Origin of the sequence: Paenibacillus arenilitoris (genome assembly GCF_014705655.1) — a bacterium.
Lineage (GTDB): Bacteria > Bacillota > Bacilli > Paenibacillales > Paenibacillaceae > Pristimantibacillus > Pristimantibacillus arenilitoris.
In genome coordinates this window covers 115344-173014 of record NZ_JACXIY010000007.1, presented here as the reverse complement: position 1 = coordinate 173014, position 57671 = coordinate 115344, and the positions used below count along the sequence as shown (strand labels likewise).

The following is a 57671-nucleotide window of genomic DNA, read 5'->3' as shown; positions in this document are numbered from 1 at the left end:
TCCGCTCCAGCCATTGTTGATCCACTTCCAACGGTTTTGCCATTCGAAATCCCTCCAGTTATCATTCTAAACATCGATTAGCCGATCGGCCGCTGCCGGCCCGTCTTCCATTCCACGATGCTCTTGACGACGAGCGTAACGACCGCGAGCATGACGAGCAGCGAGGCGACCGCGAACGAAGCGGAGAATTGATACTCGTTGTACAAAATTTCCACGTGAAGCGGCAGCGTGTTCGTCTCGCCCCTGATATGCCCGGAGACGACGGATACGGCGCCGAATTCGCCCATCGCCCTCGCGTTGCATAGGATAACGCCGTACAGCAAGCCCCACTTGATGTTCGGGACCGTCACCCGCCAAAATATTTGCCAGCCCTTCGCTCCAAGGCTCGCCGCCGCTTCCTCCTCCTGCACGCCCTGCGCCTGCATGAGCGGAATCAGCTCCCGCGCGACGAACGGAACCGTTACGAAGACGGTCGCCAGCACGATGCCCGGCACGGCGAATATGATTTGAATGCCCCTCTCGTCGAGCCACGGCCCGAGAAAACCTTGCGCTCCGAAGAGCAGCACGTAGATGAGGCCGGATATGACCGGGGAGACGGCAAACGGCAAGTCGATCAGCGTAATGAGTATGTTTTTGCCGCGAAACCGGAATTTGCTGATCGCCCAAGCGGCCGCGATCCCGAAGACCGTATTGACCGGCACGGCGATGACGGCTACCAGAAGCGTCAGCTTCAGCGCCGACAACGCATCCGGCTCCGTTATCGAATCGATGTAAACGTCCGCGCCTTTCTTGAACGCTTCGACGAACACCGACGCGAGCGGCAGCAAGACGACCAGTCCGAGAAACAGAAAAGCAATGCCGATAAGGATCCACTTGACGGGGCCCGATTCCGTAATAGGCTTCGGCCGTCTTGCGGCCTCATCCGACGCGTGTACCGTTATGGCTCCTGCCATCGTTCGCTCCTCCTTTAATCCGCAACCGCGCGGCGGTTCATTCGCCACTGCAGTACGTTAATGACGAGCAGCATGAGGAAGGAGACGACGAGCATGACCAGCGCGATGGCGGTAGCGCCCGCGTAATCGTACTGCTCCAGCTTCGTCATGATGAGCAGCGGGGCGATCTCGGTCTTCATCGGCATATTGCCGGAGATGAAGACGACCGAGCCGTACTCGCCGATGCCCCTTGCGAACGCCAGCGCGAACCCGGTTACGAGCGCCGGCGTCAGCTCGGGCAAAATAACCTTCCGGAACGTGCGCAGCCGGTACGCCCCCAGCATGACCGCCGCTTCTTCCGTTTCTTGGTCCAAATCCTGCAGCACCGGCTGCACGGTACGGACGACGAACGGCAGTCCGATAAAGATCAGGGCGATCGTAATGCCGACCGGCGAATAGGCGATCTTGACGCCGAGCGGCTCCAGCAGCGATCCGATCCAGCCGTTCGGCGCGTAGATCGCCGTCAGCGCAATCCCGGCAACCGCGGTCGGCAGCGCGAACGGCAGGTCGACGAGGCTGTCGACGAGCTTCTTGCCCGGGAACCGGTACCGTACGAGCACCCAGGCGATGATCAGGCCGAATACCGCGTTGACGAGGCCGGCGGCGAATGCCGTTACGAAGCTGACCCGATAGGACGCAAGCACCCGGGCGCTCGTAACCGTGCTCCAAAATTCCGGCCAGCTGAGCTCTGCCGTGCGGAAGAACACGGCAACCAGCGGGATCAGGACGATCAGGCTCAAATAGAACAACGTGAAGCCAAGCGATAAGCCAAAACCCGGCAGAACGTTGCGGTTACGGGGCTTGGAACCTTTCATGTGAAGTCAGCTCCAATCTCTGCGGTCATGGCCTTACGATCCAGGCGCGTATATTTGGTCAAATATGCCGCCGTCCGCAAAATGCTTCGTCTGCGCTTCCTTCCATCCGCCGAAATCCTTGTCGATCGACAGCAGCTCCAGCGCTTTGAACTGCTCCGCGTATTTCGCCGCGACCGTCTCGGAGATCGGGCGGTAGTAATTTTTGGCCGCGATTTCCTGGCCTTCCTCCGTGTACAAATATTGCAAGTAAGCTTCCGCCGCCTCGCGCGTTCCGCGCTCGTCTACCACCTTATCCACGACGGCGACCGGCGGTTCCGCCAAAATGCTGAGCGACGGATAGACGATCTCGAATTTATCCGGTCCGAGCTCGTTGATCGACAGGAACGCTTCGTTCTCCCATGCGAGCAGGACGTCGCCGATACCGCGTTCGACGAACGTCGTCGTCGAGCCGCGCGCGCCCGAATCGAGAACCGGCACATGCTTGAACAGCTCGGCAACGAATTGCTGCGCCTTCGCTTCGTCGCCGCCGTTCCGCTTCAGGGCATAGCCCCAGGCGGCTAGATAGTTCCAGCGCGCGCCGCCCGACGTTTTCGGATTCGGCGTAATGACTTCGACGCCGTCTTTGATCAGGTCGTTCCAATCCTTGATGCCCTTCGGGTTCCCTTTGCGGACGAGAAATACGATCGTCGACGTATACGGCGAGCTGTTATGCTCGAATTGCGACTGCCAATCCGCCTCGATCAAGCCCGGCTCGACGATCGCGTCGATATCGTAGCCCAGCGCCAGCGTGACGACATCCGCTTTGAGCCCGTCGATGACGGCGCGGCCTTGCTTGCCCGATCCGCCATGGGACTGCTTGACCGTGACGTCCTGCCCCGTCTCCGCTTTCCAATGCTTGGCGAACGCCTCGTTGAATTCGACGTACAGCTCGCGGGTCGGATCGTACGATACGTTCAGCAGCTCCACAGGAGGCTTCGGTTCCTGCTCCGGAGCCGCGTTCGACGGGGTCGACTCACCGGCCGGTTGATTCGTTTCACGATTATTTCCGGCATTGCCGCCGCCTTGGCCGCATGCGGCGAGCGTGAGCGCCAATGCCAGCAGGATAACGACGGAACGAACTTGAGTAAGCTTTTTCATCATGCCATAACACCCCTTATTTAATGTGACAGGCTCGTAGATCCGCGCTCCGTTCATCCTTCGATGAGCCGATCGCTTGTTCTACCGTCAGTTAGGTGTCTACTCCGGTTCGTCCGGTCGTTAATCACTATTCCTACCTGTTTAGTTGGTTATGGATGAATATTACCAGCGGACCGGCCGGACTGTCAATACATAATTTAAAAAAATGATCAATCCCATAAACAACGCTTATATCGCCCCAAAAAACGAAAAAAGCTTCAGCGGGCCCATTCCCTGCCGGGATCGGCCCATTGAAGCTTCTTCCAACGCTTATTTGCGTCCGCGTTTGTTCTCGCCCGTTACCATCACGACCTCGACGTACGGCCGGATGCGGTCCATAATTCGCTGCCCCTTGTGCAGCTCGTCGCCGTCCTTGCTCGTAAAGCTGAAATGGCGCTCCAACGCGTCAAGCTCGTAATTCGACGTATAGAAGGTCGGCTTGCGCTGCATCCGGTAATTCAGGATGGCGCCCAGCACGTGGTCGCGCACCCAAGGATTCAAATTCTCGGCGCCGATATCGTCGAAAATAAGCAAATCCGTCTCCTTCATCATCTCGACCGTTTCCTTCAGCTTGCCGGGCTCATGCATGAGCGATTTCAAATCTTCGACGAAGTCGGGCATGTAGACGATGACGCCGGAATAGCCCGCCTTCGCCAGCTCCTGCAGCATATAGCACATCAGAAACGTCTTGCCCGTTCCGAACTGCCCGGCCAGATAGAGCCCCTCTTCCTGCAGGCCGTGCTCCTTCGTCCGGTCGATGTATCGGAGCAGCTGCCCGACGGCTTTGGCCCGCTCCAAGTCATTCGTCAATATCTCATCCGAAGAGTAGCCTCTCCTCAGCGCCTTCTCGTCGATATAGAAGCTGCGGATCCGGCTCCGGATCCGCTCCTCCTTCTGGCGCGCCGTAAACTTCTTGCAGGCCACCTTGCGGTCGTGAAGCTGGGGGTAGCCGTACGAAGTGTCGCAGCCGAGCATCGTATAATGCCCCTCGAAATCGTTCGGGCACCGTTCAAGTCCCGGACAATCGGAACAGTTCCGGTATTCGGTCACGTATTGATAGACGCGGCTCATATTGATCTTGATCGTATGGTCGTCCAGCTCCGGGTATTTCGCCCGCAGCTTCGCCACGAGCGGCTCCGCAAGCAGCTCCGCGAGCTTCTGCTCGGCCTGCTCCGTTATCGTCCGGCCTGTCGGCCACGCTTTCAGCATCTCGCCCAAAGATTCCATTGCCCGCTCCCCCCGCTTCGCTTAGTTTCCGTCCAATTTGCGCGCCAGCTTGCGCAGCTCCTCCAGCTCCGCGGCCGACACGGCCGAGCCCGTACGCCCGTCCTGCACGATCGGAATTTCCGGCTTGCGCGCCGCGCCGCGCGCGCCTCCCCTGCCGCTCCCTTTGCCCGCATAGCCGCCGCGGCCGCCGTAACCGGCCGGCGCATCCTTGCGGCGTTCCTTCTCCTGCTCCATCTGCGTCTGCTCCCTGACGTACTGGACCGCCTTCTCGAACGTGTCGACCTGCTTCACCAGCATGTTGGACGCAACCGCTTCGAGGAACGTCTTCGTTACCCGCTGGGCGTCGTTCGCGCCGATGACGTAATGAATGAGCACGTTAATGACGGGAGCCGCGAGCTTATAGTTGATATCGATTCGCTCAAACGCCCGCTCGATCCAATCCGGTACCGCGCCGGGGAAAAACCGCTGCAAAAACCTCGTATGCGGCTCGTTGCGCATCAGCATGTTATATTGCTGGATGTCGCATCGGCCGCTCAGCTGATTCGGCACCTGCAGGAAATCCTGTTCCCGGACCTCGTATTCCTCGGCCAGCTCGTCCGCGCCATCCGGCTCGCCCGCGGTCTGCTTCGTCCTTGCAAGCGCACGCTGCCGGTCGCCTTCCCGTTTCTTGTCCTGCCGGTACAGCTGATTCGCTCTCAGCTGCATTTCGTCGACCTGCAGCTCGCCGCTGCCGCCGAAGATGCCGTCCTCATCGAGAAGACGGCATACGTCGGTTACGGTCAGATTGTATTTATAGGCAACGTAATTCACCTGCGCCAGCTGCTCCTCGTCGCCGCGGAGCCGCTCGACGAAACGCCGGTTCGCCGAATTGCGGGGAAAGCGCAATATGATCTCGCCGTACGGGATGCCCGCCGTTGCCGGCGCGGCCCGCTCCGATGGTTGCCGCGAAGGGGCGACCTCCGTCAGCGCCTGCTCCAATTCGTCGTCTACCGACTGCATGTTCAGCTTGAACAACTCGTAGAACGGCACCGAAATGTTCTCCTTCGCCAGCTCGGCGCCGGCCAGCTCGTCCGGCTCTCCCGCGCCGAACGATTCGCGCAGGGCGATGACCGCATACTTGCCGACCTTGTCGCGCAGCAGCATCGCAAGATGCATATTGCGGAAAAATTCCGCCGGCGAGAGCGGCTCGGCCAGCTCGTATTCGTAAATGACGTCAGCGTTGTCCGGCACGGCCAGCCTCGAGGTCTGCAGCAAGCCGACCGCTTCAAGCTTCGAGGCCTGCTCGATCAAATACCGGCGCCCCCGCTCGTTCATCTCGAGCCCGAGACCGAGGAACAGCTTCCTCTGCGGCTCCAGGGGCGAATATCCGGCATACCCTTCCGCGATGCCGTGGTACAGCTGCTGATAGAAGGCGACGGCGAAGGCACCGATCATCGGCTGATAGATGAGCGACAACATTTTATAGTCCAGGCTGCTGAGCGAAAAATCGCGGAATATGTAATAACGGTGGTGTTCCGTGTACTGCAAAAGATTATGGATGCGCATTGCACCGACTCCATCCCTAGCTTTCTCTCTATCATTTTAGCATAAATAAGGCCTATGCGGTGCGAGTCGAAAAATAGAAAAATCCCCCGAACGAGGGATTTCTCAAAGCGGCCGCTTGGCCTGCTAGAACATCTTGTAGCCGCCCCGGCGCAGCGCCCGGATCGCCCAGCCGCTAATGTAGGCGCCGGCGAGCGCGCCGATGACCGGTATGTAATCCACGATCGTATAATGGGCGAAGTTCGCGATCGTCGCCTCGGCGGAGCTGTCCCACGGCGCCCATATGCCGAGCGGAATGAGGACGAGAATGAACAAATAAATCGGAAACCATGTCGTCTTCAAAAGCATATTCAAAATAAAGCCGATGCCGAACATCATGACCATAAACAGCACCGTCGCTATAATCAGCTGAAGCATCCGGACTTCCCCTTTCAGATTCTCGTTTTTTAGTTTAAAGAATGGCGCGGGGGAAGTCAATCGGATGGGGACAAATGTCACAAGACCGCCATTTGCTCCCATCCGCCACCTTACGATACAATGATTGAAGCATCAATAAGGAGCATGAAAGGAGCAATCTATCCAATGAGTGAAGCAGCACAAACACTGGAAGGCTGGTTCTCGCTGCACGAATTCCGCAGCGTCGACTGGACCGCTTGGCGCTTGGCAGACGAGAGCGAGCGAAGCCGCGCGCTGGACGAGCTGCAAAGCTTTTTGCGGCAATGGTCGGAAACGGAACAAAACAAGCAGGGAAGCACCGCCGTCTATTCCATCGTCGGCCAGAAGGCCGATTTCGTATTTATGCATTTGCGCGAGTCGCTCGAGGAGCTGAACGCGATCGAGACGGCGTTCAACAAAACGACGTTCGCGAGCTTTACCTATCCGGTCCACTCCTACGTCAGCGTCGTGGAGCTGAGCAATTACATGGCGCAGCCGGGCTCGGACCCGATGCAGAATCCGGACATCGTCGCAAGGCTGAAGCCGACGCTGCCGAAGGCGAACCATATCTGCTTCTACCCGATGAACAAGCGCCGCGACGGGGCGGACAACTGGTACATGCTCGGCATGGACGAGCGCCGCTCGCTCATGCGCAGCCACGGCATGATCGGCCGCCAATATGCCGGCAAGGTCAAGCAGATCATTACGGGCTCCGTAGGCTTCGACAACTGGGAATGGGGCGTGACGCTGTTCGCGGACGACGCGCTTCAATTCAAGAAGCTGATCTACGAAATGCGCTTCGACGAAGTCAGCGCCCGCTACGCGGACTTCGGCGACTTCTACGTCGGCAACGTGCTTGACGCCGACAAATTCGAGACGATGTTAAAGGTTTAACGCGGAGTCGCATCTAAGATGCACGATGCTCGCCCTCATGCGGCGGATCGACATGCGATGACCCTGCCGTCATGATCGGGATGAACGGCGCTCATCAAAAACGGGGCATGGATACGCGAATCGCGCATCCATGCCCCATTTTTTGATCGACACGATTCACCCCTTCACCGCCCCAATCATGACCCCTTTCACGAAATACTTCTGCAAAAACGGATACACGCATAGTATCGGCACCGTCGCGATGATAATCGTCGCGTATTTGATCGTTTCCCCGATCGGCATCTGGTCGCCGGAACTGACGTCCGTCATCATGCTGTTCGTGTCGTTGACGATCAAAATTTCGCGGAGAATCAGCTGCAGCGGGAACAAGCCGCGGTCCTGCAAGTAGATCATCGCCGAGAACCATGAATTCCAGTGGGACACGCCGTAGAAGAGCAGCATGACCGCGATGACCGGCATCGACAGCGGGAAGATGACCGACCAGCAGATACGGAAGTCGTTCGCACCGTCCAGCTTGGCCGATTCCTCCAGCTCCAGCGGCACGCTTTGGAACGCCGTGCGCATAATAATTAGGTTAAACGCGCTGATCGCCGTCGGAATGATAATCGCCAAGCGGGTATCCATCATGCCGAGCTCGTTTATGAGCAAGAACGAAGGAATAAGGCCGCCTTCGAAAAACATCGTAAACGTGATCATGAACATGATCGGATTTTTCCACAGCACATCACGCCTGGACAAGCCGTAAGCCGCCATCGATGACAGGAAGATGTTCAGCGACGTTCCCACGATCACGTAAAACAACGTATTCAGATAAGCCGTCCCGATCGACGGATTTTTGAACACCATCTCGTAAGCGTCTAAAGTGAACCCTTTCGGGAAAAACAGGAAGCCCCTAGTCTGCGCCAATTGGCCGGGATCGCTGAACGAAGCGAACAGCACGAACACGAGCGGGTAAAGGGCGGCCAAGGATAACGCGAAGAGAAAGGCGACGTTAAAGACGCCGAAGACGCGTTCGCCGGTTGTAGCCTTCATCACGATCACTCCTTACCAAAGTTTGGTTTCGCTCGTTTTCCGGGATACGGTGTTCGCGATGACCAGCAGCGTGAAGCTGATGATCGCGTTGAACATGCCGACCGCGGCCGCATAGCTGTAGTTCGTCTCCAGAATCCCCTTGCGGTACGTATACGTGCCGATGACGTCGGCAGTCGAATACGTAATTGGATTGTACATAAGCAGAATCTTCTCGTTGCCGACCGACAGCATATGGCCGATATTCAGGATGAGCAGAATAATGATCGTCGGCGCGATGCCCGGCAGCGTCACGTGCAGCGTTTGCTTCCAGCGGCTCGCGCCGTCGATTCGGGCGGCTTCGTAGATGGACGGATCGATCGTGGAGATGGCTGCCAGAAATATGATGGAGCTCCAGCCGATGTTCTGCCAGATGCCGGAGCCGATATACAAGGTTCTGAACCAGTCTGCTTCTCTCATGAATGCGATAGGTTCGATGCCGAATACGGAGGTCAGCAGGTTGTTGACGAGGCCGTCCCGGGCAAGGAAGTCGAACATAATGCCGACGACGACGACCAGCGAGATGAAATGCGGCATATACGTGATCGTCTGCACGGAACGCTTGAACCAGCTCTTCCGCACTTCGTTCAGCAACAGCGCGAGCACGATGCCGGCCGGGAATGCAAAGATCAAGCTGTACAAGCTCAAGAGCAGCGTATTGACGAGAATGCGTCCGAAATAAAAGCTCGAGAAAAACTCCTTGAAGTTGTCGAAGCCCGTCCACGGACTTCCGTTGATGCCCAGGTTGATCGCAAAATCTTTGAAGGCGATTTGCATGCCGTACATGGGACCGTAATGAAACAATAGAAAATAAATAACCGCCGGACTTAACATCAAATAAATCAGCTTGTTCTTGGCAAAATCCTTCTTTACGCGCGTCCCGAAGCGAATTCGGGAGTCCCGCGCCGCCTCCGGCACTTGAGCTGCCGAAGATTTTCCCGTTCCGATGAGTGCCATAACCATGCTCCTTCCTGTTCTGCCGCCGTAGAGAGTGCTGCACGCCGAGATCGCCACGGCCGCGAAGCGTGCCGGAGCTCCCGGGACGAAGCTCGCTTCGTGCCGGCAGACTCCGCCGGCACGCGCGTTCAAGTCCTATTATCGCTTCAAGAATCGATCGAGCGCCGTTTGCTCCAGCTGGATCACTTCTTCGATGCCCATTGCTTTAAGCGTTTCGACGTATTCGTCGAATTTCTCGAGCGGCTCCGTGCCCATGATGAACTTCAGCAGCATTTCCTCGTGGTAGACGTTCAGGTCGGTCATGATGGAAGCCTTCTGCCGTCCTTCCTCGGCTGTCAGCGTCGTGAGCGGCATTCTCATGTTCGTCGTCGCTTTTTCCCAATTCACGAGCGCTTCCTTCTGGGAAGGCAGCTCCAGATATTGCTCGATGTAGCCCGGATCCTGCACGAAAGGACCGTTGTAGCTGGAACGGAAATATTGCGCCATCGCCTGGGTAATCGGAAGGTCGTCCGGATTTTTCATAATGACGTCGGTATACGTCGGTTTGCCGTCCACCATCGTGTAGCTTTCGCCTTCGATGCCGAAGTTGAACAAGTTATGCCCTTCCGGACCGTACGCATAGTCCAGCCACTTGACGATTTGCTCCGGATTTTTGGCCGCGGTCGTGATGGCGGCGCCGATGCCCGTATAAGCGAAATCGCGTTGGCCCCATACGGCGTTCTCGCCTTTCGTTAGCGTTGGATACGGGGCGGAGACTAGCTCGAAGCTCGGATCGTCCTTCATGAGACCCATGTATTTGCCGATGCCGCTGCCCGTGTAGCCCACGAATGCGGCCGTTTTGCCCGTCGTGATTTTGGAGTCCATCAGCTTGGAATCCATCGCCGCGAAGTCGGGATCCAGCAAGCCTTTCTCGTACCAGCGGTTCATGACGGTCAGAAATTCCTTGTATTCCGGCTGCATGGAGCCGTATTTGACCGTGCCGTTGTCGTTATAGAACTCCAGCGGAATGCCGAACGCGCCGATAAAGGCGTGGCCGGTCTTCATGTCGGAAATGCGCTGCATGAAGGGAGGTTCGCCGTTGTTCGCCTCTTTGATCGCTTCGAGCGTCGTCTCCCACTCGTCGATCGTTTCGGGAACCGGAAGCCCCGCCTTGTCGAGCAGATCCTTGCGGATGATCGGTCCGAAAAACACCATCAGCTTTTCGTGGCCGCGAATGAACGGGAAGGAGTAGATGTTGCCTTCATCGGTCATGATCATTTTTTTGATTTCGGGATGCTCGTTCATATATTTCGTAAGGTTTGGCGCGTGCTGCTCGATCAGCTCGTTCAGGCGTATGATCGTGCCGGATTTGATCGCGTCGTCGGGACCGCGGGAGACGGACAGCCAGTTGCGCTCGATGACGTCGGGAAGCTTCTTGGACGCCAGCATCAGGTTGAATTGCTCCTCGATTTGCGCGCCTTCGCCGGACGGATGCGTGAACGTGACCTTCGTGCCCGTTACCTTCTCCAGCTGCTGATAGATCTTGCTCTCTTGCAGTCCCGCCATCGTTGCCGCGGCATTCGGGTTCAGATGCACCCAATACGACAGCGATTCCGGCATTTTCACTTCGGCGGCGGCTCCGTCAGGAGCTTTCGTCGCGTCGGGAGCTTTCGTCGGATCGTTGCTGCCGGAACCGTTATTGCCTCCGGAGCAGGCAGCCAGCATAACGGTTAAGATCATGAGGGCCAGCAGATTCGATAACAGCCTTTTTCTTCTCTTCATGCGCGATACAATCCCCTCTCAATGAATTAGGTAGCTATTGATTCCGTTGATTCCGTCTTTGCAGCAGGCCGCTTGGACTTGCTGATTTCAGAATATCGGGGGAGGCGATCGGCGCCTATGGCGAATCCGTTAGATCGGCTATTCAAAAGCCAGTTTCGGCGTTATCTTCTTTCTAGATGAACCTGCTAACTTATAGAACGGCTTCGTTGTCCAGCCCTTCCTTATGCGAAATTTCCCTGTATTTGCCCGGTGTAATCCCTTCCGTCTTCTTGAACACGCGGATTAATCCGATATCGTTCGCGAAGCCGACCTTTTGGGCGATTTGGGCGACCGTCAGCTCGCTTCCCTCCAGCAGCGACTTCGCTTCCTTCATTCGCAGCGCTGTGATGTATTCCGTGACGTTGTGGCCGGTCTGTTTCTTGTAAAAGGTGGATAAATACGACGAATTGAGGCCGACATGATCGGCGATGGACGTCAGGCTAAGCTCGTTGCTGGCATAATGGCGTTCGATGTAGCTCCTGATTTTGACCGCGAGCAGCTCGCTATGATCGCTTCGTTCGCCGGCTACCTTGTCGCAGATGGAACGGTACAGCCTCTTCAGCGTATCCCTCATTTCCTCCGACGTACTGAAGCGGGCCAAATATTTGAACGTTTCTTTTTCCCCGCCAAAAAACGTCTCGTCATCCATGTTCAGCGCGTTAAGCAGCTTGATGACCGTGCTCATCAGCTCCGAAGACAAATATTTCGCCATCTCGGGCGAGATGGAGCGGGATTGGAAGTTGATCTCGAACAGCTGGTTCAATACCTTCTCGACGTTGATAAAGTCGCCGCTCTTCGCGTAGTTCATCAGCTGCGCTTCGGTTTCGAGCGAATAATAGAAATAATGATGCTCGATGTTTTTGACCGCTTCGTAATAAATGATGTCGTCGCCCGCTTGAAGCGGCTTGTATTCCAACGCCGTTACCGCTTCCCCGTAAGCGACCGCGATCTGCCCGACGTTCGTTTTCATGCCGCTGACGGCCACCGTGACGGACGTCCGGAATTTCGACTCCATCTGGCTGCGAATCGCCTTCAGCACGCGGTCGAGCTCGTTGCCCTCCTCCGCGCTTGGCTCAGCCACGTTGAGGAGAATGCCGACCCGATCGCGCTCCAGCTCGATCGCGTAGCCGTTGCCCGCGAGCAGCTCGTTGCTCAGGTTGATCAGGATGAACCGGACAAGCGTCCATTCCCGCTCCGTATCCTCCTGTACGAATCTGCGGCAATCATCGATCTGCATCAGGATAACCCCGTAATGGGGATGCGGAAGCGAAACGTCCATGAAAGCATAGTCGGTATCCGTCAGTCTCGCCGTATCGACGTACCCTCTCATTAACCGGGAAATAAAATCCGACTTAATGACCGGCTTCTGCCGGGAGAACATGCCCCGCATCTGCTTCTCTTCGACGATCGAGGACAGAAGCTCGTTCTTAATGAAGGCGAATTCGTTCCGGATATGGGAGCCGCTCATGTTCTTGCCCTGCAGAATCGTATGGATGAGCTCGCGGATCGGACGATGGTTCTTGTAAGCCAAATAATACGCGACCGTCATGCCGCCGGCCATGCATAGCAGCACAAGCACCATGGCAAGCGATTTCGTCTCGTTCACCTTCGCGAGCACGATCGTCTTGGGGGTGACGGAGACGTACGTCCAATTGTTCTGGTTTGACTTCGTATAGGAGACAAGCATCTCCCGTTGGCCGAATGACGCCGTAAAGTCGCCTTTCGCGCCACCTAGGCGCGGCATGATCCCGTCAATCGCATCCCGGCTCGCGGATGTCGTCGTCAAAACTTGTCCGTCATCGCCGATAATATAAAAATCGGTGTTCCGTTGATTCGATTTGCGAAGCTGCCCGATGAGCTGAGCCTCGTCGATCATGACGACGAGCGAGCCCAAGACTTCGGTGCTGTCGCCCATTGGAAGAGAGAACACGGAAGTGAGCATGTTTCGTTGCATCTGATCGTACCGGATCGGTTCCGATGGCAGGTACGTCCGCAGGTTGTAATGCGATAATATGGATTTGATCTCATCGACGCTGAGGTTGCTATACTCGTTCATGTCTCGGAAGAAGGTAACGGGATCCGTCCGGACGGTCGTCGTGACGATGCGGTCCGACGGCTTAAGATAGACGTAGTAGTCATCGACGAACGGACTTAACGTCCTGTATCGCTTCAAACTCTTGATGAGCTGGATATGCGTATACGCATTGATGCTCGCGCGGTTGTTCTCTTCGTAGAGAAACAGCTGCAACGTCGGGTCGAAGGCAATCTGCGCGGCAAGCTGATCCACCTCGTTCATCCGGCTGTCGACGCTTACCCGGGTTTGCTGCAGCAGCGCCTGATTGGAGTCGTACGCATTGTCGATCATTGCCTGCTCCATTCTGCCGTACAGTAGCGAGCCGATGACGACGGGAATGATGAGTATCGACATGAACGAGAGGAGCAGCTTGACGAAGACCGATCTTCGGAACGTTTCCCCTTCTCTTCTGGAACGCCATTTCTGTATCATGATATTCCTCCTGTCCAAACTGAATTGAATGCGCTTTCATTTCATTGGATGTCCTGTATCCTTTTTTCCTTATCCTAACATTTTACATGGATTTTCGGATTCGTCTGTTGTGATTTTTTTAGCCGGCCATTCGTTTTTTTAGATTGGACGTTTTTTCCCCGCTCATGGCGCGGCATTTCCCCCTTTCCTCGAACGTCGCTTTTCTACATTGTAACTTGGAATTCAAGCTTGTTGTCATGCTTCCATCGAAGGATTTCTCGTTGATCACCTGCGTCTGCGGTATGGGACAACCTCTATCGAGGCCTTTTCGACGAAAAAAGCCCCGGAAGGGATATTCCCATCCGGAGCTTCTGATTGCCTTAAGGCTATTCGTCGTCCTTGTCATCTTCATTCGTGGCCATTGCTTCCCGCTCCTTCGCCTCCAGGTACTCCTGAGTCGCTTTGTCGCGGGCGCGGCCTTTGTCCTTCAGCCGCTCGATGGCGGGCTGAATGAGCAGGTCCACTTCCTTCTGCACCGTATAGGCCAAGTCGTACCGGTTCTGCGATTCCAGGAAGGAACCGACTTCCATCAATGCGTTGTAACGATCGAGCTCCTCTCTCGTCAACAGGCCGCGGACTTGTACGCTGCAGTGTCGCATTACAGGAATTTCCCTTTGCGAAGCACGAGCGGAATGCCGCCGATAATGAACAGGTAACGCAGATCGATCAATTTTTTCAGCCAAGCCGCCGAACGGCCCTTGTACTTCTTGCCGAACGCGATGCCGATCGCTTCCCCTTTGCCGAGCGAAGCGACCGTTCCTTTGTTCTGGAACGTGAAGCTCTTAAGCGGCTGGTTGCGGATCGATGCGACAAGGTTATGCGCGCATACGACGCCTTGCTGCATGGCGATTTGGGCGGTCGGCGGGTAAGGACGGCCTTCCGGATTGAACATGAGCGAGTTGTCGCCCACGATGTAAATATTTTCGTTGCCCGGCGCGCGCAGAAATTCATCGACCTTCACGCGCCCGCGCATCGTTTCGAAGCCGGCTTCCTCGATCAGGCGGTTGCCGCGGATGCCGCCGGTCCAAATAACGGTGGACGACTTGATCTCCTCGCCTTCGCCGACGATGACGCCGTCCGGCGAGCACTCCTTGATCGCCGTGCCGATGCGGAACGTAACGCCCTTCTTCGTCAGGACGTCCATGCCGTATTCGACCAGCTCGGGGTCGAAGCCCGGCAGCGCGGTCGGAGCGGCCTCGATGTTGTAAATTTTAACAAGCCCCGGATCGACGTCGAACTGCTTGCACAGCTCCGGAATGCGGTCGGAAAGCTCGCCCACGAACTCGATGCCCGTGAAGCCCGCGCCGCCGACGACGAAGGTCAAATAATCGGTGCGGTGCGGCTCTCGCTTGTAGCGGGCGAATTGGTATTCGATATGCTCGCGGATCAAGCGGACCGAGTTGATGCTGCGAATATTCATCGCGTGCTCGCCAAGGCCCGGGATGCCGAACGTTTCGGGCTCGCCGCCGAGACCGATGACGAGGTAATCGTAAGACAGCGTGCCGTCTTCCAGAATCACCTTTTTGTCCTGCGGACGGATTTGGACGACGGTCGATTTCACGAAATCGATTTTGAACTCGTCGATAAGCTTGGAAATGCTGACGCGGGCGTTCTCCGGATTGTCCGTGCCGGCGGCAGGCATATGAAGATGTGTCGTAATATAGTGATAGTCATGTTTATTGACCAGCGTAACGTCGGCTTCGTTGTAATTCAGTTCTTTTTGCAGGCGCAGCGCCGTCAGCACGCCGCCGTACCCCGCTCCTAGAATAACAATTTTAGGTATGTTACTCATCGTATAATCCCATCCATTCCTCATGTCTTTTTATATTGTGAAAAATTACACAAGCTAAACCGAATATAGTTTTTTTATGAGTTCAGTGTGTCCTTTTACAGCCTGTTTTACAATGAGTCTTCTGTCGCAGATTGACAGGCCTCGCCAGCTCGTTCAGCCAGTCCCGCGCATAACATACATACGAATTATTACATAGTTTTCACGAAATTTTCAAGGGCAAAATATACGAAATTGTTTAGAACTCTATACAAATAAATGATTTCCTTCCCCGCGTCCAAACGATTATAATGAATCCGTAAAAGCTTATCATTTGGAGGTGGCAACCATGGCTAACGCCGAGGCAACCGGAACCCCCGTCGACCTCGTCATTATCGGCGGCGGACCTGCGGGCATGTTCGCGGCATTCTACGGAGGAATGCGCCAGGCATCCGTCAAGCTGATCGAGAGCATGCCGCAGCTCGGAGGGCAGCTGGCGGCGCTCTATCCCGAGAAATATATATATGACGTCGCCGGCTTCCCGAAAGTTACGGCCCAGGAGCTCGTCGACCGGCTGAAGGACCAGATCGCGCTTTTTAACCCGGAAATTTGCTTGGAGGAGAAGGTCGAGAAGGTCGTCAAGCACGACGAGCGGCATTTCGAGATCGTAACGGACAAAGCGACCCATTACGCCAAAGCCGTCATCATAACCGCCGGCGTCGGCGCCTTCGAGCCGCGCAGGCTAGAGCTGCCTGAAGCGCAGCGCTACGAGAAGCGGAACCTTCATTATTTCGTAGGCGACTTGCAGCGCTTCAAAGGACAGCATGTGCTGCTTAGCGGCGGAGGCGATTCCGCCGTCGATTGGGCGCTAATGCTCGAGCCGATCGCCGCAAGCGTCACGCTGATCCATCGGCGGGATAAGTTCCGCGCCCACGAGCACAGCGTGGAGAACTTGATGAAATCGAAGGTTAACGTGCTTACGCCGAAGGAAATAACGGCGCTTCACGGCGCCGAGCGCATTGATCGGGTCACGTTGACCGACGTCAAGACGAAAGAAACGGCCGAGCTCGAAGTCGACGCCGTCATCGTCAACTTCGGCTTCGTCTCCTCGCTCGGGCCGATCGCCGATTGGGGCATCCGGATCGAAGGCGGCTCGATCGTCGTCGATACGCGGATGGAGACGAATATCCCCGGTGTCTTCGCGGCGGGAGACATTACGACTTACCCGGGCAAGCTGAAGCTTATCGCCGTCGGCTTCGGAGAAGCCCCCACCGCGGTCAATAACGCCAAAGTTTACGTCGATCCGGGAGCGAAGCTGTCGCCCGGCCACAGCAGCAGCATGAAGCTGTAAGCCGATAAAAAAATAAACATAAGGGTATCCTAACCTTGGCCTTGCATTAGCAAGCACCTGCCGCATTTCTATGCGAGGTGCGCCGAGGAGGATACCCTTATGTTTTGTCCGGTTTGTAACGGCATTCAACCGCTGCGGGGAAGCTGCCCCGCCTGCAATGGCATGGTGACGGATTTCGGCCGATTGGCGGACCTCGCCGGCCCTTACGCTCCGTATGTTCAGATCGTGAATGAGCAACAATTAAGCGGCGCCGATTCCGAAGATGCGGCAGTCGGCTGCAAGCATGTCCTGTACTGCCCGGTTTGTCGGCAAACAACGGAGGTCTCGGTTACGGAGTGGCAATAGCGTCGTCATCTAACTTTCTTCAGCGGGTTACGCGGTAGCTTTGTGTGTTTCCGGATTGAGGTGCCTGCGCTTCAGTTCAATAGCTAGCATTCGAATAAATTCCGGCTCCAATTCGTATTGGATAGCTGCGTAATAGGTGTCGACCAGCATTTCGTCCGAGAGTAGCTCCATTCCTTCACACCCTTTCTTCCATCCTTTGGTTATTGCTTTTTCATAGTAGCATGGCACTATTCCGAAGGACAACAGACCCCATTATTCACATTCCATTGTGGATACGATGTTAATTGCTTGTGTATAGATGTCGATTCTTAAGGGATTTCGGTATGGATATTGTGGATACAGTTATCCACAATCCCAAATGCCAATTACTCCATAAAAAACTTTAATGGATATCTATGACTCTATTAATGAATTATATCGGAATAAACAGAAGCGAGCGAAAGCAGCCTATCGAATCCGTTCGACAGGCTGCTTTCTTCAATGGGCTTCCGCACTTATCGCTCGTCCGTCACTGCGGCCTCGTATTCACCTCGAAAATCCAAATCATTCCCTGCTTATCGATGCCGTAATCGAAGCCGAGCTGTCCGATGCCCGGATATTTGGCTTCCAGCACGCCCGTCGCCAACACCGTGAGTTCCCTCATTTTCGCCTTTTTCTCCGCAACGAGCGACGGAGACAACGAGCGGCTGATCCCTTGAGCCGACGTCACCAACGTTCCTCCCCGGCACAAATTCGTAACGAACAAACCCGGTTTCGCAATTCGCCCGACGATCGCCCGGTATACCCAGCCATTCTCCGTCTTCACGTACTTTACCCGGTAATCGATCGGCCTGTTGCCGACGGTTGCGAGACGGATCCCTTTCTGAATCAAGTACGCCTTGCCCCGCCGCCGTTTATTAAGCGCCCCTACCAATGCTGCGAAGCTATGAAAATGGCGAGTCTGGGCATAGTAAGTATAGGCGTAGCCTCTCGGATTCCGAACGACCCTCATGACGCCGTGGCCGCCGGCGCCGACGACCGGCTTGACGACGACCGTCTGATGCGTATCCAGCATGCTTCTTAAATTTTCCGCCGTTAATATGCTAGTCGGAGGGATATGCGGCGCAATGTCGGGATGCGATAGCAATGCCGCCGTCTTCGCCCATTTGCTCGCAAGCTGCCTTCCCTGATGTCCACCCAATACTATCAGTCTCCTTCCCTGCCTCTTCCTTCATAGCATATGTCGGGTCGCTATCTATCTCTTGGATGATTGACAGGGGGTAGCAGCCTTTCTTGACCGGAGACGCGCCGGCGCAGCTTCCCATAGCAAAGGCGCCCGGACCAAGACCGGGCGCCCTTCATGAGCTAATCCGACTTTTTCTCCAGCGCCGCCTTCAGCTTGTCGGCCAGGCTGTTCGATAAAGTCGCGTTATCGCTGTACTGCTCGATGAGCTTCTGATTTTGCTTGCGGTTCGCCTTGCCGCCTTGCTTGTCGCCGAGCATCTCGATGACGTTGCACGGCCTGCACTGGGCGAACTTGCCCGCCTTGCCGTCGCGGATTTCCATCTTCTTGCGGCATTGCGGACATCGCTTGTTGGACAATTGCGGCTCCGCCGAACGGCGGTAGCCGCAATCGCGGTCTGCGCATACGAGCGATTTGCCGCGCTTTCCTTTCACTTCGAGCAGCGGCTTCCCGCATTCCGGGCAGCGGGAGTGCGTCACGTTATGAGGCTTATATTCCTTCGTCTCGGCGATAACCTCGGACACCCACTTGGCCGCCTGCTGGCGAATGCTTCTCATGAAGGCGGATGGATCGCCTTTTCCCTTGGCGATTTTCTCCAAATCCTGCTCCCACTTCGCGGTTAATTCCGGGCTCCTAAGCTCGTCTACGACAAGCTCGATCAGCTGCTTGCCTTTGCCGGTGGGCATCAGTTTATTTTGCGTACGGGTAATCGTATCCGTGCCGAGCAGCTTCTCGATAATGTCCGCGCGGGTCGCCGGCGTGCCAAGGCCGTGCTTCTCCATGCGCGTAAGCAGCGTCGCTTCCGTGTAACGGGCGGGAGGCATCGTGCGCAGCTCGCGGACCTTGCCGCTCCTGACCGGAAGCGTCTGGCCCGCCGTTAGCGGCGGCAGAAGCTGCGCCGGCTGGCGGTCATCCCGGCTCTGCCCCGCTTCCTCGTCCTCGTCATCCTCATCCTCGTACTCGCTTCCCGCATGCCCGTCCGTCTGGTAAACTTCCTTCCAGCCTTTGTCCTTCTCGGTTTTGCCCTTCGCGTAGAAGCGGTCGTTGCCGGCAACAAGCACGACGCTCGTCTCGTCGTACCGGTAAGGCCCGTAGAACAAGGCGATAAACCTTCTGACGATCAGGTCGTACAGCCTTCGCTCATCGCCGCTCAGCGCCGCCAGGTTCACGTATTGCTCCGTCGGAATGATCGCGTGGTGATCGGTAACTTTGCTGTCGTCCACGATCCGCTTCGTGACCGCCGGCTGCCCTCTTAGCAGCCTCCGGGCCAGCGGCGCGTACGGTCCGACGGCGATGCTCTCGAGCCGTCCCTTCAAGGTCGGCACCATGTCGCTCGACAAATAGCGCGAATCGGTTCGCGGATACGTGACGAGCTTATGCTGCTCGTACAGCTTCTGCAGCACGTTCGACGTCTGCTTGGCCGAGAAGCCGAGGCGCTTGTTCGCGTCCCGCTGCAGCTCGGTCAAGTCGTAAGCTTGCGGATGCGGCTCCGCCTTCTCGACCGTTCGCAGCTTATCTACCTTTGCCGGCACGCTCCGAATGCGGGATACGATGCTCTCCGCATCCGCGCGATCCCAAATCCGTCCGTCATGCCCGTCCTGCTCCCGCCAAAGCGCGGAGAACGTCCCGAAATCCGCCGTCACGTTCCAATACGGCTGCGATTGGAACGACTGAATCTCCCGCTCCCGCTCGATCAGCATCGACAAGGTGGGCGTCTGCACGCGGCCGGCCGCAAGCTGCGCGTTATATTTCGTCGTAAGCGCCCTCGTCACGTTCAGGCCGATCAGCCAGTCCGCTTCGGCGCGGCATACGGCCGAAGCGTACAAGTGGTTATAGTCCTTGCCGGGCTTCAGATCATTGAAGCCGTCCTTGATGGCTTTGTCCGTCTGCGACGAAATCCATAGCCGCTTGAACGGTTTGCGCCAATGGACCAGCTCCATGATCCATCGCGCGACAAGCTCGCCCTCGCGCCCGGCGTCCGTGGCGATGATCAGCTCGCCGATATCCTGCCGCTTGCACAGCTGGGCGACGGCCTTGAACTGATGCGACGTTTCCTTCATCACCTTCAAGTTCATTTTTTGCGGGAGCAGGGGCAGGTCCTCGAGATTCCAGGTTTTATATTTCGGATCGTACTCCTCGGGCTCCGCCAGCGTAACCAGGTGGCCGAGCGCCCAAGTGACGACGTACCCGGATCCTTCGAGATGGCTCTTATGCTTCTGTCCGCAGCCGAGCACGCGTGCGATTTCCTTCGCCACGCTCGGTTTTTCCGCCAATACTAACGATTTCATGCAATTGTTCTCTCCATTCCGTCAGACGCGCGAAGTAGAGGCGCGCATCGTTTCCTAAGACGAAACGATACCATAGGCTTTCAGCGCGCGCAACGCATCCAGCGTCAGAACGCCTCGCCATTCCCGCTCGGCGCGCGGCCATACGTCCTCGAGAGCCGGCTGAATCCAGGCGGACGCCTGGAATCTATCGCAACCAATCCGCGCAGGAACGGCATTCTATTCCTGCAGCGCCGGCCGATTTGGCTGCCCGATTCCGATTATGCTATAGTAGGTTCAGTTTCATAGATTCGCCGATTAAGGGCCAGGGAGTGTTCATTGATGAAGCCTCGCTTTATTTTTATTTTCATAGGCATATTGCTTGCATACGGCGCCATTGCCTTCTATATCGGCTGGAACGGCTGGATGTTTCTGTCTGCACTGCTGGGCCTGGAACATGCGGGCGTCTACGCGGTATGCTTCGGAATCGTCGCCTTCTCCTATTTGATCGGCCGCGCCGCGTACGGCACGCCGCTCAGGCCGGCGGCGGTCGCGCTCAAGCTGATCGGCTCCTACTGGTTCGCCGTGCTGGAATACGCCTTGCTCATCCTGCCGATAGCCGACGTCGTCGCGCTGCTGCTAAGAGCCGCGGGAGCTTCGGAATCCGTCTATATTATCGGAGTAGGGGGCATCGCGTTTCTGCTGATGGCGGCTCTCATTCTGCGCGGAAGCTGGAATGCCTGGAGCCCCGTCGTCCGGACGTACCGCGTGCAAGTGCCGAAGCGGGCGGGAGAGCTGGACAAGCTTACGATCGCAATGGCATCCGACCTGCATCTGGGTACCGTCGTCGGAAACCGGCATTTGGGGCGACTCGTCGATATCGTCGAGCGGATGAAGCCCGATCTCATCCTGCTCCCGGGCGATATTTTGGACGATGACATCGAACCGTTCCTGCGCAAAAACATGTCCGCCGTGCTCGGCAAGCTGAAGGCGCCGCTCGGCGTCTACGCCGTGACCGGCAATCACGAATATATCGGCCGCAAAGTTCCCGAGTTCATTGCCGCCATGGACGCGATCGGCATCCGCGTCCTCATGGACGAGGCGGAGCTCGTGGGCGGCAGCTTCTACGTGATCGGCCGCAAGGACAAAGCGTCGGCCGGCTTCGGCGGCGAAGCGAGAAAGCCGATTCGGGAGCTTGTCGCCCCGCTCGACCGGTCGCTCCCGCTCATTCTGCTCGATCATCAGCCGTCGGACCTCGCCGGCGCCGCCGAGCAGGGCATCGACCTATCGGTGTCCGGCCATACGCACCGCGGTCAGATGATGCCGAACCATCTCATTACGAGAAGGCTGTTCGAGCTGGATTGGGGATATTTGAAGAAAGGCGGCCTTCACGCGGTCGTATCGTCCGGCTTCGGCACCTGGGGACCGCCCGTGCGGATCGGCAGCCGTTCCGAAGTGATCCGGATCGAGGTGGAGTTCGGTTAATCCGGCAATAACGGGATGGTCCCGCAAGGCATTCGACCTTGCGGGACCATCCCGTTTTTATTCTTAATGGAAGCTTCGTTAATCCACGTCGGCTATTCGCCATTCGTCGCCGGCCTGCTTGCCCTTGTGGAATACGTACATCGCGACGCCCGGCTCCCCGTAATCCCGCGACTCCTGCACGACAACCAGCGCTTCGAACAGCGAGCGCTGCTCCTTGATGCTGATCGGCTCTTCAACCGTAATCCCGGTGATCGTAAAGCCGTCAAAGCGGTCGGACGAAGGGCCGTTCCTCCCCGGAGAACGCAGCCGGGTCGAGACGGGCCTGCACGCTTCCTTGTTCCCCGTAGCGCTTGTCGGCTTCGGATACCAGCTGTTTCAGCTCGTCGGCCGAAGATGGCCTAACCGTATAGAGCGTCCCCGTATTGCCCGGCTTCATGAACTGCACCTTCCCGTAATCGGGCGACAGATAGAGCAGATACCGGCTGTCGCCAAGCGTGACGGCATACGGCGGCGCGCCGATATCGACCGTCCCCGGCTCCTTGCTCGCGAACCGGAACGCGTATTCGAACGCCCGCACCGCTTCCTTGTCCTTCCACTCCATCCGCGAATTCGGCTCCGCCCGTTCGAAATCGATCATGCGCTCCGCGACGACGGCGTCGTAATTGACCCGGAACACAAACAACAACAGCGCGGCGGCCGCTGCCGCACAGGCAGCGACGACGAGCAATGCGCGCTTCATCCGACCCACTCCTCGTTCCTTTGTATACCCTACCTCCCGTTTCGCGTCCGGTACAGCAAATAAATGAAAAAAGGCGCTCCGATTCCGGACGTATCTGCAAAGGTAAGGTAACCATTATGACGAACATCCTTGGCAAAAGGTTCCAGACCGCCTATGGGATCCGATAGGCTCTTTAATCCCATCGGCCGCGAGCATTTGATTCGGGAGCTTGTGCGGTTTATTATCCGGAAATGAAACGGAGCGGCGGATTAACCGCGCGCCCGGCGGCGTTCGAACGACAGCCCGGCGATCGCGCCGGCCGCACCGAAGTATATCGGTAAATATTTGATGCCGACCGGCCGGTCGAACGTCAAATAACTGACGATGCCGATCAACGACGAGAGAACGAGTCCGGCGATCGCGCCCAGCGCAAGACCGATTAAAGCCGCAAGCAGCATTCTCAATTCGTCGTCCCTCCCGCCCGCGCGACATGGAGCGATAGCCAGAACAGCAGCAGCGCGAGCACGGGATGCACCGCTCCCGCCTCAGGGATGTTGGCCGTCGCGTATTGCACGAATATAAGGGCGAGAAGCGCTCCGCTCAGCCAGCGCAGCCTGACGCGCATGCTGCCCGCAAACGAGCTGATCAGCATGAAGAACGGCAAGTATTCGAACAAATGGACGAACGTCGTGTGACTTTTCCAAGCCGCGGGATCGCCGAACAGCGCCATGCCCGCGATAAAGGTTTGCGCGACGACGCAGGCGACGAACAGCCACGCAAGGATACGAAAAGCGCCGCGGAAAAACCGTATCCGTCCCCTCGGCGCATCGGATTGCTCGATCATGAGGATTTCCCCTTTCGAATGATTTGGCTCGCGTTCATTGTAGCAAAGGAATGTTGCGATCCTTTGACGAAGTTGCTCTTATTCGTTGAAAACCGCCTGAGCCCGCGCAAGAGCGTGTATACTATGGAAAAATAGGATGAATGCCGAAGGAGAGGAACGAAATTGCCGCATACATTGCTGCTTGTGGACGACGAAGAGAAGGTGCTCGAATTTATGGAGCCCTTCCTGCGCCAGGAAGGATACCGGACCGTGACCGCCATGACGGGCACGGACGCGCTCGCGAAGGCGAAGGAGCACGGCCCGGCCGTCGTCGTGCTCGATTGGATGCTGCCGGAGATGAGCGGCATCGACGTGTGCCGGGAGCTTCGCAAATGGAGCCGCGCGGGCATTATTATGGTGACGGCGCGCGCGGAAGAGGCGGATAAGGTCATCGGGCTTGAAGTCGGCGCCGACGATTATATGACGAAGCCGTTCTCCTTGCGGGAGCTGTCCGCCCGCATCCGCTCCGTGCTGCGAAGACTGGAAGGCCATGACCGCGAGGCGTCGCCGGAGGACCCGCCGCTGCAGCGCGGCGGGCTGACCATATCGGAAGCGCAGTGCCGGGTCTGGCGCGGCGGCAAGGAGATCCCGCTTACGCCGACCGAGTACAAGCTGCTGCTAACGCTGGCCGCGAGGCCCGGCATCGTCTACAGCCGGCTGCAGCTGCTGCAATCGGCGCAGGAGGACGATTATTTGAACGACGAGCGGACCGTGGACGCCCATATTAGCCGAATCCGCCGCAAAATCGAAGACGATCCCGCAAGCCCGGCGTACATTCAGACGGTGTACGGCTTCGGCTACCGGTTCGGCGGACGGCAGTAAAGCCTATGAAGATTTTATATATTGACAAAATCTTATTTTTGTGATATAATATTAATTTTACTATTTACAATCACTTCTTCAGCTGTTACGATTGGTTGGGACTCGTCATTTTCGGTCTGAACACCAACAAAATAGCGGAGGGATTTCGATGCATGCAACCAGCGGGCTCTATATGCTGACCGTCACGGCGTCCATGATGGGAAAGGCGGAAACGATCCATCCGACGCTGATTTGGGATCGCGATACGGTTCTGCTCGCGGACACGGGCTACCCCGGACAGCTCCCCCTCATTCGAGCGGAGCTTGAGAAGTCGGGCGTTGCGCTCGGCAGACTGAACAAAATCGTCATTACGCATCAGGATCTCGATCATCTCGGCACCCTGCCGGCCTTGCTCTCGGAGCTGCCTCGGGGACAAGCCGAGGTGCTGGCGACCGCGGCCGAGAGGCCGTACATTCAGGGCGAGAAGCAGCTCATCAAAATAACGCCGGAAGCGGTCGACCTTGCCGCGGCCTCCCTGCCGCCGGAAGTTCCGGACGAATGGCGCGCCGCCTTCCGCCGAACGCTCGAGCATCCGCCATCGGCTCCCGTCGACGCCGTCATCGAACCGGGCATGGTGCTCCCCTACTGCGGGGGCATCTCGGTAATCGGCACGCCCGGGCATACGCCGGGACATATCAGCCTGTACCATAGACCGACGAAGACGCTGATCGCCGCCGACGCGCTCATCGTCGAAGACGGCCGGCTGTTCGGGCCGGACCCGCGCCACTGCGTCGATCCGCAGCTGGCGTACCGGTCGATCCAAGCATTGACGGCGTACGATATCGAAGCCGTCATCTGCTACCACGGCGGCATTTACAACCTCAACGTCAATGAACGGATCCAGGAGCTTGCCGATCTCCGCCCTTAGAAACCGTCCGCGAACGCGCGAAGGAGCAGTCCCGACAGTCATCGCTTGATGACGGAAGGACGCTCCTTCTTCCATTTGCGCAACAAAACTTAGTAAGCGGAAGCGCTCTTCAACCGCCCTCCATCCGGCTGCGCATCGGCACGGCTAGCCAAGCGCAAAGGCTGCGATTGTGCAGGCATTTCACGATCGACGAGGCCGATGGAAGGAATGCCTGCAATTGCGCAGGCTTTTCGCGACATGAGCTGTTTTAAATGCTTACCAATTGAAAAAAAGATGCACATTCATTCGCACGCATTTACTTCGCTGCACGCATGAAGCGGCCAAAAGCCTGCACGCTCGCAGGCTTCGACATATGGCGCGCTGCCCGGGGCAGATTACGCGGCGGCTTAGGCGCGGGACGCACCATTTGCTCAGCAAAGCGGCAACAGAGATGAAAATCAACGGCCTCTTAGATGCCGCCGGCAAGCGCCGCTTTCAAAAATTTCCCCGTATAGGAACGGTCTACCGCCGCGACCTGCTCGGGCGTGCCTTCCGCGACGAGCTCGCCGCCGGCTTCCCCGCCATGCGGGCCGATATCGACGACGTAATCCGACTCGCGAATCAGCTCGAGCGAATGCTCGACGACAATGACCGTGTTGCCCGCGTCGACCAGCTTGTCCAGCAGCACCTGAAGCTGCCGCACGTCGGAAGGATGAAGGCCCGTCGTCGGCTCATCCAGCAAGTAGAGCGTATGCGTCTTCGTCTTCTTGCTCAGTTCCTTCGCCAGCTTGATCCGCTGCCCTTCGCCGCCGGACAATGTTTTGACCGACTGCCCCCATTGCAAATAACCGAGACCGACCTCGCACAGCAGCTCGATCATGCCCGCGATCTTCTCTTTCCCTTTGAAAACGTCCAGGCTCTCTTGAACGGTCATGTTCAGCAGGTCGGAAATCGAATGGCCTTCGAAGGTGACGCGCAGAACCTCGTCCTTGAACCTTCTGCCCTTGCAGGCCGGGCACTTCACCTCCAAATCCGGCAGGAAGCTCATGTCAACCGAGATGACGCCGAGCCCTTGGCACGCCTCGCACCGACCGCCCGGCGTATTGAAGGAAAAATGCTTCGAGGTCAGCTTGTTCCGCTTCGCCTCCGGCAGTCCGGCAAACAAATTGCGCAGCTGCGTAAATACGTCCGTATAGGTGGCGACGTTCGAGCGCTGCATTCGCCCGAGCGGCGATTGGTCGACGGTGATCATATTGCCGACATGCTCGAAGCCTTCAATCCCGTCGCAGCCTTCGGGCGCGCGGTTCGACTCCCCCGCCTGCGCCAGCAGGTCGAACAGGAGCGTCGACTTGCCGGAACCGGATACGCCGGTCACCGAAATGAGCGTGCCGAGCGGAAAGGCTCACGTTAATGTTTTTCAAATTGCGGGCATGCGCGTTGCGGATCGCAATCCGTTCGCCGCTGCCCTTCCTTCTGTTTCTTTCCGGCGCCGGGCCGATCTCGTCTCTCAAATACGCGCCGGTCACCGAAGAAGGGCTCGCCATCAGCTCCTCGAGGCTGCCTTCGCCAACGACCGTACCGCCCAAATAACCCGCTCCCGGACCGATATCGATAATATGATCCGCGGCCCGCATCACCTCGACGTCGTGCTCGATGACGAGCACCGTATTGCCCAGGTCGCGAAGCTGCTGCAGCACATGGATCAGCCCGGCCGTATCCCGAGGGTGGAGCCCCGTCGTCGGCTCGTCGAGAACATACAGCACCCCGGTAAGGCCGGAGCCGAGCAACTGCGCGAGCCGAAGCCGCTGCGCCTCCCCGCCGGACAGCGTAACCGTCTGGCGGTCCAGGGACAAGTAGCCAAGCCCGACGTTGATGATCCGCTTGACCCGCTCCGGCATTTCGACCAAAACCGGCTCGAGCAGGTGCTGCCCCTCGGCAGGAACGGCATCCTTCAGCCCGTCCGTCCAGGCGAGCACGTCTTCGAGCTGCCATGCCGACACGTCCGAGATCGAAGCGCCCGAGACGGTTATCCGGCGAATTTCCTGTTTGAACCGGGCGCCGCCGCAGCTGCCGCATGTCTGCTGGCGGAAGTAATCGCCTTCCTTCTCCATGCCGGTCTGCTCCCCGTCCTTTTCCTTGTACCTGCGCCACATGCCGGTAACGATGCCTTCGAATTTGCCCGCCGACACCGTCTTCGGCGGTTTCTTGTCCGGATCGTGCTTCATGAACGCTTCGCTTTCGACGCCGTAGTAGAGCAGATCCTTCATCGCCGGCGAATATTGCATCAGCGGCATGTCTGGGTCGAATTCAAGCCCGTAGTGCTTGGCCGCCGCCGCCAGCGTGTACGAATAGTATTCGATGATGCTGTCGTACAGGAAAGTTACGCAGCCTTCCTTGAAGCTGAGCTCCTGTCGGAATACGGCATCGAGGTTCAAGCTGGCGACATGCCCTAGTCCTCCGCACGATTCGCATGCCCCTTCCGGCTTGTTGAACGAGAAATGCGCCATGCCCAGCTTCTCGAGCTCGGCGCTGCAATGCGGACACTGGACGTGCTCCCCCTCGAAATCCTCTTCCTCGTCCAAAGCCGCAGCGCCCGAATCCGCATGAAAGACGGGGGCGACCCGGCCGCTGCAGGAAGGGCATGTCCGCTCGCCGAGCCTCGAATAAACGAACCGCAAAAAATTATGGATATCGGTAACCGTGCCTACCGTCGAACGCGGATTGCGGTTCGTGACATGCTGGCCGACGCTGATCGAGGGGGAGAGGCCGGCGATCGAATCGACCTTCGGCTTGCTGACCGAATCGGCGACCATCCCCATCGATTCCATGTACTGGCGCTGGCATTCCCGCTGCAGCGTATCCATCGCGAGCGTCGATTTGCCCGAGCCCGAGGGGCCCGTCAGCACGACCAGCTTATACTTCGGAATCGAAAGCGAGACGTTTTTCAAATTGTTTTCCCGCGCACCTTTAATGACAATGGCTTCGTTCATGTTTCCTCCTAAAAATCGATTTGGACGTTTTTGATTTTCGAATTTTCAAATCCAGCATATCACATTGATGCAAGTGCCAAGGTTTGAAAACTTTTGTTCTTCATAGACGGGATCGAATTGACAAAACCATAACAGAGGAGTTTAATGTTTTTAGGAATACGGAGGAGGAGAAGCGAATGACGATTCGTCCGATCGATATCGCGCGCCGGCTTAAGATCAGCACGACCGCGCTGCGCCATTACGAGGAATGGGGGATCGTCCCCCCCGTGGAGAGGGCAGCCAACGGCTATCGGGTATATACCGACGTGCACGTGGGCTATTTCGAATGCATCCGGGCGATGAATGCCGGCTTCGGGATGCAGGTGACCGGAAAGGTCATGAAGAAGCTGATCGCAGGAGAGGTGGACGACGCGCTATGGCTCATGAGCGAGTCGCAAGCCTCGCTGTACCGGGACAAGCAGATCGCCGACAGGACGATTCGCGCGCTGGAGACGGAGGAACCGCTCCCGCCTCAGCCGTACCGCAAAAAACGCGGGTTTACGATCGGCGAAGTATCCGAGCAGACGCTAATTCCGACCTCGGCCATCCGCCACTGGGAGAAGGCGGGACTGCTGACGATCGAACGCGACAAGGAGAATGGGTACCGCACGTTTACCCCCGCGAACGTTCGCCAAATTTTGATTATCCGCACGCTGAAGGCCGCCGTATGGTCGCTGGATATCATTAAGAGGATCATTAAAGAAATCGACGACAACAACGTGGAAAACGCGATCAAAACCGCCCGCGAGTCGCTCCATTTCTTGAACCAGATGAACCGTAACCAGCTCCAGGGCGCTGCCAGCTTGCACAAGCTGCTGGCCGTCATTCAGGAGGCGGGCGGGCAACGCCGTTAAATATCGGAAACCTGGCACCGGAGGAGGTCCTTCCTTTGCTCTATCGTTCAATACACTTTGCCGAAATCTTTAATGATCATTTCACCCGTTACTTTAATATCCAGCTTCGGATAGACCGCATTCCAATCCGTCTTGCTCCATTCCTTGTAGCTCATGCTGTTTCTCACTCTTTTGCCGATGCCGAGGCTGTCGACGTTATGCTTCCGCAACATGGCGACCATCGCGTCCGCATCCTTCAAGAGCGAGGCGGTTACCCGCTTCTCCAATTCCCGGCGATGCCTGTCGTCGCTCATATCAAGATCCCCTAAATATTCCCTTAACGTACCCATTACCCTAAAATGAATGTTTACGATGAAATTTCCGTTTTCCCCTCGCCTGACTTTTACCTTCCTTCGGCTTACGATCGAATTAATCATGATCTGTTCGGCTTCTTCCCCTGACTTCTTTATGTCAATACTAAGCTCGCCGTTTTTTACATTTTGCCGCAGCAGGGCGAATATCGGCATTTGATCGGGCTCGATCCGGGTAATATAACGATCCTGATCGAACAGGGCGATGCCGTTTACCTCGATGTTCTTCTTCCCTTGCTTCAGAATGGGCGCTACCGCGTCAATGCCGTCGTCGTAAAAGTCTCTCGTAAAATCGTACACCGTCACGCGCGGAACGGACATTTTATCCGCTTCCTTCTCCAGAAGCCGGTCGATGTACTGCCCGGTCATCGGATGCTCGGGGTATCGCTTCGCAAGCAGCTCGCCGGCGTTCCCGTTAACGACCGCAACCTTGACGTTCTGGGATATGGACGGATCGCGGACGAGCGCCCGCACATAATTCCAGATGCCGCTCCTCGCGATGGACAAACCGAATAAGGAGCTTCGCAGCTGGCCGCTGACCAGCATCAGCTCCGTCTGCTTCGCCAATTGGAGATGGGCATCCTTCTTCGATCTCGCTACCGTGCTTAATACTTCCCGTTTCATCTTGCCTTCCGGGTCGGATTTCGGAACGTCGATGCAGATGAGCAGATTTTCCTTGGCCCCGTCCTCCTTGTCTTGCACGAGATCGTAGCTCGTGGCATTAACGAAAGCGAGGCTTTCCAATACGCGTTGATCTCCGCAGCCTGCAAGCAGGGCGATAAGCGCCGCGGCGGCCAGCGGCTTTATTTTTCCCATTAGGGTCTTGCTCCTTTGCGAACAAGTAGTATGGCCAGCAGTAACAACGGAAGGACGAACGCGACGGCAATCTCCGAGTAGGACAAAAACTGCAGCCACTGCTGCACCTTGGATAGCGTATCCGGAATCCAGGAAACCGCCAACGCCGCGCCGATAATGAGGAAAGCGAGCAGCTTCTCTCCCGCCTTCGGCAAGATTCTGTGCATCGTTTCCTTCGCCGACCACATGTATAATCCGGTCGTGATGATCGTCGTAAAGACCAAGAAGCCGAACAACAGGCTTTCGATCCGTTCGATAAAGGGCAGCTGAATGTAAGACAACAAATCCAGAACCGGATAAGCCATATGCTTCAACTGCTCGAAGCTGTAAAATCCGAAGCAAATGATACTGATCGCCACGTAGGCGAAGGTTGTCAATAAATTGCCGATCATAACCGCCTTCATCGTCTTTTTATAATTGTCCACGTACGGGATTAGCAGCAAGTAAAGCTCGTAACCGAGAAAAGCGGAAAATACGCTCAAACCGCCCTCCAGGATATGCGTTTCGCCCGCAAACAGAAAGGGCGTCATTCTCGCCCATTCGAAATCTTTAAAATAAAACAGAAGCAGCAAAATCATCCATTGGGATAACCAAAAAAACGCGGTCGTCGCTTTCGATAGGTTGTAGATCCCTTTGATGACGAACAGAAAAACAAGGACAGCGATCAACAGCATCAAATAGATCGCATTCGTCGTGTTATAGGATAAAATTTGGAAAATATAAACGTAATTTTTCGCCACCAGACAACCGGTCAGCGCCCATATGCAAGTCAGGAACGCGTACAGCGGATAAAGCAAAAATTGGGGCAGGACGTCCTCGAACAGCTTGAATATCGACCTGCCGCCTCCAAAACGGTGAACGAGCGAAATGAGAAATATATTGAGGGTAGCGACCAGGGAGAGGCCGATTAACGCAATCCAGCCGTTATAGCCGAAGTTTTGCGCCACGAGCCGGGGAAGGCTCATGATGATCACGCCATTTTGGATCATGTAAATCAGTATGGCCACGTGAAAATGATGCAGCTTCTCCTTCAATTCACTCCCCTACTCTCTCATTTTGTTTTTCACCTTGTTCGGCGATTTCGATTGCGTTGGTCTCGTTCTCAGCATCCAGAACGGCGCCCGGACGAAGATGTCCTTCCAATCCGACAGTTTATTCGGCGCGACCGGCGTCAAGTAGGACGACTTCAGGCTCGTTAAACCGGACAAATGAATGATGATGAGCGCCAAGCTCATCATTAATCCGAGAACGCCGAGCATGCCCGACATGATGATGAGCCCGAACCGGATGAGGCGGATGGAGGCGCTCATCACGTAGCTGGGAATGACGAAGGAAGCGATTGCCGAGGACGCGACCGCGATAATCAGGATGTTGCTTGTCAGTCCCGCCTGCACGGCCGCTTGTCCGATGACGATACCGCCGACGATGCCGATCGTCTGGCCGATCTTGGTGGGAAGCCTGGCCCCCGCTTCCCTCAGCAGTTCAATGGTCAGCTCCATCAGCAAAGCTTCGTAAATCGGCGGGAACGGCACCTTGCTCCTCGATTCCGTCAACGTAAGCAGCAAATCCTCCGGAATCATCTCGTAATGGAACGTCGTTACCGCGACGTACAGAGCGGTAAAGGTAATCGTAACGATCAAGGCGGCGAAACGAAGAATCCGCAATCCGGTCCCGAGCATCCATCTCTGATAGTAATCGTCCGGCGAGGAGAAAAACTCGAAAAAGGAAGCCGGCGCCGAAATAACGGAAGGACTGCCGTCCATGACAACCAAAATCCTTCCGGCCGTAAGCCTGGACACGGCGGAATCGACGCGCTCCGTCGTCGGGAATAACGGAAAAACCGAATTCGGCTGATCGTCGATGATTTGCACGAGCATATTGCCGTCGTGAACCGCGTCGACTTCGATGTTTTGGATCCGTCTCGACATTTCGTTCACATACTCCATGTTCGCGATGCCGACGATATAAAGCACGTAAACCTCGGTCTTCGTCACTTCGCCGACTTCGAGTCTCGCGATTTTCAGCTGCGCGCTTTTTACCCTCCGACGGATCAGGGACAGGTTCGTTATCGCCGATTCGTTGAACGAATCATGCGGCCCGTTAATGACCGCCTCCGTCTCGGATTGCTGGATCGAGCGCGTTTCCGGCTTGCACAGGTTGATCGCGTAAGCCCGGCCGTCATGAAAGATGGCGACCGAGCCGTCGAGAATGTCCTTGATCAGCGTCTTGGAATCGCCGATTTCCCTGTACTGCGAACGGCCGAGTACTTGAGCGATATCGTCCGGCGAAGCATTTTCGAAGGGAACCGTTATTTCCCGCGCGAACGCTTCGAGACCGATCAAATGCCCGATAAAAATAAAATGCACGCCTTTATCCGGCAGCGATTGATGGACAAGGTCTGCGCAATCTTTAAATTCGTTCAACGTATGCGAAAGTTCAGGCTTTACGTCCTGTTCCTCGGGAGCCGCGGGCCGCATCTCCGGTTCGGGCTTCTTATTCCCCGCACGATTCATTCGCCGAAATATGTTCATCGTCCACCCCGCCGCTTCCCGATATTCCCTATTAATGTGGACAGATTTGCCGATATTATGCCGGGCGTTCGGCGGCAGGGAAAGAAAAAACCGCAAAGCGGCAAGCGCATTGCGGTCAAAACCCCGTATTCGGTTAAGCGGTCGCCCCGCGAAGCATGCTGTTCAAGTAGCTTCTGCTCGCCACGAGGAAATACAGCGTCTGCATCGCGATGAAAATGCCGATCACGACGAAGGAATAGATCCAATTGGACGATTCGAGCAAGTTGTCCAGCGCCTTCATCGCAAACAGGGCGTGAGCGATGCCGACGACGACCGGGACGAAAAACACGATGCCGACCTGCGTGAAGACGATGCGGCGAATTTCGCCCTTCGTCATGCCGATCCGGGTCAGCGCCCGGAACTGCGCCTGATCCTCCTGCAGCTCCGTGAACAGCTTGAAATAGATCATGCTGCCCGAGGCGATGAAGAACAGCAGACTGATGAACATGCCGATGAACAGCGTGAGCGATACCGTCTCCATCAACTCCCCGTAATGATCCGGACGGTCGAAATGGATCTGTTCCCGCTGCGCCGGCGGCACGAGCTCGCGCAATTTCGCCGCCGTGCCGGCTGCCTTCTCCCAATCGTCCAGCTCATAGCCGTACAAGGCCAGCCGCTTCTCCTCGGGAACGGACGAAGACAGCTGCACGTAGCTGAAATCATCCGCGACGAACAACAAATAATAGCTGCCGATCCAATTCATCACCTTCGCGTTCACCGTACCCGTTAGCGGGAACTCGCGCCCTTCGCCGTTCACGTCGCCTTTCACGACGCCCGCCCCGATGCCCCTGCCGCCCGAAACCTGCTGAACGAGCGTCAGCTTGCCCGACTCGGGCTGAATCGACGGCTGGCCGGTCGCTTCGGCAAGCTTGTTGTAATCCGTCGCCGATATCACGATCGAGCTTACTTCCTTGTATTCCCGCAGACGGCCGCCGGTTTCCTGGATGGAGAACTTATCCAACTGGATGCCGGTCGCCTTCACTTCCTTGTCGATCTCGAAGCCGTCTTTCTTAACGATGCTCTTCAGCTTGTCCGGATCGATGACTTCATGCGCGTTCGCGCCCTTCTCCAAATACGCCAGCGTGAAGGGAGAATTCTGCAGGATGCCTTCCTTTCCGCTCAGCTGGAATATATAGACGGTACCGAGAGCCGTCATGATGACCGCGCTCAGAATCGAGACGGTAAACAAAATGCGGGCATTGTCTTTGATTTTGTAGCCAAGCTGAGCATAGACGATCATATTCGTCCGCTTGTAATAAAGGGCCGCCCGCTTCTGAATGAACCGGAGCAGCAGGATGCTGAGCTGCGTGAACAGGAAGTAGGTGCCGATCACGACCGTAATCAGGATCGGCAGCGCCAGCAGGACGAACGTGCCGGCGTTCATGACGAACGCCATCCCGTAAGCCGCCGCCAGGCAGGCGACCGATAACGCGACCAGCCATGGCGAGAAGGCCAGCTGCCCCTTTGGCCTCCGCGCCGCCCCCAGCAGATCGACGATTTCCGAGCGGCCGATCCTTAGCGCCGTCCAGACCGAAATAAGCATGAACAAGGCGAAGAAGCCGCCTCCCGTCATGACGATCGCTTTGAGCGGAGCCGCGAACGCGATCGTCTCCTCCATGCCGAGCAGGACGCCGAGCGCCATGAAGAACAGCTTGCTGAACAGCATGCCGAGCCCGATGCCGACGAGGATCGCGAGCAGCGCGATCGCCGCGTTTTCATATATAACGAGCTTACGGAGCTGCGCCTTCGTCATGCCGAAGAGCGAGAACAGGCCGAACTCCTGCTGCCTCGTCTTCAGAAAAGCCGAATTGGAGTAGAGCACGAACAGAAACGAGAAGATGACGATGATATATTCGCAGAACACCATGCCCTGGCGCACCTTCGATGCGGCTACGATATGGCCGCTCAGCACGTCGGGATGCTCGAGAAACGCCGCGTAAATGTAGAAAATCATGACCGAGAACACGCTGCTGAGGAAGAAGGCGCTGTAGGAACGCCAGCTTCCGCGGATATTGCTAAGCGCGAGCGAACGGAACGTCATCGAAATTACCCCCCAGCACGCTTAGCGCATCCAGTATTTGTTGGAAGAAGGCTTGCCGGTTCGAGCCGCGCCTGATTTCCGAGAAAAACTTTCCGTCCTTGATGAACACGATGCGCTGGCAGTAGCTGGCCGAGAACGGGTCATGCGTAACCATCAGCACCGTCGCCCCCCACTTCTCGTTCATCTCCTTCAGAGCATCCATGACGTCCTTCGCCGCCTTCGAATCGAGGTTGCCGGTCAGCTCGTCGGCGAGAACGAGCGAAGGCTGGTGGATAATCGCCCTCGCGATCGCGGCACGCTGTTTCTGGCCCCCGGATACCTCGTACGTCCGTTTGTTCAGAATCGCGGCAATTTGCAGAAACTCGGCGATCGGCCGCAGCTTCTCCTCGATCTTCCTAGGCGCCATCCCTTCCAGCACGAGCGGCAAAATAATATTTTCCTTGATCGACAGCGTGTCGAGCAGATTAAAGTCCTGGAATACGAAGCCAAGCTCCCTGCGCCGGAACAGCGCCAGCTTCTTGTCCGTCAGCTTGCCGGGGTTGACCCCGTTAATTTCGAGATGGCCGGATGTCGGCCGATCGATCGTCGACAGCAAATTCAGAAGCGTCGTTTTGCCGCTGCCCGAAGGCCCCATAACGCCGACGAATTCGCCTGCCTCCACCTGCAGATCGATGTCTTCCAGCGCTTTGTAGACGACGCTCCCCTTATTTCCGTATATTTTGCCTAGCCCTTGCGCTCGCAGTACGCTCATTTCGTTGTTCCTCCCCAAATCTGTACCTGATGAAAGCTTCGATAGGTATAGTATAGACGGGGAGGCGTGCCCGAACCCATCGATTTACCTTGCAATCGGGCCCGTCGAATCTTACAAAGTTGTCACCCTTTATTTTACCGTTCCCGCTTCTTTCCCTCCGCCCCATCCAGCAAATGAATGCCGCGCGGCCTGAACGCAAGCGTGAACGCCGCGCCTTCTCCGGGCGAGGACGCAACCGATATCGCGTGCCCCAGCCGGTCGCATACCTGCTTCGCCAAATAAAGCCCCATCCCCGTCGACTCGCCGGCGGTACGGCCGTTCTCGCCCGTGAAGAACGGCTCGAAGATGCGCGGCAGGTCATGCGCCGCGATGCCGATTCCTTCGTCTGCGATCGTGAGCTTGCTGCTTCCATCGCCGCTATCGCTTGCCTGGATCAGCAGCTTCTTCGTTCCGGGCTTGCCCTTGCTATATTTAATCGCGTTGCCGACAAATTGATTCAGCACGAACGTCATCCATTTCTCATCGGTCTCCGCCCAGGCTTCCCCGTCGATTCTCGGGAAGATCGAATGCCGGATGCACAGCTTTTTATGGGCGTTGATCACGCTCCGGGCAAGCTCGTGCAGCGGCGCTTTCCGGATGTGCAGATCGATTTCGAACTTGTCGAGGCGGGCGGTGTACAGCATCATTTCCAGCCCCGCCGACAGCCGCTCCGTCTCCTCCTGCACGCTCGCGAGCAGCCGGCCTCGCTCCTCATCCTGCCAGGTTTGACGGCGCTGCGCGTCCTGTGCCAGAAGATCGATGACGGAGACGGGCGTTTTCATGAAATGGACCCATTGGAGCACGAAATGGTTATGCAGCTCCTGCTGCCGCCTGTATTTGCCCAGTTCGCTCCGGTAAGCGCGGTGCAGCTCCTCGAGCAGCCTGATGACGAGCGCCTGCTCCTTCGTGACGCCGGCCTTCACGATGGCCGAAGCATTCAGCTCCTCCGAGCGGCGGATCGCATCCGCCAATTGATTGAAGTAGGCGCGCTGACGCAAGTAATCGGCCGCGAGCCATGCTCCGAGAAAGAACAAGGCAAGAACGACGAAGTAATAGACCGTCCCCAGCTCGATGAAGCCCGGGTACCGCTCCCGCTCCAGAAGCAGCAGGCTGACGCACAGCATCGTCAGAAGCAGGGCCAAGGCGACGAAGCCGAACCGGTCGCGCAAAAACAACCCGAGCGTCAGCCCCTTCATTCGGAACCGCCTCCGCCCAGGCCGTGAGGAACCAGCTTATAGCCCAGCCCCCGCACCGTCTCGATCGCCTTCTGCAGGCCGAGCTCCTCGAGCTTCTTCCGAAGCCGGGTCACATTGACCGACAGCGTATTGTCGTCGACGAATTGAACGTCATCCCACAACGCTTCCAGCAGATGCTCGCGCGAGACGACCTCGCCGGGCCGCTTCAGCAAGTATTCCGCCAGCAGCTGCTCGTTCTTCGTCAGCTCCACGCGCCGTCCCCGCCATTCCAGCTCGCCCCTGGCGAGCAGCAGCCGCAGCCCGCCGGCCGCAAGCTCGGGCGGGACCGTCCCATGCGCATCGCCCGGCGCGGCCGAGCCGGCGCCAGCGGCGGCATATTCGCCGTACGTTCGCCGCAGAACGCTCTTCACCTTCGCCATTAAGAGGTCGAGGTGAATCGGCTTCGTGACGTAATCGTCCCCGCCGTTCTCGATCGCCATCACCTGGTCCATCTCCCCGGCCCTGGCCGAGATGAAGATAATCGGCACGCTCGAGCGGGCGCGGATTTGCCTGCACCAATAATAGCCGTCGAAGTACGGCAAGTTAATATCGAGCAGGACCAGCTGCGGCCCGAATGCTTCAAACTCCGGCATAAGCTCGCGAAACCGGACGGCGGCCGCGGCCTCGAAGCCGTACTTCTCCATATTGCTTTTCAATATCGCGGCGATCTTCGCATCGTCCTCCACGATGAATATTTTGTACATGCGAATGAACCCTCCCAACAATAAAAGGCTTGCCTCGCAAGCCTTTCTCGATTCCCGTTATAAGCGGCTTGAACCATTACTTCCCATTGCTTGCGTTTCTGAGAACGGGATACGGCTCGTCCCGGCTTACCGCAAATTCGGAATCGCTTCGTTCCGTTACCCGCCTTGCCGACGTAAAGTCCGCCGACATGCGGTCCAGCGTAATATCGAGGACGACTTCGCCGTTATGAACGAATACGAGCTTATGAAGGCTGTCGTCGCTCAGCGGGTATTCGCCGAAGCTTGAGCGGTGCAGCAAATGGCCCAGATAGCTCTGATTCGGCGTCCACTTGCGGCCGACTTCCTTCTCCATCTCATCCCTGGGGTAGTACGGGGGAAACATATACATGGTATCCCACTCGAAAGAGGCGATGTCGGCCATGGAAATCGTATTTTGCCGCTCCACGGCCTCGGTGAGGCTGCGGACAAACGGCTCCGCATTGGCGTCGTCGACCCTGTCTCCCCGATATTCGATATACCCGAGCAGAAACGGAAGGCAGAGCAGGACCGGCACTAGCAGCAGCACCGAAAGGAGCAGCTTCTTCTTCTTCAAATTCGTTCGTCACCTCGCTCGCGATTCAATGGCCTTGCATAAAAAAAAACGGGCTGTCCCTTCGGCATTACGCCTGTCGGGACAGCCCTCTTGCTTGGATCAGCATTCGCCCTCGGGCGCCGGCTTGCCTGCGTCGGTCGCCGTGCGGAACGACGAGCCGCAGCCGCATGTCGCGCTGGCGTTCGGATTGTCGATCGTGAACCCGCCGCCCATGGCGGATTCCTTGTAATCGATGACGAGACCGTTCAAATATTTGATGCTGTCCTGGTCGACGACGACCTTCAGGCCGCTCATTTCCATCGCCTGGTCGCCCTCGTGCTGCTCGTCGTCGAAGCCCATGCCGTAGGAGAAGCCGCTGCAGCCGCCTTCCTTCACGCCGATCCGCAAAAACAAATCCGGCGTTTCCTCCTGCTCGAGCATTTCTTTTATTTTGTCAGATGCAAGCTCACTGATCGTGATCATGCTTCATCCCTCCGTTTATCCGTCTTATCGAAACTCACAAGTTCACTTACTTGTTTATAGTATACTCCAGTTTCATTCCATGCTCAAGAGAAGTGCGCCCAGCCCGTCCCCGATCCGCAATCGGTCCAATATATTCCATCCCCTTACTTTTCTTATTGCTCCCGCTACGCAGGAGGATTATAATAGTTACAGCTTCTTAATCGGATTCGAAAGTTATTTTTTTCACAAACTATTCATCAAGGAGGAACCGCCATGAACGTCGTTATCCCGACAGAAGACAAACAAATGCAGCACATTATCGAAAAAGTGCGTCATGGCCAGCGCCTTTCGCTGGAGGATGGCGTTTTCTTATACCAATCGGACGATTTGCTTACGATCGGCCAATTGGCGAACGAAGTCGCGCTCCGCAAAAACGGCAAGAAAGTTTATTTTATCGAGAACATGAGCCTCTACTTTACCAACGTCTGCGAGGCCCACTGCGCGTTCTGCAACTTCCGCAAGGACGAGGGCGAGGAAGGGGCGTACACGCTTAGCGGGCAGCAAATGATCGAATACGTCGAGAAGCATTTCCATCCCGGCGTCCGCGAATTCCATATCGTCGGCGGCCATAACCCGAATGTGCCGTTCCAATATTACGTCGACTCGCTTAAGGCGCTGAAGGAGCGCTTCCCGGAAGTAACGCTGAAGGCGTACACGGCGGCCGAGATCGACTTTTTTGCGCGCATAAGCGGGCTCGGCTACAAAGAAGTGCTTCAGGAGCTCATGAAAGCGGGACTTGAATCGCTAACGGGCGGCGGCGCGGAAATTTTGTCCGACCATTACCGCAAAAAAATGCGCGTCGACAAAGCGGACGTCACCCAGTACCTGCAGGTGCACCGGACGGCGCATGAGCTCGGACTGCGCACCCATACGACGATGCTGTACGGTTCGATCGAATCGAAGGAGGACCGCATCCGCCACCTGATTCAGCTCCGCGAGCTGCAGGACGAGACGAGAGGCTTCCTCGTGTTCATCCCGCTCTCGATGCAGCCGATCAACCCCAGGGCGGGCATCCGGCGCCGCAACTCGGCGTTCGAGGATTTGAAGACGATCGCCATAAGCCGCTTGATGCTCGATAATTTCCAGCATATCAAGGCGTACTTCATCAACATCGGCGTTCAGCTGACGCAGGTCGCCTTGACGATGGGCGCTTCGGACGCGCACGGCACGATCGTGAAGGAGCGAATCAGCCATGCGGCGGGCGCTTTGACGCCGGAAGGCATTACGCGCGAGGATCTCATTTGGCTGATCAAGGGGGCGGGCCGGATTCCGGTCGAGCGCGATACGTTCTACAACGAAATCAAAGTGTACGAATGAGCAAGAATAAGTAATCCGCTTGGCGGAAGCATAATAGAGAGACATCATTTTAGAGTCGTGGAGTTGGAATGTGATGAGAAAAGTTGTCATACTGGGCGGGGGCTACGGCGGGCTGGCCATCGCGAACGAATTATTGGAAAATCAAATGCCGCACGACGTATCGCTCGTCCTCGTCGACCGGATGCCGTTTCAAGGGCTCAAGACGGAATATTACGCGCTTGCGGCCGGTACGGTATCGGATCTGGAGCTGCGCGTCAAATTTCCGGTCGATCCGAGAATTACGCATGCGTACGGCGAAATTACGGACGTGGACATGGATCTTAAGCTCGTCTATTTGGAGGGACAGGATCCCATCGCTTACGACTGGCTCGTCATCGGACTCGGCTGCACCGACAAGTATCACGGCATCGAAGGAGCAGAGCAGTACTCGACGAGCATTCAGACGTTCTCTGCGGCGAGAAAGACGTACGCCCTGCTCGGGGACGTGAAGCCGTACGGTCAAGTGACGATCGTCGGCGGCGGCCTGAGCGGCGTGGAGGTCGCGGCGGAGCTGCGGGAGAGCCGTCCCGACCTCAATATCCGCATTCTGGACCGCGGGCCGAAAGTGTTGTCGGCTTTCCCGGGCAGGCTGCAGACATTCGTGGCGGATTGGTTCTACGACCATCAAGTGGAAATGCGGGGGAACTTCTCACTGACAAGGCTCGAGGGCGGCATTCTTCATGACGCCAACGCCTCGGATCCGATCTATACCGACGTCACCGTATGGACGGCAGGCATCCAGCCGGTGCCGCTCGTGCAGCGCATGGATCTTCCGAAGGATAAGACGGGCAGGCTCATCCTCAATGAGCTGCATCAGCTTCCGTCCCATAACGACGTCTACGTCGTCGGGGACTGCGCCGCGCTGCCGCTCTCGCCGAGCGGCCAGGCCGCGGGCGCGCAAGGGAAGCAAATCGCGGAGGTTCTGCACGCGATCTGGCATGACAAGACGCCCCGTCTGGGCAAAATAAGATTGAAGGGCGTGCTCGGCTCGCTCGGCAAAAAAAGCGGGTTCGGCATAATGGGCGGAACGCCGATCATGGGCCGCGTCCCGCGCCTCGTGAAGAGCGGCGTGCTCTGGCGCTCCAAGCGCCATCTCGGCTAGCCCGGCATTTATAGATCGTCAAGCAGCTTATCGAGCGCGTCGCGGTCGGCATGCTGCTTGTCTATCGCTTTCAGAATGTTATCGTACAGCTCGTCCGCCGTCTCGGCCGAGACGATCGTGCCGTCGACCAGCGCGAACGGATTGAGGTAGCATTCGCCGCAATTGCCAAGGCAGCCGTATTCGATCACTTCGTATCGGTCGTCTTCCTGGAGAAGCTTCATGATCTTATCGGTTCCGTGATGCATGTTGCTGGCGCAAAATTCGATCATCGGCTTGAACATTTTAATCTCACCTGACTTTACTTCAGTTACTATCCATTTTCAATTGCATCGCTTTGTACTATAATAGGGGAGAAAGGAGATGAATGCAATGAGTGAACAAACCCAAGATACGATGTACGACGAAGTATTGGACGTATTAGATAAGCTTCGCCCGTTCCTGCAGCGCGACGGAGGCGACGTGGAATTGGTCGACGTGGAGGACGGCATCGTCAAGCTTCGCCTGATGGGCGCCTGCGGCAGCTGCCCGAGCTCGACGATCACGCTCAAAGCGGGCATCGAACGCGCGCTTCTGGAAGAGGTTGAAGGCGTAGTCGAAGTCGTTCAAGTATTCTAAGAAAGCTAAAGAGTCTTACCGCTGCGGGATTCCGCTTCGGTAAGACTCTTTTTTGGCTGCTCGCCTACTTAAGCTTCTTGATGTTGGCGACGATCGGATCGAACCCGCCCGTCACGTCGATCACGTTGCCGGTCAGGAAATTCGACTTCTCCTCGCAGAGGAACAGCACGACGCGCGCCACGTCTTCGCCGGCTCCGGGACGTCCCATCGGCGACTCCGGATCGAATTCGCCTGCCACCTCGCCGATGGACCGCTCCTTGTTCGCTCCCCTGATGTCTCCCGGGCCGATCAGGTTCACCGTAATGCCGTGCGGCGCTTCCTCGACGGCGAGCGACTTCGTGAAGGAGACGAGCCCCGTCTTCGCCGCGGCGTATACCGCGCGGTGCGGCCACGCTCTCGCCTCGCCCGCATGTCCGAAGCCGAAATGGATGATGCGCCCCCACCCCCGGCGGCGCATCCCTTCGAGCACGCGATGGTCGAGCAGCATGACGCCAAGCAGATTGCCGTTCAGCAGCCGAATGATCGTCTCCTCGTCGTATTCGCTGAACAAGCGCCGCTGGCGGACGAACGGGCCCGCGTTATTGACAAGAATGTCCACCCCGCCCGCGAATCGCTCCGCTTCCGAAGCAAGCTTCTCCACTCCCTCGGTCGTCGCGACGTCCGCCTGTATCGTTATCGCCTTAACCCCGAGCCGCTCGATTTGCCGTTTGACCTGCTGCGCTTCGGATTCGCTTTCGTAATAATTGACGATCACGTCGCAGCCCCGCTCGGCCAGCTGGATCGCCGTCCGCTTGCCGAGCCCCTTGGCGCTTCCCGTCACTAATGCCGTTCTGCCCTTCAGCTCCACGAGACTTCCCCCCTCGCGATTATGGTTGCATCTTCCGCATCAGGCCGCATGCGTACCGAAACGTGAGCAGCAGCGATTCCATGGCCAGATGAAAGCTCTGCGTCAAATCCTCCGATTGCGCGGCGATGTTCTCGAGCTGCACCTCTTCCCCGTACATCCGGTGGCTTTGAATCAAGTCGTCCTGCATTTCCGAATTCATGTAATGGATTTCGGTGTTTCTTCGCTTGCGGAGTCGGGTCATCGGCTCCTTGTACTTCTCCTTCACCTCGTTCAGCTTCCACGTCAGCTCGGGATGCGCCTTCTTCTCGCGCATGTTGCGCAGCACGGTGAAGTAAGAGAAATGAGGCTTGATCTTCTCCGTGCGCATGTCGAGCAGCTCGTTCAGCAGCGTGCCGAGCTTGTCCAGCAAGGAGAATACGCGGATGAATGCGTTTTTATCGAAGTAGATATACCGATTATAAGCGATGCGCTCCTCTTCTGTCATTTGACTCACGGAGGAGGAGGAGATTTTATGTTGAAACCGAAGGGCGGCGTAATGGCTCTGCTCCAGCTCGTCGAGCGAAGCTTGCAGGCCGAGCGTCCATATCTCGAATTTGCGGAGCTTATGGTCGCTGTCGCCGCCTTCCTTGATCTTTTTATTCAAAATGGAAACAAACTGCTCCATCGAACGGAACGTTTCTGCAAGTTTCCCTTCCGCTTCTCTCCGAGGTTCGCCAAACAGGAAACGCAGCATGCGAACAATCCTTTCTGTATCGATTTATGGAAACGGAGCGCCGCGGTCTACAGCTTATACTCGCTCCATCTGCCGTCAACGAGCTTCACGACGTCTTCCCGCGGGAACAGCTCGTCCGGATAGCCCGGCTTCATTCTCGCGTCGATGACGATCGGCAGCTTGTAGCCGAAATGATGCCTGCGAATGTCGGAGTTCGCGTATATATCGTCCGCCGGATTGAACCGGGTGAATACCGTCCAGAGGAACGGCGTTTGCGCGGCGGCAATGTCCGCGTCGTCAGCCAGAATGACAAGCGGCCATGCGGTCTGCTTCTCCGTCATGGAAGCGAGCAGCCGCTCGGCCAGCTTCGGCTCCGCTTCGTAAGCCGCGCCCGAAACGACTAGACAGCCTTTGCAGTACGGCTTCGCTGCCGATATTTCCGGAATGGCTCCCTCGTCATAGACGCCCGGCAGCTCGCGGATGGGGTCTCCCACCCCGAGCATGACGGCCTTGCTGCCGTGATTCAGCTTGCCGCCCGTATAATCGAGCGTGTCATGCGACGTCTTGTCGAAGACGAACAGGTCCGTCTCCGGGCGGAAGCGCTCAAGCACCGTCTCCAGCAGCGAAGCGAAGTCCTCCAGCCGAACGGGCTGATTCGTGATCATGAGAAACTTCGTCAGCGTCAGCTGCCCTTCGCCCAAAATCCGGAACGCCGAAGCAAGCGCTTCCCTCGAATAGCTTTCCCTTACAACGGCCGCGGCAAGCGCATGGAAGCCGGTCTCGGCATAAGTCCACAAATCCTTCACGCCGGGCATCGCCATCGGGAACGCGGGCGACAGCAGCTTCTGAAGAAATTCGCCCATGTAATAATCTTCCTGCCTCGGCTTGCCGACGACGGTAGCGGGATAAATCGCGTCCTTGCGATGCCACATATGGCTGACGTTGAACACCGGAAAGTCATGCGTAAGCGAATAATAGCCGTAATGGTCGCCGAACGGCCCCTCCGGCCTCCTGACATGCGGCGGCACGAGGCCGCTCAGCACGAATTCCGCTTCGGACGGAATGCGGTGCGCCCCGTTCGGATCCTTGACCACCGGCAGCTTGCCGCCGATGATGAGCGAGGCGAGCAGCAGCTCCGGCAGATGCTCGGGTACGGGCGCAATGGCGGAGGCGATCAGCGCCGGCGGGCCGCCGAGAAAGACGGATACCGGCAGCGCTTCGCCCTTCTTCTCGGCTTCATGGTAGTGGAAGCCGCCGCCCTTATGGATTTGCCAGTGCATGCCGGTCGTCGAATCGTCGAAAATTTGCATCCGATACATGCCGAGATTATGCTGCTTGCGATGCTCGGGATGCTCCGTATAGACGAGCGGCAGCGTAATGAACGGGCCGCCGTCCTCCTGCCAGCTCGTAATCGCGGGCAAGCCCGCCAGCGGATTGTCCCGCTTGCAGGACCCGAGAATCGGCGCTCCGCCGGAAGGAACCTCCTTGATGCCGACCTTGAGCATGTCCCAAATTAAATTTTTCTCGCCCCATATCGCCTTAGGCGTCGGCGGCAGGACGCGGTCGACCGCCCCGACGATTTGCTTCATGAGCGCTTCCGGACGCGGTCCGAACGCGAGGTCGACGCGCCGGCTCGTACCGAACAAATTCGTGACGACCGGGAACGGGCTCCCCTTCACGTTCGTGAACAGCAGAGCCGGCCCTCCCGCGTCAATGACTCGGCGATGGATCTCCGCGATTTCCAAGTTCGGATCCACCGGCGCGTCGATGATCGCCAGATCGTTCTCCCGCTTCAGCCTGTCCAAAAATTCGCGTAAATTCGAAAAACTCATTATTATGCACGCCCTTCCCTAAGCCGCCATGAACGAATGACGAGATCAAGCAAAATGCCGAACAAACCGGTAATGATTACATTGTGAAGCAAGCTCGTAAAAATAAACGAATCTTCCTCGCCGATCGTCGCCGTAAGCAGCGCTCCGCTGAAAATCTGCAAGACGACGAGCGAAAGCGCCCATGTCGCCGATTTCGTCAGCCCCGCTTCGTCTCCGCTAACCTTGCGGACATGCACGTACAAACCGGCGATGGCGATGCCGAGAATAAGCGCCGCGACCCGGTGAATGAATACGGCGCCCGTCGCCCCGTCCAGCTCGGGAACGACTTGCCCGTTGCAAAGCGGCCACCCTTCGCATCCGCCGGCCGAATCCGTGTGCCGGATGAACGCGCCGAGGTAGACGACGACATAGCAATAGATCGCCGTAGCGAGCGCCCTCGGATAGATCGAACGCGGCACCTTGTATTCGGCTTGCGCCCCGCGCTTTGCGCGGTAGGCCCAGACGACGAGCAGCAGCGTGGCCGCGAACGCGATGAGCGAAATGCCGAAATGGATCGCCATCACCGGAGGCGATTGCGGCCACATGACGGCCGCCGCGCCCATCAGCGCCTGAACGACGGTAAAGAGCAGCGCCATTGACGCATAGAAATGCGGCTCCCTGAACGCGTCGCGGTTTTTTCTATAGTTGGAATAGACCAGGACGGAAACGGCAAGGACGAGCAGTCCTTCCACGCCGCTCACGAGACGGTGGGAATATTCGATCATGGATTCCAGCGTGTAGGCCGGGATGAACTTGCCATGGCAGAGCGGCCAATCGTCGCCGCAGCCGCGTCCCGATTCCGTATTCGTAACAAGAGCCCCGGCGAGCAGTACGAGAAGCATTCCGATGCACGCAGCGAGAGCTAGCGCGCGAAAACGGCCGGTTACCATAATAAAATCACCTAATTTCACGAATTAATAACAGTTTCAATTATAGCGATAACAACCGGCAAAAGCCATGTTGAAAATGTGAACTTCCGCGCGGCGCCGGGCACAAAACGAAAGACCGCGCCGCGGGAGACCAACCTCTCCTCCCGCAGCGCGGACCATGGCTTACGATGGGTTAAGCGCGTCGCCAACCTGAATGGCTCTCTCGATGAATTGCTCGATCTCCTCGCGCGTCTTGCGCAGCTTGCTTACGAAGCGGATCAGCTCCTTGCCGTCCCGGAAAGCGATGAAGCTTGGAATGCCGAGGATGTTCAGCTCCGAGCACAGGTCGGGCAGCTCGTCGCGGTCGATTTCCACGAACCGGACGCGCCCCTCGTAATGCCTCTCCACATCCGGCATAAACGGATCGATGAAGTGGCAGTCCTTGCACCACGCCGCTTTGAACACCGCGATCGTCAACCCGCCGCCGGCCGCCGCTTCGCGAAATTCGGCATCCGTACTTAGTTTTTTCATGCCGCGCACCTCCACATTCGCTGTATCTCGTTGAAATTTAGGTTTATCTCGGGTACCTTTAGACTTCCCTCTCAAGCGTAAATACTTTCTCGTCTCCGTAAAGCGTCGTCCATGCAAGGTTTGCATGCAGCGCCCTTGCAAGATCGCGCGCCGGCACGTACGTAACGCCGTCCACCGACGTAACCGGGAACGACCAGTTCACGCTTTTGCCGTTGACGATCGCCGCGTCGCTGCCGACCTTTACTTCGATCGTCGTGCCCGTCGCCTCGTCGAACAGGACGATCGACTTGTTCTTCGCGTTCGGGGAAAGCTTGCCGCCAAGCGCATCGGCCGTATCGCGCAGCGGAATGATCGTAATGTTCGCCGGCGTAAGAATGACCGGATTGTCATATTCGTACGGGTACCAACTGATCGATTGCTTGCCGACATGGAACGTATTTTTCAACAAGTCGTATACGGCCGACGTTTCGTCGAACCGCTTAAGCAATTGGTAGCCGTGCATTTCGGACAGCTCTTCCAAGCCGAGCGCATCATCCGAAGCGGCCGGCGCTTCCGCCGTCACGTCGCCGTTCACGTTCCAGGCTTCGCCGGCAATCGTCAGCTTCAGCCCTTTCAGCGGCGCCAGGTCGGCCGCCGCCGCCTCGCCAGGCACATATGTCAGCTCGTACGCCTGCTTGCGGATATCGAGCTTGGCGTCGACATACACGTCCGCCTTGAGCGCCAGGCTTTCGCTGAACACCGTATCGAGCGTCGCCCGCTCCGCTTCTTCCGCCTTCTTCATCTCCGCCTGCCAATCGGCCAGCAGGGCCGCGATTTCGTCCGTCGCTTCCTTCAGCATGTCCTCCGTCGTCGGCGCGTCCAGCCCGCCTTCTTCTATCAGGGCAGGGATGCCGAGGACTTCCGACAGCTCGGGGCTGCCCTCGATAATCTCGTAAATGCCCGCGATCATCCGGTCGAGTCCGGCGCGGTCCGCCGCCAGCGCGTCGACGTATTGCTTCACCCAGGCCCAGATTTCCGGTCCGTTCATGTCGAAATGAACATGCATCATAGGCACGGACGCGCCGCCTACCTGCTCGGTCGCCGGCTTCGCTTCGATCCGCTCCGGGTTCGGCAGGTTGTTAATGACGTATGCGCCGACCGTATCGAGCATGCGATGCCCGATCGCCGCAAGCGACTCGCTGTCGATGTCAACCTCTGCGGCCGCCTCCTCCGCCGGCATTCCCGCGAAGCCCGCGTCCGCCATGTCCAGCACGAAGGGCTGCTTCGCTCCTTCGAGCTCGATGACCGCAAGCGTGTCCGAAAGCTTCGCGGAGAACGCGATCGAAGCCTCCTCGCCGAAAGCCAGGCTTCCGTCGAAGGATAGATGATTCTCATCCTGCGCCTTTACGTTGTCCAGCTGCAGCTTCACGTTCGAGAGCAGCTTGATCAGCGCAAGCTCATCTTCCGGCATGTCTTCGAGAGCCGCCTCGTCCAGCTCGAGCTTCAGCTCGACCGACTGCTTGCCTTCGCTTGACGTCACCTTCAGCGCGTTCGTCAGCGCCTTGTTGAAATCCACGTTCGCGATCGATTGGCAGCCTGCGAGCAACACGAGCGCAAGCGCAAGCAAGAGCGCCGTCAGCATGCGAAGTTTTCCGAATTTTGTTACCATCAACCCGTCTCCTTTTTTGTACAATGAATATAGTAGACACATGTCTGCAAACACCTCCCCATTGTACAGGAGACTCTATTTATTGTAAATGTGTGGAAAAGAGAAGTTTTTATCGAAACGGGTAGATTAATAGAATAAGTACAAGAGGGCACTCCAACGGATTGGTGTGCCCTCTCGGCTTATCTCGATTTTTTGTAGAACGGCTTCAATAGAAGCGTCATCGCCTTGCGGAGCGGGCCCGGGAACGAGCGGATATCCTCCGGCGTTACGACGCGAAGCGCGGCCAGCAGCAGCACGTACAGCCCGCCTACGACGACGGCCGCCGCGGCGCCTGCGGTCAAGTAAGACAGCTTCGGCGCCCAGGCTTCGGTCCAGCCCAGCACGACGTATTCCGCGCCCCAGCCCGCGGCCGCGGGAATCGCGATCGCGGCCATGTACGGCGCCCACCTGCGGCCAAGCACGTTCAGCTTCACCTGCCGATTGATTCTTCTTACATTTAACCACGTAATGACGATAAAACAGATCGAAGAGCCGACGATAAGGCCGTAAACCCCCATCCATGGCGCAAGCGCCACGCTGAACAATATTTTGAGTCCAAAACCGACGAACGTATGCATCATCGGCAGCCTCGGCATGTCGAGGCCGTATAATATCGAATTGGTCGTCATCATCGTAATTTGCATGATCGTTCCCGCCGTTAGCAGCGCGACGGCGCCGCTGCCGCTAGGGCTGGTGAACAGCAAGCCGGTTACCGAATAGGCGGCGACGGTCAGCAGCAGCGCGACCGGCACGCCCGTGAAGCAGACGATGCGCATGACGAGAGACGCCTGCCGCTGAACCTCGTCCATCTTCTTCAGCGAATACGCCGAAGCGATGACCGGAATGATGGACGCCCCGAGCGCGATCGCCAGAATCGGCGGAATGCCGGCGAGCGCCATTGCCTTCGTCGAATAATTGGCCAGCACTTCCAATGCCGATTCCTCGTTATAGAACGATGCGGTCAGCCTCATGAAGAACGTTTGGTCGAAGAAATAGACGAACTGCACCGTCATCGCCGTCACGACGGCGGGAATGGACATCGTAAATATTTCCCGGTAAATGGACCGGAAGCGCAGCGGCTTCGCGGCGGCTTCGGTCTGCCGGATAGCGCCGGTCTCCTTGTCTGCCTCGGCCTTATCCTGCCTCTTCAGCTTCCTGGCGTAACGGAGCATGACGACGAAGGCGCCGATGCTGCCGAACACGCTGCCGAACGCGATCGCGGCGGCGCCCCATTCGTCTCCCCAGCCGAGGCCGAGAATAATGAGCGCGAGGCCGATGCCGCCTAGTATCCGCAATATTTGCTCGACGATTTGCGAGATCGCTCCAGCGGACATAATCTGCCTGCCCTGGAAGTAGCCTCTCGTCATCGCGATGATCGGGAACAGGAGCAGCGCGGGGGCGATCGCTTTCAAGGACAAGGTCGATTGCGGAACCTTCGACAGCTCCGCGTATTGCGGAGCCAGGACGAACATGGCGACGGCCAGCAGCACGCCGGTCACGGCCCCGAACAGCAGCGCCGCCTTATAGATCTGCCTGGCCTCTTCCGGCCTGCCGAGCGCGTAGCGCTGGGAGATCATCTTGCTGATCGTGACCGGAATGCCTCCCGTGGCGACCGTAAGCAGAAGCAAGTAAAGCTGGTTCGCCTGGTTGAAGGCGGCCTGTCCGTCCGCGCCGAGCATGTAATCGAGCGGAATACGCTGAAACAGCCCGAGAAACCGGGCTGTCAGCGCTGCGGCCGCCAGAATCAGCGTGCCTTTTATTAGCGAGTCTTTTTTTAGCATGGTCGAATCCGGAAGTCTCCCTATCCTTTATTGCCGATCGGCTCAAGCGGCTGATGGTTGCCTCTTACCGGAGCGGCCGCGCCGGACGGAGCCGCCCAGCGGACGCCGTTCTGAATGACCTGCAGCACCTGCGGATTATAGTACGTCGGATAGGTTTCGTGTCCCGGACGGAAATAAAAGATTTTGCCCTGGCCGCGGCTGAACGTGCAGCCGCTGCGGAACACCTCGCCGCCTTCGAACCAGCTGACGAAGATCAGCTCGTCCGGCGCCGGGATATCGAAATGCTCGCCGTACATTTCCTCGCTCTCGATCGTAATATATTCCGGAAGGCCGGCCGCGATCGGATGCGCCGGATTAACGACCCATAAGCGCTCCTTCTCGCCCGCTTCCCGCCATTTCAAATCGCAGCCCGTGCCCATCAGCTTTTTGAAAATTTTCGAGAAATGGCCGGAGTGGAGTACGATGAGGCCCATGCCGCCGAGCACGCGCTGCTGCACCCTTTCGACGATCGCGTCGTCGACCTTGTCATGGCCCATATGGCCCCACCAGATCAGCACGTCCGTATTCGCCAGCCGCTCTTCCGTAAGGCCGTGCTCCGGCTCTTCGAGCGTCGCCGTCGCGACCTCGATGTCGCCCGCGGCTATGCCTTTGGCCAATGCTTGGTGAATGCCGTCCGGATAAACCTTCTGCACCTCTTCATGCACCTTCTCGTGCAAAAATTCATTCCATACCGTTACTTTAATCATCCCGTCATCTTCCTTTTCCCAATTAGAATACGAGCCACAACACGAACAGCGCGATCATGATCAATTGAAGGATAACCTTAACGACCACGCTCGTAAAGAGACCTACGACCGATCCTACGCCGACCTTCAGCGATTTCTCCATATTCGAGCCCGCGATCATCTCGCCGATGACCGCCCCCGCGAACGGCCCGATAATCAGACCGAACGCGGGGATTACGAACGGGCCGATAATGATGCCGATCGTGCTCCCGACGATCGAGGCCTTGGAGCCGCCGAACCGCTTGACCCCCCAGGCGCTGACCGCGTAATCCGCGATAAACAGCACGATGACGATAATCGTCTGAATGAGCCAGAACCAAATGCCGAATTCGCCGAACGAGAAGAAGAAACCATATACGAAAAATGCCGCATAAATGGCGAGCGCGCCTGGCAAAATCGGATAGACGGCGCCGGCCATGCCAATCGCGAACAGCAGGACGATCAGCGCCCAACCTAGTATGTCCATACGCTCCTCAACCTTTCAATACGAATCGTCTAATCACTTCCGCCACGCCGTGCTCGTCGTTCGTCAGCGTGACGTAATCCGCCGCTTCCTTCACCGCCTGCTGCGCGTTGCCCATCGCTACGCCGAGACCCGCCGCGCGGATGGCCGCAATGTCGTTCAGGCTGTCGCCTACCGCAACGACCTCCGACACGCCGATGCCGAGCAAGCCGCACAGCTCTTCGATCGCCGTCGCCTTCGAGACGCCCTTCGGGTTAAGCTCCAGATTGTGGGGCGACGAATTCGTAATCTCGAGCGCGTCCCAGCTTCGAATCTCGGCAAGGATCCGCTCCCGTGAGGCGTCGTCCTCCGTGTAGTAACCGAACTTCAGCCAGTGGTGGGACTCGTAATCGCCTTGCGGATCGATCCACTTCTCTTTGTTGTAAATGTCGTCCGTCGTATACGCCCAGAACCAGGCTTCGCCGTGCCGCAGCGCAAGCTCGTGCAGCCGCTTCACATAGACGGGGCTCAGAAGCGTCCGCTTATGAAGCACATGCGGCCTGCTCCAGATTTCGCTGCCGTTCACCGTGATCATAGGCGTCTCCAGCTTTAATTGCTCGGCATAGGGCAGCGCGCTTCGGAAGCCGCGGCCGGTCGAGAAGCTGACGATGACGCCCGCATCGAGCGCCTTGCCGATCCACTCCGCGTTCTCCGCGCTGATCTCGGAACGTTCGTTCAGCAGCGTCCCGTCCATATCCAGCGCAACCAGTTTATATTGTCCCAACATGGTGCCTCCTTACTTTCGCTATCAATTGGCTTGAATGATCGGAGCATATGTAACTAGTAAATCATTTTAGCACATTTGCGCCGGATTCCAAACGGACCGGGGGTAAAAAAGAAGGAGCGGCTCCTTCGCCCGAAGACGGGAAGCGCGCTCCTTCGATAAGTTATGGCGACGATTCGCCGGAGGAGGCGGCATTCTCCGCCCCCGCATTCCCGCCGTCCCCGGCGGGCGGCTCTTCCTTGTCGAGCAATTGCTGCCCCTTCACCTGCAGCAGCTGAAGCGCCTCATCGAGCGACAGATTGCCGTCCTTCACCTTCTGCAGCTCTCCGCTCGCGGCGGTTCTGAATTCCATCCAGAAGTTCTCGGGCAGCTTGTCGAAGTCCTTGTAGCTGTCGAACGTGCTTGGCTTCAGCGCGTAGAACGCGGCGTAATTGCGCCCTTCCTCATCCTTAATATATTGCGTGCGCACCGGAAGTCCGTTGTAATTGTTCGACTTGGACTTCACCCTCGCGTATTCGTCGCCGGTCACGTATTGCAGAAACTGCCATGCCGCTTCCTTGTTCGGCGAATCCGCGCTGATCGCGAGCAGGTTATGGAACTGCATCATATTGCTCTGATCCGGATTTTGCATACCGACGGGAGCGGTGACGAGATCCCAGTCCTGGACGACCTTGTCCTTCACGCGGTCGTTCCCCGCGGCCTGCTCGATCTGATTAACGTAATTGCTGTCGCCGATCGCCATCGCGAGACGGCCGGATACGAACGGATCCCTCAATAAATAATCCTCGTAAGTGGTTGCCTGTCCTTCCGCCATCGCCCCGTGGCTCATGCTCTCGAAATAAAGAACGTTCGACTCGATCGCGTCGAGCGCCGTCTGGAACGCGTTCTTCCACGCATCGGAGTCGATCGTCATCAGCTTCTGCGACGCGTTCACGTAATTGACGCCGTCGGCCGAGGCCAGCATGCCGGCCATATCGAACAGTTCTTCGTTGTAGCCCATCTTGAGGCCGTAAACCCGCTCGTTCGGCTCGCCTTCGGTCGGGAAGCGCCGCGCAAGCGAAATAACCTCGTTCCAGCTCATCTTATCCGTCGGGTAGTCGATTTGATACTTATCGAACAGCGCTTTATTGTAGAACAGCACCTGGCTGTAGAAGCTCGGCGCAAGTCCGTACACCTTCCCGCCTCCCAGCTCCCGCATATAATCGAGAAGGCCGGGAATGAGCCCTTCCGTGTCGTATTTTTCCTTCTCCATTACCGAATCGAGCTCGTACAGCTTGCCGTCCGCCGCCATCGTCTTGTACTGCTCCTGGCTCAGCATGACGATGTCCGGCTTTTTCTCCTCGATGAACGTCATGGTCGCCTCGTTGTAATCGGTCACTTCGTCCGTATACATATTCTGGGTAGAGACGACCTCGATGTCGACGTCCGGATAAAGCGCGGAGAACAGCATCCCGTATTGCTCGAAGAACGAGCCTTCGTCGTAAAACATGACCCTTAGCGTCGATTGTTCGTTCTGCCCGTCCCCGGTTCCAGCCCCGAAGCTGCAGCCGGACAGCGCGACCGCCATCACCGTCGCAGCGGCAATCTGTTTCGTCCATAATTTCCTGAACATATGTAGTCCCCCGTTCCCATTGTAAGTCTTCTCTGCGTCTGTACGGCTTCTCTCCCTTCACCGCCTTTCCCGCTTATGTAAGCTTGTACATCGCGTTCATCCAAATAGACCCAAATATAGAACGTGTTTGCCTTGGGAAAAGTTTCAAAAAATTGAAATAGGCATCCAAGCCGTTCGGCTTGAATGCCTTGTTGTGCCATGCCGGCAATTACGATGCCAGTCTTCTGAGCCGCAGCTTCTTCATTACGATGCCCTGCGAAGGGGAGAACAGCAGCGCAAGCGCGAACAGCGCGCCGGCGGCGCAAACCATGCAGCCCGCGATCGAAGCGTCCAGCAGCGCGGCCGCGTAGTAACCGATGACGGTGCTCGCGATGCCCGCCCCGACGCTTAAGCCGATCATGACGCCGAGCCTATCCGTCAGCAAATAGGCGGTGGATGCCGGTATGATCAGCAGGCCGACGACGAGAATGGCGCCGACGCTTTCGAACGAGCTGACCGTCGCCATCGACACGAGCCCCATCAGCAAATAATGGAACAGGGCGACCGGTATGCCGATCGCGGCCGCTAATGCGGGATCGAACGCGCACAGCTTGAATTGCTTGTAGAACAGCCCGATCGCCGCAGCGATCACCAGCAGCGTAAAGCCGAGCAGCCAGACCGCCTTCGGCCCCATATTGATGCCGCCAAGCTCCCATATGTTCCAGTGAACGTAAGCAATCTCGCCGTACAGAATCGCGTCCTGGTCCAGATGGACCTGCCTGGCGTACAAGCTCACGAGCACGACGCCGACCGCGAACAGGGCGGTGAAGACGACGCCGATCGAGGCGTCGGATTGAATGCCGCTCTGCTGGAACATTTGGATGAGAAAGGTCGTCACCAGGCCGAAGATCAGCGCCGCGAACATCATGAGCAGCGAATCCCTCGAGCCGCTGAGCAGGAAGGCGATGACGATGCCGGGCATGACGGAATGGCTGATCGCATCGCCGATCATGGCCATTTTGCGCAGGACAAGGAACACGCCAAGTATGCCGCAGCAGCTGGCGACGAGCGCTCCCGTCAGCAATATCCAAAATTCGCTCATAACGCCGCCTCCTTCTTCTTCACATGGCTCTGGGCGAGCGGATCGGACTCGCGGTTAAACCGCTGCTTGACTTTTCTTCTCATGAGCCGCTTCGCGACCAAGCCCCGCTTCGGACCGAACAGGACGGAGACGCCGAACAGCAGCGTCGCCGCCAGCACCGTTACCGGTCCGGTCGGCAAATTCGATACGGACGCGCTGATCCATGTGCCGACGGCGCCGCTTGCCGCGCCGAACAGTCCGGATAGGACGACCATCAGGCCAAGCCGGTCGGTCCAGTATCTTGCCGATACGGCCGGCGTGATGAGCAGCGCGGCGACGAGCACGACGCCTACCGCTTGAATGCCCGCGACGACGGCGACGACGATCAGCAGCATGAGCAGCTGCTCCAGGAACGCGACCGGATAGCCGATCCCGCGCGCGAATCCGGGATCGAACGAAATGATTTTGAACTGCTTGAACAATAACGTGCATGCCGTAATGAGCAGCGCGCATACGATCGACATCGTCAGAACGTCCGAGCCGATCATGGATGCGGCCTGCCCGAACAGAAATTTATCCAGACCCGACTGATTTCCATAATCGCCGTGCTGAATCAGCGTCAGCAGCACGATGCCGAGCCCGAAGAAGCCGGACAGCACGATGCCCATCGCCGCATCCTGCTTCAGCCTGGAATGCCTCGTAATGTAGCCGATCCCGAACGTCGCGATCAGCCCCGCGGCGCCCGCTCCGATCAGGAACAGCCCGATGGACTTCACGCCCGTCAGCATGAAGGCGATGCAGATGCCCGGCAGCGCGGCATGGGCGAGCGTATCGCCCATCAAGCTCTGCTTGCGCAAATAAGAGAAACAGCCGATTACCCCGCTGCTCAGGCCGAGCAGCGTACAGCCGAGAAAAATCCATTGCATGTTCGGATCGGAGAGCATCGACCAGATTTGATCCATCGTCTACTCGCCTCCTCCGCCGCCAGGCGGCTGCGATGGCAGGCTGCGGTCGAGGAAGGCCAGCCTGCCTCCGTACGTGCGCTGCAAATTTTGCTGCGTGAAGGTTTGCTCCGTCGGCCCGTAAGCCTGCAGCTCCACGTTCAGGAGCAGCACGGAGTCGAAATAATCCTGCACCGTCGCAAGGTCGTGATGGACGACGATGACGGTCTTCCCTTGCAGCTTCAGCTCCTGCAGCAGCGTAATGATCGCCTTCTCGGTCGCCGCGTCGACGCCCGCGAACGGTTCGTCCATGAAATAAAGCCGCGCGTCCTGCGCGAGCGCCCGCGCCAGGAACACCCGCTGCTGTTGGCCGCCGGAGAGCTGGCTGATCTGCCTGCCGGCAAAGTCGGCCATGCCGACCTTGCCGAGCGCTTCCATCGCAATCGCCTTCTCCTTCGCGCCCGGACGCCGGAACCAGCCGAGATGCCCGTACCTGCCCATCAGCACGACGTCCAGCGCATTCGTCGGAAAATCCCAATCGACCGATTCGCGCTGCGGCACGTAGCCGATCAGCTTCCGCTGCTGTTTATACGGCTTGCCGTAAACCTTGACTTCTCCGCCGAGGGAGGGAATGAGACCGAGCGCCGCCTTCATCAGCGTCGACTTGCCCGCGCCGTTCGGCCCGATTACGCCGATCAGCTCGCCTTCCCGCGCTTCGAACGAGACGTTGCGGAGCACCGGCTTCTTCTGGTATGCGACGCTTAAGCCCTGAACGGTAAGCGGAGCCGGCGATGCCGCCGGCCGCTCGGCTTCCGTTTGCGTTTGAATGCTGTTCATGCTGCAACACTTCCTTTCCGTATTGCGTCTGCGACTATTTCAGAGCGGCTACGATCGTATCCACGTTATGCTTCACCATGCCGATGTACGTGCCCTCTTCCGTTCCTTCGTCCCCCATCGCATCGGAGAACAGCTCGCCGCCGATAACGACCTCGTGACCGAGCTGACGCGCGCCTTCGATGACGGATTCGATCGATTTTTTCGGAACGCTGGATTCGATGAAGACCGCTTTGATTTTGTTCTCGACCAAATAATCGCGCAGCTTGCTGACGTCCTTCGACCCGTATTCCGACATCGTGTTCATGCCCTGCAGCCCCGTTACCGTCAGTCCGTAGGCTTCGCCGAAGTATCCGAACGCGTCATGGGCCGTGACCAGAATCCGGCTCTCTTCGGGGATTAGGGCGATTTGCTCCTTCGCGTAACGGTCCAGCTCCTCCAGCTCCTTGATATAAGCGGCGGCTTGCTCCTTGTAGTAGTCGGCGTGCGCCGCATCCTTCTCGGCAAGCGTATCGCGAATGACCTCGGCGGCCGATATCCATAGCTTCACGTTGAACCAGATATGCGGATCATGCGCGCCCGACCCCTGGTCCGGCGCGGCATGCAGCTGCTCCTCCTTCAAGTAGGAGGATACCGCAACCGTCGGCTTGCGCTTCTCGAGCGCTTCGAACATCTCTCCCATTTTCCCTTCCAGATGCAGGCCGTTGTAAAAAATAATGTCCGCGTCGTCCAGCTTCTTCACGTCCCCTTGGGACGCCTTGTACAGATGGGGATCGATGCCCGCTCCCATCAGGCCGCTTACCTCGACGTAATCGCCGCCGATATTGCGTACGACGTCCGTAATCATTCCGGTCGTCGCCGTAATGGTCAGCTTCCCGCCGTCGCTTCCGGCCGACTCGCCGCCGCAAGCCGAAGTGACGAGCGCCGCGGCCGCCAAAAACACGATCGTCATGATGAACCGGCGGATCGCCGAATTCGTTTTGAACTTTTTCCTCATCGATTATTCCTCCTGATGCCCGGTAATGGTTTATATGCCCGTTTGATTGCCCTTATGAATCTTATTTTGCCGGACGAATCTTATTTTGCCTGAAGCCTTTTTTTTAATAATACACAAAAATGTTTCTCT

General features: G+C 57.4%; 54 protein-coding genes and 1 pseudogene (1 of these 55 only partly in view). 10 read left to right on the top strand and 45 right to left on the bottom strand.

The genetic code is table 11. The annotated features are described in order from the left end of the window. From IDH41_RS06105 to IDH41_RS06075, 7 genes are all read right to left on the bottom strand, one after another. Nucleotides 1-43, bottom strand: the start of a protein-coding gene (locus tag IDH41_RS06105) for a YezD family protein (RefSeq protein ID WP_190859213.1). Its footprint begins 194 nt before the window's first position; the window shows 43 of its 237 coding nt (coding positions 1-43); its start codon is at nt 41-43; its stop codon lies off the left edge, out of view. A gap of 34 nt (nt 44-77) precedes the next feature. Then, nucleotides 78-953 carry a sulfate ABC transporter permease subunit CysW gene (gene cysW / locus IDH41_RS06100; protein WP_190859212.1) on the bottom strand — a complete coding sequence of 292 codons (876 nt, stop codon included), beginning with the start codon at nt 951-953 and terminating at the stop codon, nt 78-80. 14 nt (nt 954-967) lie between these two features. Continuing rightward, nucleotides 968-1807 (bottom strand): sulfate ABC transporter permease subunit CysT, encoded by an 840-nt coding sequence (cysT, locus tag IDH41_RS06095; protein WP_190859210.1) that lies wholly within the window; start codon nt 1805-1807, stop codon nt 968-970. A 33-nt stretch (nt 1808-1840) separates the two neighbouring features. Continuing rightward, the gene (locus IDH41_RS06090) at nt 1841-2947 is read right to left on the bottom strand and encodes a sulfate ABC transporter substrate-binding protein (RefSeq protein WP_397327519.1); all 1107 of its coding nucleotides are present in this window, start codon (nt 2945-2947) and stop codon (nt 1841-1843) included. Between the two features lie 306 nt (nt 2948-3253). Further along, nucleotides 3254-4210 carry a primosomal protein DnaI gene (dnaI, locus tag IDH41_RS06085; RefSeq protein ID WP_190859208.1) on the bottom strand — a complete coding sequence of 319 codons (957 nt, stop codon included), beginning with the start codon at nt 4208-4210 and terminating at the stop codon, nt 3254-3256. Nucleotides 4211-4231: 21 nt separating this feature from the next. Further along, nucleotides 4232-5755, bottom strand: a complete 1524-nt coding sequence (locus IDH41_RS06080; protein WP_190859206.1) for a replication initiation and membrane attachment family protein — start codon at nt 5753-5755, stop codon at nt 4232-4234. A gap of 123 nt (nt 5756-5878) precedes the next feature. Continuing rightward, nucleotides 5879-6169, bottom strand: coding sequence for a YuiB family protein (locus tag IDH41_RS06075; RefSeq protein ID WP_190859204.1), 291 nt, complete (start codon nt 6167-6169; stop codon nt 5879-5881). A 165-nt stretch (nt 6170-6334) separates the two neighbouring features. Here IDH41_RS06075 and hemQ point away from each other — a divergent pair, with 165 nt between their 5' ends. Beyond that, complete coding sequence (hemQ, locus tag IDH41_RS06070) at nt 6335-7081, top strand: hydrogen peroxide-dependent heme synthase (protein WP_190859202.1); 747 nt, start codon at nt 6335-6337, stop codon at nt 7079-7081. Nucleotides 7082-7237: 156 nt separating this feature from the next. Here hemQ and IDH41_RS06065 read toward each other — a convergent pair whose 3' ends face one another. The 6 genes from IDH41_RS06065 to IDH41_RS06040 all read right to left on the bottom strand — a co-directional run bounded on the left by IDH41_RS06065 (nt 7238) and on the right by IDH41_RS06040 (nt 15243). Further along, on the bottom strand, nt 7238-8119 hold the full coding sequence (locus IDH41_RS06065; protein ID WP_397327525.1) for a carbohydrate ABC transporter permease: 882 nt from the start codon (nt 8117-8119) through the stop codon (nt 7238-7240). 6 nt (nt 8120-8125) lie between these two features. Continuing rightward, a complete protein-coding gene (locus IDH41_RS06060) occupies nt 8126-9106 on the bottom strand; it encodes an ABC transporter permease (RefSeq protein ID WP_190859198.1) in 981 nt (326 codons plus the stop codon). A gap of 138 nt (nt 9107-9244) precedes the next feature. Beyond that, nucleotides 9245-10867, bottom strand: coding sequence for an extracellular solute-binding protein (locus IDH41_RS06055; RefSeq protein ID WP_190859197.1), 1623 nt, complete (start codon nt 10865-10867; stop codon nt 9245-9247). Between the two features lie 190 nt (nt 10868-11057). Next, nucleotides 11058-13412: a helix-turn-helix domain-containing protein gene (locus IDH41_RS06050; RefSeq protein WP_190859195.1), complete on the bottom strand. Its 2355-nt coding sequence runs from the start codon at nt 13410-13412 to the stop codon at nt 11058-11060. A gap of 365 nt (nt 13413-13777) precedes the next feature. Further along, a complete protein-coding gene (locus IDH41_RS06045; protein WP_190859193.1) occupies nt 13778-14050 on the bottom strand; it encodes a hypothetical protein in 273 nt (90 codons plus the stop codon). Next, a complete protein-coding gene (locus tag IDH41_RS06040) occupies nt 14050-15243 on the bottom strand; it encodes an NAD(P)/FAD-dependent oxidoreductase (protein ID WP_190859191.1) in 1194 nt (397 codons plus the stop codon). Before IDH41_RS06040 ends, IDH41_RS06045 begins: the two co-directional genes overlap by 1 nt. A gap of 325 nt (nt 15244-15568) precedes the next feature. On the opposite strand from IDH41_RS06040, the gene IDH41_RS06035 reads away from it, so the two are divergent. Then, on the top strand, nt 15569-16570 hold the full coding sequence (locus IDH41_RS06035) for an NAD(P)/FAD-dependent oxidoreductase (RefSeq protein WP_190859189.1): 1002 nt from the start codon (nt 15569-15571) through the stop codon (nt 16568-16570). 99 nt (nt 16571-16669) lie between these two features. Then, nucleotides 16670-16915, top strand: coding sequence for a hypothetical protein (locus IDH41_RS06030; protein ID WP_190859187.1), 246 nt, complete (start codon nt 16670-16672; stop codon nt 16913-16915). A 27-nt stretch (nt 16916-16942) separates the two neighbouring features. On the opposite strand, the gene sda is transcribed toward IDH41_RS06030, so the two are convergent. From sda to IDH41_RS06015, 3 genes are all read right to left on the bottom strand, one after another. Next, nucleotides 16943-17086 carry a sporulation histidine kinase inhibitor Sda gene (gene sda, locus IDH41_RS06025; protein WP_190859185.1) on the bottom strand — a complete coding sequence of 48 codons (144 nt, stop codon included), beginning with the start codon at nt 17084-17086 and terminating at the stop codon, nt 16943-16945. A gap of 337 nt (nt 17087-17423) precedes the next feature. Beyond that, nucleotides 17424-18095 carry a YheC/YheD family protein gene (locus tag IDH41_RS06020; protein WP_190859183.1) on the bottom strand — a complete coding sequence of 224 codons (672 nt, stop codon included), beginning with the start codon at nt 18093-18095 and terminating at the stop codon, nt 17424-17426. A gap of 164 nt (nt 18096-18259) precedes the next feature. Further along, on the bottom strand, nt 18260-20425 hold the full coding sequence (locus tag IDH41_RS06015; RefSeq protein WP_190859181.1) for a DNA topoisomerase III: 2166 nt from the start codon (nt 20423-20425) through the stop codon (nt 18260-18262). Nucleotides 20426-20743: 318 nt separating this feature from the next. Here IDH41_RS06015 and IDH41_RS06010 point away from each other — a divergent pair, with 318 nt between their 5' ends. After that, nucleotides 20744-21886, top strand: coding sequence for a metallophosphoesterase (locus IDH41_RS06010; protein ID WP_190859179.1), 1143 nt, complete (start codon nt 20744-20746; stop codon nt 21884-21886). A gap of 262 nt (nt 21887-22148) precedes the next feature. Here the strand turns inward: IDH41_RS06010 and IDH41_RS06005 are convergent, their stop codons facing one another. The 3 genes from IDH41_RS06005 to IDH41_RS05995 all read right to left on the bottom strand — a co-directional run bounded on the left by IDH41_RS06005 (nt 22149) and on the right by IDH41_RS05995 (nt 23448). Next, entirely contained in the window at nt 22149-22625 is a 477-nt protein-coding gene (locus tag IDH41_RS06005; protein WP_190859177.1) for a hypothetical protein, read from the bottom strand. Nucleotides 22626-22873: 248 nt separating this feature from the next. Then, a complete protein-coding gene (locus IDH41_RS06000; protein ID WP_223829486.1) occupies nt 22874-23062 on the bottom strand; it encodes a DUF5957 family protein in 189 nt (62 codons plus the stop codon). Nucleotides 23063-23064: 2 nt separating this feature from the next. After that, entirely contained in the window at nt 23065-23448 is a 384-nt protein-coding gene (locus tag IDH41_RS05995) for a DUF6220 domain-containing protein (RefSeq protein WP_223829475.1), read from the bottom strand. Between the two features lie 162 nt (nt 23449-23610). Between IDH41_RS05995 and IDH41_RS05990 the strand changes: the two genes are divergently transcribed. Further along, nucleotides 23611-24309, top strand: coding sequence for a response regulator (locus IDH41_RS05990; RefSeq protein ID WP_190859174.1), 699 nt, complete (start codon nt 23611-23613; stop codon nt 24307-24309). Between the two features lie 148 nt (nt 24310-24457). After that, a complete protein-coding gene (locus IDH41_RS05985) occupies nt 24458-25216 on the top strand; it encodes an MBL fold metallo-hydrolase (RefSeq protein ID WP_223829474.1) in 759 nt (252 codons plus the stop codon). A 448-nt stretch (nt 25217-25664) separates the two neighbouring features. Here IDH41_RS05985 and uvrA read toward each other — a convergent pair. Then, nucleotides 25665-28185, bottom strand: a pseudogene (uvrA, locus tag IDH41_RS05980) (excinuclease ABC subunit UvrA). Between the two features lie 176 nt (nt 28186-28361). Here uvrA and IDH41_RS05975 point away from each other — a divergent pair. Continuing rightward, complete coding sequence (locus tag IDH41_RS05975; RefSeq protein ID WP_190859172.1) at nt 28362-29078, top strand: MerR family transcriptional regulator; 717 nt, start codon at nt 28362-28364, stop codon at nt 29076-29078. A 47-nt stretch (nt 29079-29125) separates the two neighbouring features. Here IDH41_RS05975 and IDH41_RS05970 read toward each other — a convergent pair whose 3' ends face one another. The 9 genes from IDH41_RS05970 to erpA all read right to left on the bottom strand — a co-directional run bounded on the left by IDH41_RS05970 (nt 29126) and on the right by erpA (nt 38677). Then, the gene (locus IDH41_RS05970) at nt 29126-30244 is read right to left on the bottom strand and encodes a Ger(x)C family spore germination protein (protein ID WP_190859170.1); all 1119 of its coding nucleotides are present in this window, start codon (nt 30242-30244) and stop codon (nt 29126-29128) included. Beyond that, nucleotides 30244-31317, bottom strand: a complete 1074-nt coding sequence (locus IDH41_RS05965; protein ID WP_190859168.1) for a GerAB/ArcD/ProY family transporter — start codon at nt 31315-31317, stop codon at nt 30244-30246. The genes IDH41_RS05970 and IDH41_RS05965 overlap by 1 nt, the downstream gene beginning before the upstream one ends. Nucleotides 31318-31326: 9 nt before the next feature. Next, nucleotides 31327-32814 (bottom strand): spore germination protein, encoded by a 1488-nt coding sequence (locus tag IDH41_RS05960; protein WP_223829473.1) that lies wholly within the window; start codon nt 32812-32814, stop codon nt 31327-31329. 133 nt (nt 32815-32947) lie between these two features. Further along, nucleotides 32948-34894 (bottom strand): ABC transporter permease, encoded by a 1947-nt coding sequence (locus IDH41_RS05955; RefSeq protein ID WP_190859166.1) that lies wholly within the window; start codon nt 34892-34894, stop codon nt 32948-32950. Continuing rightward, the gene (locus tag IDH41_RS05950) at nt 34869-35645 is read right to left on the bottom strand and encodes an ABC transporter ATP-binding protein (RefSeq protein WP_190859164.1); all 777 of its coding nucleotides are present in this window, start codon (nt 35643-35645) and stop codon (nt 34869-34871) included. Before IDH41_RS05950 ends, IDH41_RS05955 begins: the two co-directional genes overlap by 26 nt. 134 nt (nt 35646-35779) lie before the next feature. Next, nucleotides 35780-36880 carry a sensor histidine kinase gene (locus IDH41_RS05945; RefSeq protein ID WP_190859162.1) on the bottom strand — a complete coding sequence of 367 codons (1101 nt, stop codon included), beginning with the start codon at nt 36878-36880 and terminating at the stop codon, nt 35780-35782. After that, complete coding sequence (locus IDH41_RS05940) at nt 36877-37623, bottom strand: response regulator transcription factor (protein WP_190859161.1); 747 nt, start codon at nt 37621-37623, stop codon at nt 36877-36879. Before IDH41_RS05940 ends, IDH41_RS05945 begins: the two co-directional genes overlap by 4 nt. Before the next feature lie 76 nt (nt 37624-37699). Continuing rightward, nucleotides 37700-38215: a hypothetical protein gene (locus tag IDH41_RS05935; protein ID WP_190859159.1), complete on the bottom strand. Its 516-nt coding sequence runs from the start codon at nt 38213-38215 to the stop codon at nt 37700-37702. A gap of 99 nt (nt 38216-38314) precedes the next feature. Further along, a complete protein-coding gene (erpA, locus tag IDH41_RS05930; protein ID WP_190859158.1) occupies nt 38315-38677 on the bottom strand; it encodes an iron-sulfur cluster insertion protein ErpA in 363 nt (120 codons plus the stop codon). A gap of 252 nt (nt 38678-38929) precedes the next feature. Between erpA and mqnE the strand changes: the two genes are divergently transcribed. Together mqnE and IDH41_RS05920 are read left to right on the top strand one after the other, a co-directional pair. Continuing rightward, nucleotides 38930-40033, top strand: a complete 1104-nt coding sequence (mqnE, locus tag IDH41_RS05925) for an aminofutalosine synthase MqnE (protein ID WP_190859157.1) — start codon at nt 38930-38932, stop codon at nt 40031-40033. A gap of 73 nt (nt 40034-40106) precedes the next feature. Continuing rightward, nucleotides 40107-41174, top strand: coding sequence for an NAD(P)/FAD-dependent oxidoreductase (locus IDH41_RS05920; RefSeq protein ID WP_190859156.1), 1068 nt, complete (start codon nt 40107-40109; stop codon nt 41172-41174). A gap of 8 nt (nt 41175-41182) precedes the next feature. On the opposite strand, the gene IDH41_RS05915 is transcribed toward IDH41_RS05920, so the two are convergent. Further along, entirely contained in the window at nt 41183-41455 is a 273-nt protein-coding gene (locus IDH41_RS05915) for a YuzB family protein (RefSeq protein WP_190859155.1), read from the bottom strand. An 88-nt stretch (nt 41456-41543) separates the two neighbouring features. Between IDH41_RS05915 and IDH41_RS05910 the strand changes: the two genes are divergently transcribed. Next, nucleotides 41544-41789, top strand: coding sequence for a NifU family protein (locus IDH41_RS05910; RefSeq protein ID WP_190859154.1), 246 nt, complete (start codon nt 41544-41546; stop codon nt 41787-41789). Nucleotides 41790-41853: 64 nt separating this feature from the next. Here the strand turns inward: IDH41_RS05910 and IDH41_RS05905 are convergent, their stop codons facing one another. From IDH41_RS05905 to IDH41_RS05835, 15 genes are all read right to left on the bottom strand, one after another. Next, nucleotides 41854-42630: an SDR family oxidoreductase gene (locus IDH41_RS05905; RefSeq protein ID WP_190859238.1), complete on the bottom strand. Its 777-nt coding sequence runs from the start codon at nt 42628-42630 to the stop codon at nt 41854-41856. Nucleotides 42631-42655: 25 nt separating this feature from the next. Then, nucleotides 42656-43279, bottom strand: coding sequence for a Cthe_2314 family HEPN domain-containing protein (locus IDH41_RS05900; protein ID WP_317890685.1), 624 nt, complete (start codon nt 43277-43279; stop codon nt 42656-42658). 137 nt (nt 43280-43416) lie between these two features. Beyond that, nucleotides 43417-45180, bottom strand: coding sequence for a UbiD family decarboxylase (locus IDH41_RS05895; RefSeq protein WP_190859151.1), 1764 nt, complete (start codon nt 45178-45180; stop codon nt 43417-43419). A gap of 2 nt (nt 45181-45182) precedes the next feature. Then, entirely contained in the window at nt 45183-46109 is a 927-nt protein-coding gene (locus tag IDH41_RS05890; RefSeq protein ID WP_190859150.1) for a COX15/CtaA family protein, read from the bottom strand. Between the two features lie 162 nt (nt 46110-46271). After that, entirely contained in the window at nt 46272-46619 is a 348-nt protein-coding gene (locus IDH41_RS05885; RefSeq protein WP_190859148.1) for a thioredoxin family protein, read from the bottom strand. Between the two features lie 58 nt (nt 46620-46677). Continuing rightward, nucleotides 46678-48267 carry a copper amine oxidase N-terminal domain-containing protein gene (locus IDH41_RS05880; RefSeq protein WP_190859146.1) on the bottom strand — a complete coding sequence of 530 codons (1590 nt, stop codon included), beginning with the start codon at nt 48265-48267 and terminating at the stop codon, nt 46678-46680. A gap of 179 nt (nt 48268-48446) precedes the next feature. Beyond that, nucleotides 48447-50087: a putative polysaccharide biosynthesis protein gene (locus tag IDH41_RS05875; RefSeq protein WP_190859145.1), complete on the bottom strand. Its 1641-nt coding sequence runs from the start codon at nt 50085-50087 to the stop codon at nt 48447-48449. A 20-nt stretch (nt 50088-50107) separates the two neighbouring features. After that, a complete protein-coding gene (locus IDH41_RS05870; RefSeq protein WP_190859143.1) occupies nt 50108-50833 on the bottom strand; it encodes a ThuA domain-containing protein in 726 nt (241 codons plus the stop codon). A gap of 22 nt (nt 50834-50855) precedes the next feature. Next, a complete protein-coding gene (locus tag IDH41_RS05865; protein ID WP_190859141.1) occupies nt 50856-51338 on the bottom strand; it encodes a DUF456 domain-containing protein in 483 nt (160 codons plus the stop codon). A gap of 7 nt (nt 51339-51345) precedes the next feature. Next, complete coding sequence (locus IDH41_RS05860) at nt 51346-52098, bottom strand: Cof-type HAD-IIB family hydrolase (RefSeq protein WP_190859140.1); 753 nt, start codon at nt 52096-52098, stop codon at nt 51346-51348. A 163-nt stretch (nt 52099-52261) separates the two neighbouring features. Further along, nucleotides 52262-53710: an ABC transporter substrate-binding protein gene (locus IDH41_RS05855; protein ID WP_190859138.1), complete on the bottom strand. Its 1449-nt coding sequence runs from the start codon at nt 53708-53710 to the stop codon at nt 52262-52264. A gap of 208 nt (nt 53711-53918) precedes the next feature. Continuing rightward, complete coding sequence (locus tag IDH41_RS05850) at nt 53919-54791, bottom strand: metal ABC transporter permease (RefSeq protein ID WP_190859137.1); 873 nt, start codon at nt 54789-54791, stop codon at nt 53919-53921. Next, the gene (locus IDH41_RS05845) at nt 54788-55732 is read right to left on the bottom strand and encodes a metal ABC transporter permease (RefSeq protein ID WP_190859135.1); all 945 of its coding nucleotides are present in this window, start codon (nt 55730-55732) and stop codon (nt 54788-54790) included. The genes IDH41_RS05850 and IDH41_RS05845 overlap by 4 nt, the downstream gene beginning before the upstream one ends. Before the next feature lie 3 nt (nt 55733-55735). After that, nucleotides 55736-56548, bottom strand: a complete 813-nt coding sequence (locus IDH41_RS05840) for a metal ABC transporter ATP-binding protein (protein WP_190859133.1) — start codon at nt 56546-56548, stop codon at nt 55736-55738. A gap of 34 nt (nt 56549-56582) precedes the next feature. Continuing rightward, on the bottom strand, nt 56583-57542 hold the full coding sequence (locus tag IDH41_RS05835; protein WP_223829472.1) for a metal ABC transporter solute-binding protein, Zn/Mn family: 960 nt from the start codon (nt 57540-57542) through the stop codon (nt 56583-56585). Nucleotides 57543-57671: the final 129 nt, after the last annotated feature.

What these genes read in the sequence shown, in the direction of transcription:
- IDH41_RS06010 (WP_190859179.1), top strand. Translation starts at nt 20,744, where the DNA reads ATGAAGCCTCGCTTTATTTTTATTTTCATAGGCATATTGCTTGCATAC.
- IDH41_RS06015 (WP_190859181.1), bottom strand. Translation starts at nt 20,425, where the DNA reads ATGAAATCGTTAGTATTGGCGGAAAAACCGAGCGTGGCGAAGGAAATC.
- IDH41_RS05975 (WP_190859172.1), top strand. Translation starts at nt 28,362, where the DNA reads ATGACGATTCGTCCGATCGATATCGCGCGCCGGCTTAAGATCAGCACG.
- IDH41_RS05845 (WP_190859135.1), bottom strand. Translation starts at nt 55,732, where the DNA reads ATGGATCAAATCTGGTCGATGCTCTCCGATCCGAACATGCAATGGATT.
- dnaI (WP_190859208.1), bottom strand. Translation starts at nt 4,210, where the DNA reads ATGGAATCTTTGGGCGAGATGCTGAAAGCGTGGCCGACAGGCCGGACG.
- IDH41_RS05970 (WP_190859170.1), bottom strand. Translation starts at nt 30,244, where the DNA reads ATGGGAAAAATAAAGCCGCTGGCCGCCGCGGCGCTTATCGCCCTGCTT.
- IDH41_RS06080 (WP_190859206.1), bottom strand. Translation starts at nt 5,755, where the DNA reads ATGCGCATCCATAATCTTTTGCAGTACACGGAACACCACCGTTATTAC.
- IDH41_RS06005 (WP_190859177.1), bottom strand. Translation starts at nt 22,625, where the DNA reads ATGAAGCGCGCATTGCTCGTCGTCGCTGCCTGTGCGGCAGCGGCCGCC.
- IDH41_RS05950 (WP_190859164.1), bottom strand. Translation starts at nt 35,645, where the DNA reads ATGAGCGTACTGCGAGCGCAAGGGCTAGGCAAAATATACGGAAATAAG.
- IDH41_RS05940 (WP_190859161.1), bottom strand. Translation starts at nt 37,623, where the DNA reads ATGTACAAAATATTCATCGTGGAGGACGATGCGAAGATCGCCGCGATA.
- IDH41_RS06045 (WP_190859193.1), bottom strand. Translation starts at nt 14,050, where the DNA reads ATGCGACACTGCAGCGTACAAGTCCGCGGCCTGTTGACGAGAGAGGAG.
- IDH41_RS05945 (WP_190859162.1), bottom strand. Translation starts at nt 36,880, where the DNA reads ATGAAGGGGCTGACGCTCGGGTTGTTTTTGCGCGACCGGTTCGGCTTC.
- IDH41_RS05835 (WP_223829472.1), bottom strand. Translation starts at nt 57,542, where the DNA reads ATGAGGAAAAAGTTCAAAACGAATTCGGCGATCCGCCGGTTCATCATG.
- cysT (WP_190859210.1), bottom strand. Translation starts at nt 1,807, where the DNA reads ATGAAAGGTTCCAAGCCCCGTAACCGCAACGTTCTGCCGGGTTTTGGC.
- IDH41_RS05890 (WP_190859150.1), bottom strand. Translation starts at nt 46,109, where the DNA reads ATGGTAACCGGCCGTTTTCGCGCGCTAGCTCTCGCTGCGTGCATCGGA.
- cysW (WP_190859212.1), bottom strand. Translation starts at nt 953, where the DNA reads ATGGCAGGAGCCATAACGGTACACGCGTCGGATGAGGCCGCAAGACGG.
- hemQ (WP_190859202.1), top strand. Translation starts at nt 6,335, where the DNA reads ATGAGTGAAGCAGCACAAACACTGGAAGGCTGGTTCTCGCTGCACGAA.
- IDH41_RS06000 (WP_223829486.1), bottom strand. Translation starts at nt 23,062, where the DNA reads ATGCTGCTTGCGGCTTTAATCGGTCTTGCGCTGGGCGCGATCGCCGGA.
- IDH41_RS06035 (WP_190859189.1), top strand. Translation starts at nt 15,569, where the DNA reads ATGGCTAACGCCGAGGCAACCGGAACCCCCGTCGACCTCGTCATTATC.
- IDH41_RS05855 (WP_190859138.1), bottom strand. Translation starts at nt 53,710, where the DNA reads ATGTTCAGGAAATTATGGACGAAACAGATTGCCGCTGCGACGGTGATG.
- IDH41_RS05985 (WP_223829474.1), top strand. Translation starts at nt 24,458, where the DNA reads ATGCATGCAACCAGCGGGCTCTATATGCTGACCGTCACGGCGTCCATG.
- IDH41_RS05995 (WP_223829475.1), bottom strand. Translation starts at nt 23,448, where the DNA reads ATGATCGAGCAATCCGATGCGCCGAGGGGACGGATACGGTTTTTCCGC.
- IDH41_RS05895 (WP_190859151.1), bottom strand. Translation starts at nt 45,180, where the DNA reads ATGAGTTTTTCGAATTTACGCGAATTTTTGGACAGGCTGAAGCGGGAG.
- IDH41_RS06040 (WP_190859191.1), bottom strand. Translation starts at nt 15,243, where the DNA reads ATGAGTAACATACCTAAAATTGTTATTCTAGGAGCGGGGTACGGCGGC.
- erpA (WP_190859158.1), bottom strand. Translation starts at nt 38,677, where the DNA reads ATGATCACGATCAGTGAGCTTGCATCTGACAAAATAAAAGAAATGCTC.
- IDH41_RS06075 (WP_190859204.1), bottom strand. Translation starts at nt 6,169, where the DNA reads ATGCTTCAGCTGATTATAGCGACGGTGCTGTTTATGGTCATGATGTTC.
- IDH41_RS06055 (WP_190859197.1), bottom strand. Translation starts at nt 10,867, where the DNA reads ATGAAGAGAAGAAAAAGGCTGTTATCGAATCTGCTGGCCCTCATGATC.
- IDH41_RS05865 (WP_190859141.1), bottom strand. Translation starts at nt 51,338, where the DNA reads ATGGACATACTAGGTTGGGCGCTGATCGTCCTGCTGTTCGCGATTGGC.
- IDH41_RS05920 (WP_190859156.1), top strand. Translation starts at nt 40,107, where the DNA reads ATGAGAAAAGTTGTCATACTGGGCGGGGGCTACGGCGGGCTGGCCATC.
- IDH41_RS05915 (WP_190859155.1), bottom strand. Translation starts at nt 41,455, where the DNA reads ATGTTCAAGCCGATGATCGAATTTTGCGCCAGCAACATGCATCACGGA.
- IDH41_RS05910 (WP_190859154.1), top strand. Translation starts at nt 41,544, where the DNA reads ATGAGTGAACAAACCCAAGATACGATGTACGACGAAGTATTGGACGTA.
- IDH41_RS06050 (WP_190859195.1), bottom strand. Translation starts at nt 13,412, where the DNA reads ATGATACAGAAATGGCGTTCCAGAAGAGAAGGGGAAACGTTCCGAAGA.
- IDH41_RS05885 (WP_190859148.1), bottom strand. Translation starts at nt 46,619, where the DNA reads ATGAAAAAACTAAGTACGGATGCCGAATTTCGCGAAGCGGCGGCCGGC.
- IDH41_RS05960 (WP_223829473.1), bottom strand. Translation starts at nt 32,814, where the DNA reads ATGAACATATTTCGGCGAATGAATCGTGCGGGGAATAAGAAGCCCGAA.
- IDH41_RS05955 (WP_190859166.1), bottom strand. Translation starts at nt 34,894, where the DNA reads ATGACGTTCCGTTCGCTCGCGCTTAGCAATATCCGCGGAAGCTGGCGT.
- IDH41_RS05880 (WP_190859146.1), bottom strand. Translation starts at nt 48,267, where the DNA reads ATGGTAACAAAATTCGGAAAACTTCGCATGCTGACGGCGCTCTTGCTT.
- IDH41_RS05870 (WP_190859143.1), bottom strand. Translation starts at nt 50,833, where the DNA reads ATGATTAAAGTAACGGTATGGAATGAATTTTTGCACGAGAAGGTGCAT.
- sda (WP_190859185.1), bottom strand. Translation starts at nt 17,086, where the DNA reads ATGGAGCTACTCTCGGACGAAATGCTGGTCGACACCTATTACGCAGCT.
- mqnE (WP_190859157.1), top strand. Translation starts at nt 38,930, where the DNA reads ATGAACGTCGTTATCCCGACAGAAGACAAACAAATGCAGCACATTATC.
- IDH41_RS05850 (WP_190859137.1), bottom strand. Translation starts at nt 54,791, where the DNA reads ATGAGCGAATTTTGGATATTGCTGACGGGAGCGCTCGTCGCCAGCTGC.
- IDH41_RS05840 (WP_190859133.1), bottom strand. Translation starts at nt 56,548, where the DNA reads ATGAACAGCATTCAAACGCAAACGGAAGCCGAGCGGCCGGCGGCATCG.
- IDH41_RS06060 (WP_190859198.1), bottom strand. Translation starts at nt 9,106, where the DNA reads ATGGCACTCATCGGAACGGGAAAATCTTCGGCAGCTCAAGTGCCGGAG.
- IDH41_RS05875 (WP_190859145.1), bottom strand. Translation starts at nt 50,087, where the DNA reads ATGCTAAAAAAAGACTCGCTAATAAAAGGCACGCTGATTCTGGCGGCC.
- IDH41_RS06030 (WP_190859187.1), top strand. Translation starts at nt 16,670, where the DNA reads ATGTTTTGTCCGGTTTGTAACGGCATTCAACCGCTGCGGGGAAGCTGC.
- IDH41_RS06090 (WP_397327519.1), bottom strand. Translation starts at nt 2,947, where the DNA reads ATGATGAAAAAGCTTACTCAAGTTCGTTCCGTCGTTATCCTGCTGGCA.